General features: G+C 60.9%; 43 protein-coding genes, 2 tRNA genes, 1 other RNA gene and 2 pseudogenes (1 of these 48 running past the window's edge). 33 read left to right on the top strand and 15 right to left on the bottom strand.

Going from position 1 to position 57671, the window contains the following annotated elements; genetic code table 11:
- The 5 genes from ACHHRT_RS09975 to ACHHRT_RS09955 form a co-directional block, all read right to left on the bottom strand.
- Positions 1 to 6989 carry the 5' portion of a GH36-type glycosyl hydrolase domain-containing protein gene (locus ACHHRT_RS09975; RefSeq protein WP_395499635.1) on the bottom strand. Its footprint begins 1564 nt before the window's first position, so only the first 6989 of its 8553 coding nucleotides appear in the window; the start codon lies at positions 6987 to 6989; its stop codon lies off the left edge, out of view.
- A 513-nt stretch (positions 6990 to 7502) separates the two neighbouring features.
- Positions 7503 to 7579, bottom strand: a tRNA-Arg gene (locus ACHHRT_RS09970).
- Positions 7580 to 7704: 125 nt separating this feature from the next.
- Positions 7705 to 9357, bottom strand: coding sequence for a chaperonin GroEL (gene groL / locus ACHHRT_RS09965; protein WP_395499620.1), 1653 nt, complete (start codon positions 9355 to 9357; stop codon positions 7705 to 7707).
- Between the two features lie 34 nt (positions 9358 to 9391).
- A complete protein-coding gene (gene groES, locus ACHHRT_RS09960; protein ID WP_395499619.1) occupies positions 9392 to 9682 on the bottom strand; it encodes a co-chaperone GroES in 291 nt (96 codons plus the stop codon).
- Between the two features lie 264 nt (positions 9683 to 9946).
- Complete coding sequence (locus ACHHRT_RS09955) at positions 9947 to 11014, bottom strand: branched-chain amino acid aminotransferase (RefSeq protein WP_395499618.1); 1068 nt, start codon at positions 11012 to 11014, stop codon at positions 9947 to 9949.
- 177 nt (positions 11015 to 11191) lie between these two features.
- On the opposite strand from ACHHRT_RS09955, the gene ACHHRT_RS09950 reads away from it, so the two are divergent.
- Together ACHHRT_RS09950 and ACHHRT_RS09945 are read left to right on the top strand one after the other, a co-directional pair.
- A complete protein-coding gene (locus tag ACHHRT_RS09950) occupies positions 11192 to 12274 on the top strand; it encodes an AI-2E family transporter (protein WP_395499617.1) in 1083 nt (360 codons plus the stop codon).
- Positions 12258 to 14006, top strand: coding sequence for a hybrid sensor histidine kinase/response regulator (locus ACHHRT_RS09945; protein WP_395499616.1), 1749 nt, complete (start codon positions 12258 to 12260; stop codon positions 14004 to 14006). The genes ACHHRT_RS09950 and ACHHRT_RS09945 overlap by 17 nt, the downstream gene beginning before the upstream one ends.
- A gap of 7 nt (positions 14007 to 14013) precedes the next feature.
- On the opposite strand, the gene ACHHRT_RS09940 is transcribed toward ACHHRT_RS09945, so the two are convergent.
- The 5 genes from ACHHRT_RS09940 to ACHHRT_RS09920 form a co-directional block, all read right to left on the bottom strand.
- Positions 14014 to 14090: transfer RNA gene (locus tag ACHHRT_RS09940), tRNA-Pro, on the bottom strand.
- An 82-nt stretch (positions 14091 to 14172) separates the two neighbouring features.
- Complete coding sequence (locus ACHHRT_RS09935; RefSeq protein ID WP_395499615.1) at positions 14173 to 14985, bottom strand: hypothetical protein; 813 nt, start codon at positions 14983 to 14985, stop codon at positions 14173 to 14175.
- Positions 14982 to 15806, bottom strand: a complete 825-nt coding sequence (locus ACHHRT_RS09930; RefSeq protein WP_395499614.1) for a hypothetical protein — start codon at positions 15804 to 15806, stop codon at positions 14982 to 14984. The genes ACHHRT_RS09935 and ACHHRT_RS09930 overlap by 4 nt, the downstream gene beginning before the upstream one ends.
- Positions 15796 to 16551: an ABC transporter ATP-binding protein gene (locus ACHHRT_RS09925; RefSeq protein ID WP_395499613.1), complete on the bottom strand. Its 756-nt coding sequence runs from the start codon at positions 16549 to 16551 to the stop codon at positions 15796 to 15798. Before ACHHRT_RS09925 ends, ACHHRT_RS09930 begins: the two co-directional genes overlap by 11 nt.
- 153 nt (positions 16552 to 16704) lie before the next feature.
- Positions 16705 to 17745, bottom strand: coding sequence for an ATP-binding protein (locus tag ACHHRT_RS09920; RefSeq protein ID WP_395499612.1), 1041 nt, complete (start codon positions 17743 to 17745; stop codon positions 16705 to 16707).
- Between the two features lie 217 nt (positions 17746 to 17962).
- Between ACHHRT_RS09920 and ACHHRT_RS09915 the strand changes: the two genes are divergently transcribed.
- From ACHHRT_RS09915 to ACHHRT_RS09890, 6 genes are all read left to right on the top strand, one after another.
- Entirely contained in the window at positions 17963 to 18235 is a 273-nt protein-coding gene (locus ACHHRT_RS09915; RefSeq protein ID WP_395499611.1) for a helix-turn-helix domain-containing protein, read from the top strand.
- A complete protein-coding gene (locus ACHHRT_RS09910) occupies positions 18232 to 19467 on the top strand; it encodes a type II toxin-antitoxin system HipA family toxin (protein WP_395499610.1) in 1236 nt (411 codons plus the stop codon). The genes ACHHRT_RS09915 and ACHHRT_RS09910 overlap by 4 nt, the downstream gene beginning before the upstream one ends.
- Before the next feature lie 215 nt (positions 19468 to 19682).
- Entirely contained in the window at positions 19683 to 19916 is a 234-nt protein-coding gene (locus ACHHRT_RS09905) for a type II toxin-antitoxin system Phd/YefM family antitoxin (RefSeq protein ID WP_395499609.1), read from the top strand.
- Positions 19913 to 20299, top strand: coding sequence for a type II toxin-antitoxin system VapC family toxin (locus ACHHRT_RS09900; RefSeq protein WP_395499608.1), 387 nt, complete (start codon positions 19913 to 19915; stop codon positions 20297 to 20299). The genes ACHHRT_RS09905 and ACHHRT_RS09900 overlap by 4 nt, the downstream gene beginning before the upstream one ends.
- Before the next feature lie 244 nt (positions 20300 to 20543).
- Positions 20544 to 20825 (top strand): type II toxin-antitoxin system RelE/ParE family toxin, encoded by a 282-nt coding sequence (locus ACHHRT_RS09895; RefSeq protein WP_395499607.1) that lies wholly within the window; start codon positions 20544 to 20546, stop codon positions 20823 to 20825.
- A gap of 17 nt (positions 20826 to 20842) precedes the next feature.
- Positions 20843 to 21148 (top strand): HigA family addiction module antitoxin, encoded by a 306-nt coding sequence (locus ACHHRT_RS09890; protein ID WP_395499606.1) that lies wholly within the window; start codon positions 20843 to 20845, stop codon positions 21146 to 21148.
- Positions 21149 to 21897: 749 nt separating this feature from the next.
- Here the strand turns inward: ACHHRT_RS09890 and ACHHRT_RS09885 are convergent.
- A pseudogene (locus ACHHRT_RS09885) lies at positions 21898 to 21997 on the bottom strand (prepilin-type N-terminal cleavage/methylation domain-containing protein); the annotation flags it as partial.
- A gap of 474 nt (positions 21998 to 22471) precedes the next feature.
- Here ACHHRT_RS09885 and ACHHRT_RS09880 point away from each other — a divergent pair.
- Positions 22472 to 22732: a ComEA family DNA-binding protein gene (locus ACHHRT_RS09880; RefSeq protein ID WP_395499605.1), complete on the top strand. Its 261-nt coding sequence runs from the start codon at positions 22472 to 22474 to the stop codon at positions 22730 to 22732.
- Positions 22733 to 22776: 44 nt separating this feature from the next.
- On the opposite strand, the gene ACHHRT_RS09875 is transcribed toward ACHHRT_RS09880, so the two are convergent.
- Positions 22777 to 23004, bottom strand: coding sequence for a hypothetical protein (locus ACHHRT_RS09875; RefSeq protein ID WP_395499604.1), 228 nt, complete (start codon positions 23002 to 23004; stop codon positions 22777 to 22779).
- A 283-nt stretch (positions 23005 to 23287) separates the two neighbouring features.
- Here ACHHRT_RS09875 and ACHHRT_RS09870 point away from each other — a divergent pair, with 283 nt between their 5' ends.
- The 10 genes from ACHHRT_RS09870 to ssrA all read left to right on the top strand — a co-directional run bounded on the left by ACHHRT_RS09870 (position 23288) and on the right by ssrA (position 34522).
- Positions 23288 to 23620 carry a hypothetical protein gene (locus ACHHRT_RS09870; RefSeq protein ID WP_395499603.1) on the top strand — a complete coding sequence of 111 codons (333 nt, stop codon included), beginning with the start codon at positions 23288 to 23290 and terminating at the stop codon, positions 23618 to 23620.
- Positions 23608 to 24264, top strand: a complete 657-nt coding sequence (locus ACHHRT_RS09865) for a nucleotidyl transferase AbiEii/AbiGii toxin family protein (protein ID WP_395499602.1) — start codon at positions 23608 to 23610, stop codon at positions 24262 to 24264. Before ACHHRT_RS09870 ends, ACHHRT_RS09865 begins: the two co-directional genes overlap by 13 nt.
- Positions 24265 to 24311: 47 nt before the next feature.
- On the top strand, positions 24312 to 24809 hold the full coding sequence (locus tag ACHHRT_RS09860) for a GspH/FimT family pseudopilin (protein ID WP_395499601.1): 498 nt from the start codon (positions 24312 to 24314) through the stop codon (positions 24807 to 24809).
- A gap of 13 nt (positions 24810 to 24822) precedes the next feature.
- Positions 24823 to 25524, top strand: a complete 702-nt coding sequence (locus ACHHRT_RS09855) for a prepilin-type N-terminal cleavage/methylation domain-containing protein (protein ID WP_395499600.1) — start codon at positions 24823 to 24825, stop codon at positions 25522 to 25524.
- A gap of 5 nt (positions 25525 to 25529) precedes the next feature.
- On the top strand, positions 25530 to 26036 hold the full coding sequence (locus ACHHRT_RS09850) for a type IV pilus modification PilV family protein (RefSeq protein ID WP_395499599.1): 507 nt from the start codon (positions 25530 to 25532) through the stop codon (positions 26034 to 26036).
- Between the two features lie 6 nt (positions 26037 to 26042).
- A complete protein-coding gene (locus ACHHRT_RS09845) occupies positions 26043 to 26795 on the top strand; it encodes a PilX N-terminal domain-containing pilus assembly protein (protein WP_395499598.1) in 753 nt (250 codons plus the stop codon).
- Between the two features lie 60 nt (positions 26796 to 26855).
- A complete protein-coding gene (locus tag ACHHRT_RS09840) occupies positions 26856 to 31703 on the top strand; it encodes a pilus assembly protein (protein ID WP_395499597.1) in 4848 nt (1615 codons plus the stop codon).
- A 47-nt stretch (positions 31704 to 31750) separates the two neighbouring features.
- A complete protein-coding gene (locus ACHHRT_RS09835) occupies positions 31751 to 33550 on the top strand; it encodes a GspE/PulE family protein (protein ID WP_395499596.1) in 1800 nt (599 codons plus the stop codon).
- A gap of 53 nt (positions 33551 to 33603) precedes the next feature.
- On the top strand, positions 33604 to 34077 hold the full coding sequence (gene smpB, locus ACHHRT_RS09830; protein ID WP_395499595.1) for an SsrA-binding protein SmpB: 474 nt from the start codon (positions 33604 to 33606) through the stop codon (positions 34075 to 34077).
- A gap of 82 nt (positions 34078 to 34159) precedes the next feature.
- Positions 34160 to 34522, top strand: a transfer-messenger RNA (tmRNA) gene (ssrA, locus tag ACHHRT_RS09825).
- Between the two features lie 114 nt (positions 34523 to 34636).
- Here ssrA and ACHHRT_RS09820 read toward each other — a convergent pair.
- Positions 34637 to 34825 (bottom strand): hypothetical protein, encoded by a 189-nt coding sequence (locus ACHHRT_RS09820; RefSeq protein WP_395499594.1) that lies wholly within the window; start codon positions 34823 to 34825, stop codon positions 34637 to 34639.
- 274 nt (positions 34826 to 35099) lie between these two features.
- On the opposite strand from ACHHRT_RS09820, the gene ACHHRT_RS09815 reads away from it, so the two are divergent.
- The 7 genes from ACHHRT_RS09815 to ACHHRT_RS09785 are packed head-to-tail and all read left to right on the top strand — an operon-like array spanning position 35100 to position 43907.
- The gene (locus ACHHRT_RS09815) at positions 35100 to 35309 is read left to right on the top strand and encodes a helix-turn-helix domain-containing protein (RefSeq protein ID WP_011368359.1); all 210 of its coding nucleotides are present in this window, start codon (positions 35100 to 35102) and stop codon (positions 35307 to 35309) included.
- On the top strand, positions 35309 to 37690 hold the full coding sequence (gene hsdR / locus ACHHRT_RS09810) for an EcoAI/FtnUII family type I restriction enzme subunit R (RefSeq protein WP_395499593.1): 2382 nt from the start codon (positions 35309 to 35311) through the stop codon (positions 37688 to 37690). The genes ACHHRT_RS09815 and hsdR overlap by 1 nt, the downstream gene beginning before the upstream one ends.
- Before the next feature lie 25 nt (positions 37691 to 37715).
- A complete protein-coding gene (locus tag ACHHRT_RS09805; RefSeq protein WP_395499592.1) occupies positions 37716 to 39182 on the top strand; it encodes a type I restriction-modification system subunit M in 1467 nt (488 codons plus the stop codon).
- Positions 39179 to 40219: a virulence RhuM family protein gene (gene rhuM, locus ACHHRT_RS09800; protein WP_395499591.1), complete on the top strand. Its 1041-nt coding sequence runs from the start codon at positions 39179 to 39181 to the stop codon at positions 40217 to 40219. Before ACHHRT_RS09805 ends, rhuM begins: the two co-directional genes overlap by 4 nt.
- Positions 40216 to 40995: a restriction endonuclease subunit S gene (locus tag ACHHRT_RS09795; protein ID WP_395499590.1), complete on the top strand. Its 780-nt coding sequence runs from the start codon at positions 40216 to 40218 to the stop codon at positions 40993 to 40995. The genes rhuM and ACHHRT_RS09795 overlap by 4 nt, the downstream gene beginning before the upstream one ends.
- A gap of 9 nt (positions 40996 to 41004) precedes the next feature.
- A complete protein-coding gene (locus tag ACHHRT_RS09790) occupies positions 41005 to 42894 on the top strand; it encodes an AAA family ATPase (protein WP_395499589.1) in 1890 nt (629 codons plus the stop codon).
- Positions 42891 to 43907, top strand: coding sequence for a Fic family protein (locus tag ACHHRT_RS09785; RefSeq protein WP_395499588.1), 1017 nt, complete (start codon positions 42891 to 42893; stop codon positions 43905 to 43907). The genes ACHHRT_RS09790 and ACHHRT_RS09785 overlap by 4 nt, the downstream gene beginning before the upstream one ends.
- A 309-nt stretch (positions 43908 to 44216) precedes the next feature.
- Here ACHHRT_RS09785 and ACHHRT_RS09780 read toward each other — a convergent pair.
- Positions 44217 to 45299: pseudogene (locus ACHHRT_RS09780) on the bottom strand (Fic family protein).
- 332 nt (positions 45300 to 45631) lie between these two features.
- Between ACHHRT_RS09780 and ACHHRT_RS09775 the strand changes: the two are divergent.
- The 6 genes from ACHHRT_RS09775 to ACHHRT_RS09750 are packed head-to-tail and all read left to right on the top strand — an operon-like array spanning position 45632 to position 55963.
- Positions 45632 to 48802: a DEAD/DEAH box helicase gene (locus tag ACHHRT_RS09775; RefSeq protein ID WP_395499586.1), complete on the top strand. Its 3171-nt coding sequence runs from the start codon at positions 45632 to 45634 to the stop codon at positions 48800 to 48802.
- Positions 48803 to 48815: 13 nt separating this feature from the next.
- Positions 48816 to 50261: a DUF3375 domain-containing protein gene (locus ACHHRT_RS09770; protein ID WP_395499634.1), complete on the top strand. Its 1446-nt coding sequence runs from the start codon at positions 48816 to 48818 to the stop codon at positions 50259 to 50261.
- A 9-nt stretch (positions 50262 to 50270) separates the two neighbouring features.
- A complete protein-coding gene (locus ACHHRT_RS09765; protein ID WP_395499585.1) occupies positions 50271 to 50912 on the top strand; it encodes a DUF4194 domain-containing protein in 642 nt (213 codons plus the stop codon).
- Positions 50905 to 54288, top strand: a complete 3384-nt coding sequence (locus ACHHRT_RS09760) for an ATP-binding protein (protein ID WP_395499584.1) — start codon at positions 50905 to 50907, stop codon at positions 54286 to 54288. Before ACHHRT_RS09765 ends, ACHHRT_RS09760 begins: the two co-directional genes overlap by 8 nt.
- Entirely contained in the window at positions 54266 to 55441 is a 1176-nt protein-coding gene (locus tag ACHHRT_RS09755; protein ID WP_395499583.1) for a DUF3322 domain-containing protein, read from the top strand. Before ACHHRT_RS09760 ends, ACHHRT_RS09755 begins: the two co-directional genes overlap by 23 nt.
- 27 nt (positions 55442 to 55468) lie before the next feature.
- A complete protein-coding gene (locus ACHHRT_RS09750) occupies positions 55469 to 55963 on the top strand; it encodes a hypothetical protein (RefSeq protein WP_395499582.1) in 495 nt (164 codons plus the stop codon).
- A gap of 120 nt (positions 55964 to 56083) precedes the next feature.
- Here ACHHRT_RS09750 and ACHHRT_RS09745 read toward each other — a convergent pair whose 3' ends face one another.
- On the bottom strand, positions 56084 to 57436 hold the full coding sequence (locus ACHHRT_RS09745) for an ATP-binding protein (protein ID WP_395499581.1): 1353 nt from the start codon (positions 57434 to 57436) through the stop codon (positions 56084 to 56086).
- 55 nt (positions 57437 to 57491) lie between these two features.
- On the opposite strand from ACHHRT_RS09745, the gene ACHHRT_RS09740 reads away from it, so the two are divergent.
- Positions 57492 to 57671: hypothetical protein (locus ACHHRT_RS09740; RefSeq protein WP_395499580.1), on the top strand; the 180-nt coding region annotated here is incomplete at its 3' end.

The following is a 57671-nucleotide window of genomic DNA, read 5'->3' as shown; positions in this document are numbered from 1 at the left end:
ATAAAATGCCGCGCCTCGCCGACGTCACCGGCCGCGCCGAACACGAACACGATCTCGCGTTCCTGCCCCGGGGCCAGTACGATCCGGGCCTGGATCGCGGCGCACGGGTCCAGACCGGCGCCGGTTCGACCGGACAGGCGCTTGCGGCGCATCGCCGCCGGCCGCGCCAGCGAGCCGTTGCGGCCGATGAACTCGGCACGGTTGCCGCTCACCGACCGCTCGCGTTCACTGGCGTGGGCAAACACCACCCGGTTGGCGCATTCGCGGCTGTAGGCATTGCGGGCAAACAGCGCCCCGCTGTGCGGATCGGTTTCGGTGACGATGTGCATCAGGTTGGCGTGTCGCCACTCGCCAAGCACCAGCTCCCAGTACCCGGTCAGCGACAGGCTGCGCGCCCGCTTCGACTGGTTGCGCAGCTTGACCACCACGAACTTGACCGGCGCATCCATGGCGACGTAGGTGAACAGTTCCGAGGCGATGCCGGCCTCAAAGTGCTCGAACACGCTGTAACCGAAGCCGTGCCGGCACACGTAGCCGGAGCGGCCGCGCGCGGGCAGCCCCGTCGGCGACCAGAACGCGCCGGTTTCCTCGTCGCGGAGGTAGAGCGCTTCGCCGCTGCTGTCGGAGAGCGGGTCGTTGTGCCAGGGGGTGAGGCGGAATTCGTGGGCGTTTTCCACCCAGGTATAGGCGCTGCCGCTCTCGCTGACGACAGTGCCGATGTGCGGGCCGGCGATCACGTTGGCCCAGGGCGCCGGCGTGGTCTGGCCGGGTTCAAGGGTGACGACGTATTCATGGCCGTCGGGGGTGAAGCCGCCCAGGCCGTTGCTGAAAATGCGCTCGCGCGGGGCCAGCGGATAAACCGGTTCGGCGCCCGCCTGCCGCGAGGGCTCCAGCAGATCCGAGGCCCGTTCCGGCGACACGCGGCGATCCACCTGCTCGATCAGGGTCGCGGTGGTGTCGCTGAAGACGATGCGGGAAACGGTCTGCAGCAGCACCCGCTCATCCTCGGAAAGCTCTTCGGCACGGCGCACGAAGACTCCGCCCGGCTTGTCGATTACCTGCGCTTCGGGGCCCGCGTTGATCAGCCCCATGATCCGGTCCTGCAGCACCGCCCGATAGCCCGAGAAATCCTCGTTGACGATCACCAGGTCGGCGACCAGGCCCTTCATGCGCCAATAGGCATGCGCTTGCAACACCTGTTTGACCAGGTCGATGCGGTTGAGATCGCCAATGCGCAGCTTGACGATCGGCAGATCGCCCGAGATGCCGAAACGCCACAGCCCGGCCTGCCCCAACTGGTTGCGGGCAATGACGCCGGGCGCGGCGCGACGCAGGGCATTGCCGTAGATCACGGAGTTAGCCAGGCGGCCGTAGGTCTGGGCATCGGCTTCGGTGACATTGAGGTGGCGCAGCACCTCCTGGCTTTGGAACCAGGCCATTTCGAAGGCGCGCTCGACGAAGTGGCGGTCGCAGTATTTATCCAGCAGGGCCAGTGCGGCCTCGCGCGTCTCCGCGACCCCGGAGATGATCTGCACGCTCGCCGATTCGTCGGGTGCCAGGGTCAGGGTGCGGCGGATCGCCACGATGGGATCGAGCACCGGCCCCGCCGTGTTTGATAAATCATGGTTCGACCGGGCAGGCGGACTGCCGCTGCTCTCCAGCACCAGCGGGTTGGCCGCGGTGCGACCGCGCCCGATGAAGCGGGCGCGGTCGGTCTCGTAGGAGGGCGCGTCGGCCACCACGCCGGGGGCGGCCAGCAGGTGAAACATCCAGGGCACCTGCTCGCCCGGGGTGCGCGGACGGCGGGTGCAGAGAATCGCCTGGCGCTCGGGCAGGATTTCGGTCTGCACGAACAGATTACTGAAGACGCGGTGGGCCAGGTCGGCATTCAACGGCGCCAGCACCACTTCCGCGTAGCTCGTCACCTCGATGCGGCGGGTGCGCCCCGACTGGTTGGTGAGCTTGACCCGCCGGATCTCGACGTCGTCCTCGGGGGAGACGCTGATCTCGGTGTGCGCCTCAATCGCCTGATCGCGCCGCCGGTATTCGGCGCGGGCCTGCACGAAGATCGCCTCGTAGTGGTCGGCCCGGCGCAGGGTCGGCTGATGCGCGGTGGACCAATACTTCCCGCTGTCGCGGTCGCGCAGGTAGATGAAGGTGCCCCAGCCATCACAGGTGGCGTCCTCGCGCCAGCGGGTAACGGCGAGGTCGCGCCAGCGGCTGTAACTGCCGCCGGCAAGGGTCGCCATGACATGGTAACGGCCGTTCGATAACAGGTGGACTTCAGGGAGTTGCGTGTTCGGGTTGGTGAACACGCGCATGATCGAGCCGACGTCGGCACCGGGCGGGTGGGCGGCGGCGCTCACTTCGGCCGCGTGCGGATGCAGGGTGGCGCCCCTCTTCGGCACCCGCTCCTGCAACAGCAGTTCGGTCGCCCGCGTCAGCGGGTCGGACATGAAGCGGCGCTGCATCGGCTGGTCGAGCAGGAGATGCGCGTACGCCAGCAGGCTCATGCCCTGGTGATGCGCCATGAATGCCCGCACGACGGCGTGCGGCTTGCCCCGCGGCACCCGCGTGGGCGTGTAATCGATGGCCTCGTAGAAGCCGTAGTCGCCCATAAAGCCACGATCGGCCAGGGTTTGCAGGTTGCGGCACGCCTGCCGCGGCATCACCGTCAGCGCCAGGGCGCTGGCGTAGGGCGCGATCACCAGGTCGTCGCCCAGTCCGCGCTTGAAGCCGAGGCCGGGCACGCCGAACGCCCGGTACTGGTAAACCTGGTGCATGTCGGTGGCGTTGTAGCAGGATTCGGAAATCCCCCACGGCACCTCGCGTTGGCGGCCGTATTCGATCTGGCGCGACACCGCGGCCTTGCAGGTCTGCTCCAGCAGAGTATTGGGGTAGCTCGGCATGATCAGTTGCGGCATCAGGTACTCGAACATCGAGCCGCTCCACGAAATCAGACTGACGTCGCCGCCATGACTGGTCAGCAGGCGCCCCAGCGAGAACCAGTGCTTCTGCGGCACCTGTCCCTGGGCGATGAGCAGGAAACTGGCCAGGCGTGATTCCGATGCCAGCAGATCGTAGCAGGACGGATCGCGGCGCCGTTCGCCGACATCGTAGCCGATGGCCAGCAGGCCGGATACGGTGTCGTAGAGGAATTCGAAATCCATCGCTGCCAGTGCGCGGCAGCGGCCGATCAGCTCATCGATGAGGGCGAGCTGCGTCTGCGCGCCATCATCGCCCGCAGCGGCCAGTTCCATCCGGGTCGGCAGAGCGGCGCCCGGCCAGGTCCCGGGCACCAGCAAGGCAAGCTCATCCCGCAGGGCCCGCGCTTGCCGGTCGAAGGCCCGCGCCCAGTAAACCGGTTCGCCTTCGCTATCGGTATCCGCCGGCAGGTGGGCAACCAGCTCGCCACCAATGCGGTGAATCTCCTCCAGCGCGCCGGTAGCGGCCGCCAGCGTCGGCAGTGGTCCCTTCAGTGTGAGTGGGCGCAGGGTCTCCTGCAGCAGATCGATTGTTTTCGTCAGCTCGGGGGCGGCGGCGGGCAGCTGTGCCAGCACTTGCAGGGTGTCCTGCAGCCCCGGCAGCGCGCGGGCTGACAGCACCGGCTGATGTTTCATCTCGGCCAGCCCGGCCTGGAGAGTGAGCAGAGAGCCGGCCAGGTTGCCGCTGTCCACCGACGAGACGTATCGCGGGTGGAGCGGTTGCAGAGTGCGGGTGTCGTACCAGTTGTAAAGGTGGCCGCGATAGCGTTCCAGCTTTTCCAGCGAGGTGAGGGTGTTGCCGACGCGCCGCAGACATTCCCCGGCGGTGATGTAACCGAAATCGACCGCGGCCAGGTCGGCCAGCAGCGACATGCCGATGTTGGTGGGCGAGGTACGCGAGGCGATGGCCGGCGCCGGGTGTTCCTGGAAGTTGTCGGGCGGCAGCCAGTTGTCCTCCGGGCCGACAAAGTCCGCGAAGTAACGCCAGGTGCGCCGCGCCGACGTCCGCAGGAAGACCTCCTGGTCGACGCTCAAGCCCGGGGCGGGAGCGGCCAGCGGCCGGCTGATCCACCAGCCGGCGACGGGCGACAGCAGCCACAGCAGCAGGATGGGGGCGGCACAAAGCCACGCCGCAGGCGCGCTTGCCATGGCCAACGCCACGCCCAGCGCCAGCGCCATAACCGGCGCGATCCCCATCTCCCGGAAAAATTCGACCAGGGTGCGGCTGGCATTGCGGCGGGCGTAGGACCGCAGTTGCCACAACAGCAGGCCGCGGCGCGTGAACAGCATCCGCACCCCCGAGCACAGGATCGCCCCCAGGCAGATCAGTGCGTCGTAGGGCAAAAAGGCCAGGGTCAGTACGGCGAGCACCAGCGGGCGCCCCACCGATCTGCCGGTCAGGTTCAGGTGTACTCGCCAGTCGCATTCCGCGGGCTTGCGCACAAGCTCGATGGCGGCGGACAGCAGGGTGGGCAGAAATATCACCGCCACGACCAGCAAGCTCCACAGCCACCCGGGCCCGAGGCCCAACAGCCAGCCGCCGGCCACCAGGGCGAGCAGTGCCGGCGCCACCAGGCTGCGCCGCAGATTGTCGAAAAGTTTCCACCGCGACAGGGCCGAGAGCGGGTTCGCCTGCCGCTTCGCCTTCACGCCGTTCAGACCGGGGGGGCCCGGCACCCATGGCAGCAGCCAGCCGGCCAATTGCCAGTCGCCGCGGGCCCAGCGGTGGCGCCGACTGGCCTCGATGGCGACACTGGCCGGATGTTCCTCGATCAGTTCGACATCGGTCACCAGCGCCGATCGCGCATAGCCGCTTTCCAGCAGGTCGTGGCTGAGGATGAGATTTTCCGGAAAACGGCCGTCGACGGCCTGGCGAAACGCATCGACGTCGTAGATGCCCTTGCCGATGAACGAGCCTTCCTCGAACAGATCCTGGTAGACGTCCGACACCTCGCGGGTGTAGGGGTCGAGGCCCGGATCGCCGGCGAACAGTTTGGCGAAGCGCGACCGGCCGGCACTGGTCAGGCTGATCGAGGCGCGCGGTTGCAGGATCGCGTAGCCTTCGACGATGCGGCCCTTGCCGACATCGTACACCGGCCGGTTGAGCGGATGGGCGAGGTTGCCGATCAGGGTGCGGGCCGCGTCGCGGGGCAGTTGGGTGTCGGTATCCAGGGTGATGACATAGCGGATCGATCCGAGGAGGGAGTGATCGCCGACGATCTCCGAGAAGGCCGTTTGCGCCTCGCCCCGGAGCCGGGCATTGAACTGCTCCAGCTTGCCGCGCTTGCGCTCGTAGCCCATCCACACCCGCTCGAACGGGTTCCACACCCGGGGCCGGTGAAACAGATAGAAGATGCCCGGGCGATCCTCGCGGTAGGTCGCGTTGAGCGCCTCGACCGCGCCGCGCGCGTACGCGAGCAGAGCTTCATCGTCCGGCAGCGTTTGCTTGGGCGCGTCGGCAAAATCCGTCAGCAGGGCGAAGAACAGATTGGGGTCGCGATTACCGAGATAGCGGATCTCCATCGCTTCGAGCAGCGCGTCGACATCTTGCGGTTTCGTCAGCAGGGTGGGGACGATCACCATGGTGCGGTGGCAGTCCGGAATCCCGGTGGAGAAATCCAGCCGCGGCAAGGCATGCGGCGGCAGAACGAGCGTGACCAGCAGGTTCACCAGGGGCACGGCCAGGGCCGAGGCGCCGATGACCAGCGGAAGCGCCAACAACCAGGTCCGCCAGTCATCCGCATCGACCCCGCCCGGACCAAGGCCGAGCAGGGTCAGCACGGCCGCGGTCGCCAGCAGGGTGAGCAGCAGGATCGGGCCGAGATAAAGGGGCAGGCAAAGATGCCGACCCATCCGGCAGATTCGGGATTTCCACGACAGCCGGCAGTCAACCGCCCCCTCCAGGCGTGGTCGGCCCCGATCGATCAGGTAGTAGCCCACATGGGCGCCGCGCTCATGCGGGCCATGTTGCGCCGCCGCCCGGGCAAGCTCAACGGCTTCGCGGGCCACCGCCCTTTCGCTGCGAATGCTGTGCCGCGCCACGTCCTCGATGACGTGCCGGTAGCGGTCGCGGGTGGCAAAATCCTGGCTGGCGTACATCGCCATGGGATCTTCGCGCAGGGTCTGTTCGACGACGCTGAGCGACTCGACGTATTGCTTCCAGTCCATGGCGCCGATGAAGCGCAAGCTGCCGATACTGTTGGCGATGGAGATCTGGTTGGCCGCGGCGGTGCGGCCGGCCGCCTCCGACAGTTTGGTCGCCGTCACCCCCTGTTCGAACAGCTTGTGCTCGACCCAGGTCTGCACGAAGGCCATGGCCGGTCCCTGGGCCTGGAGCCGGTTGTAAAACTCCTCCACAAACGGCGCGGTCAGCGGCACATCGGCATGGGCAAACTCGGCCAGCAACTGGATCAACTGTTTCGGATCGGTTTCGGCCGCTTCGAGCATGCGGTCCGCCCAGGTGATGGCGGCATCGCGCTCCTCGCGCCGCTGGGCGATGCGCACCCCGACCCGACGCAGGTTTTCCAGCAGCGCCAGTTGCAGCATGATCGGGAAGGCCCACAATTCGCCCAGCTTCAGGGGCTCGACGGTCTGGTAGGCGGCAATGAACTGGGTGGCGTTGTCGCGGTCGACGCGGCCGTCCATGTGGGAGATCAGCTCCAGCGCCAGGTCGTAGATGCGGGGGAATCCGGCCGACGGGCCAGCGGCCAGCTGCGGCAACTGGCGGCTGTATCCGCGCGGCAGATGCCGGCGGGCCAGGGTGACCTGCTGCTCGATCAGGTAGAAATTGTCGAGCAACCAGGCCTCCGCCGGCTCGATCCGTTGCCCCTGGGCGGCGGCGACGGCGGTGACGACGTCGTACGCCGCCAGCAGAACCCGCGCATTGTCCGCCAGCCGCGGCAGCAGGCTGTCCGGCCCGGGACGCGGATCGACCCGATGGCGGCCGGCCAGCGCCACCGCGTGACGCTTCAGTTGCTCGATGCTGAACAACTCTGCGCGCAGCAACTCGGTGTCCCGGTCGTGACGCAGCGCATTGCGCCTGCGCACGGAAAATCCGATTTTTTTGATGGCTATGACCTGCTCCTTGCTCGAACCGGGAATCGTCAACCCAGCTCCAACCTGATGACCGGCACCTGCCGCAAACGCAGCCGCGCGTTTGCGGGCCCTCAGCCTTTACCGGCTGATTCCGCCACTATACCACGCTCTATTGGCAAGGGGTGTTATCAACCTGAAATAAACAGGGCTTTGGACAACCTTTTGTGGACGTTTCAAGGACGATGGTCATGAACTTCTGTGATCTTCATGCTATTCACCTATTTCAAATCCCCCTAACCCAGATCGCCTCCGCGGGTGATCGCATTTTTTCTGCGCTTACCTGCTAAAAATTCTGCTTTCACGCGCGCGCTTACACCCTGGTGACACTCTTGGGACACAAAAACGGCCTTTTCGGGAATATTTGTGGTACAAAAACAAGAAAGGGAAACCGAGCCTAACGGCCCGATCTCCCTTAATTTTTTCTGGCGCGCCCGGCAGGATTCGAACCTGCGACCTACGGCTTAGAAGGCCGGTGCTCTATCCAGCTGAGCTACGGGCACCCAAGAGGTGCAGAATACCCTATTTTGCCGACTCTCGCCGCAGCAAAAAACAGCCCCGGTGACAGGGCAGGTTGCCGAGTCACCGGGGCTGGTCGCGTCGAGTTTCTTGACGGCGAAAGGGGCTCTTACATCATGCCGCCCATGCCGCCCATACCGCCCATGCCGCCCATGCCGCCAGGCATACCGCCGCCGCCCTTGTCCTCTTCCGGGTGCTCGGCGATCATGCATTCGGTGGTCAGCAGCAGACCGGCCACACTGGCCGCGTTCTGCAGGGCAAAACGGGTTACCTTGGCCGGGTCGATAACCCCGGCTTCCAGCAGATCCTCGAACTTCTCGTTCTCGGCGTTGAAGCCCTTGGCGTCCTTCATCCCCTTGACCTGCTCAACGATCACCGAGCCTTCCAGGCCGGCGTTGTTGGCGATCTGGCGAACCGGCTCTTCCAGGGCCCGGGCCACGATCTTCTTGCCCAGCTCCTGCTCATGGGGCAACTTCAGCTCCTTGAGGGCCTTGAGGCAGCGCAGATAAGCCACGCCGCCGCCGGGTACGATCCCCTCTTCCACCGCCGCGCGGGTGGCGTTGAGGGCGTCTTCCACCCGGGCCTTCTTCTCCTTCATCTCCATCTCGGTGGCGGCGCCGACATTGATCACCGCCACGCCGCCGATCAGCTTGGCCAGCCGCTCCTGCAGCTTCTCGCGATCGTAGTCGGAGCTGGACTCCTCGATCTGGGCCCGGATCTGCTTAACCCGGCCTTCCAGCTTGCCTTTGTCGCCGGCGCCGTCCACGATGGTGGTATTGTCCTTGTCACAAACCACCCGTTTGGCCCGACCCAGGTCATCGATGGTGATATTCTCCAGCTTGATCCCGATATCCTCGGAAACCACCTGGCCGCCGGTGAGGATGGCGATATCCTCCAGCATCGCCTTGCGGCGGTCGCCGAAGCCGGGGGCCTTGACCGCCACCACGTTGAGGGTGCCGCGCAGCTTGTTGACCACCAGGGTGGCCAGGGCCTCGCCGTCCACATCCTCGGCGAGGATCACCAGGGGCTTGCCCATCTTGGCGATCTGCTCCAGCACCGGCAGCATATCCTTCATGTTGCTGATCTTCTTCTCGTTGATCAGGATGTAGGGGTCTTCCAGGTTTACTTCCATCTTCTCGGGATCGGTGACAAAGTAGGGGGAGAGGTAGCCGCGATCGAACTGCATCCCCTCGACCACATCCAGCGAGGTCTCCATGCTCTTGGCTTCCTCGACGGTGATCACCCCTTCCTTGCCCACTTTGTCCATGGCCTCGGCGATGATGTTACCGATGGTGGCGTCGTTGTTGGCGGAGATGGTGCCGACCTGGGCGATCTCCTTCTGGGCCTTGGTGGGTTTGGCGATATTCTTCAGCTCCGCCACCACGGCGGCCACGGCCTGATCGATGCCGCGCTTGATATCCATGGGGTTGTTGCCGGCGGCAACCAGCTTGGAGCCTTCGGTGTAGATCGCCTGGGCCAGAATGGTGGCGGTGGTGGTGCCGTCGCCAGCCACGTCGCTGGTCTTGGAAGCAACTTCCTTAACCATCTGGGCGCCCATGTTTTCGAATTTGTCCTTGATCTCGATCTCCTTGGCCACCGAAACCCCGTCCTTGGTGATGACCGGGGCGCCGAAGGATTTCTCGATCAGGACGTTACGGCCCTTGGGTCCCAGGGTAACCTTGACGGCGTCGGCCAGGGTGTTTACCCCCCGCAGGATCGCTTCGCGGGCTTTGGTGCCATACTTCAGATCTTTTGATGCCATATCTTTTTCTCCTTCAGAAACTTGGGGTTGCTTGTTAGTTTTCCACCACGCCGAGGATGTCATCCTCGCGCATGATCAGGAACTCTTCGCCATCGATCTTCACCTCGGTGCCGCCATACTTGGAAAAGAGCACCCGGTCTCCGGCCTTCAACTCCACCGGCACCCGCTCGCCCTTTTCGTTGTGACGTCCGCTGCCCACGGCGACCACGGTGCCCTCCGCCGGCTTCTCCTTGGCGGTGTCGGGGATAATAATGCCACCCTTGGTTTTCTGCTCTTCCTCCAGTCTTTTGACCAGAATTCGATCATTCAATGGCCGAATCTTCATGGACTACCTCCGTCTTGCGTTGATCTGGTTGATGATTAAGTGATTGCTCGTATGAATAACAAACCGGCAGCCGGCGCTCCCGCGCCGAGTACCGGCGTCCTTCCCGCAACCGGAAAGCGGCACCCCCGGGTCACACCGACCCCGGAATACCGGATGCGGCAGACAATATGTACGTCCCCCGCAAAAATCAAGAGCACGCACCAAAAAAAAATCGCTGGAAGAAAACAAAGAAAATCAGGCCAGATAGATGGCGAGGCCGGGCGACTACAGGCGGAGGACCCATTGGTGGGGGTCCGCCTTCCGGCCGTACTGGATGGCGGTCAGCTCGTTGAACAATCTTTGGGCCAGCTCGCCGGTCTTGCCGCCGTTGATCAGGCAGTCCTGCCCTTTGTAGTGGAGCGAACCCACCGGCGAGATCACCGCGGCGGTACCGGTGCCGAAGACTTCGCGCAACTCGCCCCGCTGGTTGGCGGCCAGCACCTCGTCGATGGTGATGGGCCGCTCCTCCACGGCCAGGCCCCAATCGCCCAGCAGTTGCAGCACCGATTCCCGGGTAATCCCCGGCAGGATACTGCCCGAAAGGGGTGGGGTGACGACCCGGTCGCCCAGCACGAAGAAGATGTTCATGGTGCCCACCTCTTCCACATAGCGGCGCTCGCGGGCGTCCAGCCACAACACCTGGGTGAACCCCTGCTTCTGGGCCTCCACCGCCGCCATGATGCTGGCCGCGTAGTTGCCGGCGGTCTTGGCCTCGCCCACCCCACCGGCCACCGCCCGCACATAGGTGTCGGTGACAAAGATCTTCACCGGATTGAACCCTTCGGGATAGTAGGCCCCCACCGGGCTCAGGATGATAAAGAAGAGATACTCCTTGGCCGGGCGCACCCCCAGGCCGGCCTCGGTGGCCACCATGGTCGGCCGGATATAAAGGGTGGCCCCCTGGGCCCTGGGTACCCAGTCGGAATCGACCTTGAGCAGGACCTGGAGCCCGGCCAGGGCGGTATCCAGGGGTAAGGTGGGCATGCACATCCGAGTGGCGGAACGGTTCATCCGCTCCAGGTTGGCCTGGGGCCGGAAGAGACGGATGCCGTTATCTTCCCCCCGGTAAGCCTTCAGCCCCTCGAAGATCGCCTGACCGTAGTGGAGGACCATGGCCGCCGGATCCAAAGAGAAGTGGCCGTAAGGACGAATGTGGGGATCGTGCCAGCCCCGGTCGGCGGTATACGCCATAACAAACATGTGGTCGGTAAAGATCCGCCCGAAACCAAGCGATTTTTCGTCCGGCTTGGCCTTGCGTTGAGCCGGCGGCACCGTTTCCATTCTGATGTCCATTGTGCAATTTGCTCCCTAGAAAATCATGCCCCGGCCCGTCGGGGGACCGAAAATGGAGCGCAATATAACGAAGTTTCAGGACCATTGAAACAATTTATTTCGCTTGGCAGAGCAACTCGATATTAGGTAGAGTAGGCGACTGGTTCTCTCCTTCAAACCGCAGGGCAGGTGATTTACGTGCAAGAAAACCCGCCATCCCCCATGGTGATGCGCTACTTTCTGATCCTTTTTCTGATCTCCATCCTGCTGGTGGGACGCCTGCTCTGGCCCTTTCTCTCCATCCTGATTCTCTCCTATCTGCTGACCAGCGTCTTTCGCCCGATCTACAACCTGCTCAACCGCAAGCTGCCGGACTTTTTCGCCTCCCTGCTCACCTGCACCCTGGTGGTGCTGCTGGTCTTTATCCCCCTGGTTTTCTTTGTCTTCGCCCTGGCCCAGGAGGCCCAGAACCTCTACGAGTGGGGGCGGGGAGCCGGGGCCAATCTCGGCCTCAAGCTTCGGGCCTTCCAGGAAAGCCCCCTTTTCGTGCGGCTCCAGGAGACCGCCGCCCTGCTCGGTTTTTCCCTGGAGCCGGACAACATCAGTCGGACCCTGGCCGAGTTGGCCCGGGTGGTGGGGCTGTTCCTTTACAATCAGGCCAGCAGTTGGGCCGCCAACATCATGATGTTTGTCTTCAGCTTTTTCCTGATGATCCTGACCATCTTCTTCCTGCTGATCGAGCATGACCGGCTGCTGAACTATATCCTGCGGCTCTCCCCCCTGCCCGACGACCAGGAGCGGCGGCTGTTCGCCAAGTTCGACGAGATCACCGGCGCGGTGCTGATCGGCAACGGAATCTGCGCCCTGATCCAGGGGGTGCTGGGGGGGGTCATCTTCGTAGTTTTCTCCCTGGGGCCGCCGGTCCTTTGGGGGTCGATCATGGCGGTACTGGCCTTTCTGCCCATCTTCGGCATCGGCCTGATCCTGGTGCCCGCCGCCCTGTTTCTCGGGTTCAAGGGTGGCCTGGTTGAGGCATTCATCCTCCTGACCCTCTATGGAATCATCACCATCACCATCGAATATTTTCTCAAACCCAAACTGGTGGGCAGCCGGGTCAAGATGCATACTCTGCTGGTTTTCCTGAGCATTATCGGGGGCTTGAGCGCCTTCGGCTTTCTCGGGATTATCTACGGGCCGCTGATCATCACCGCCTTTCTCACCCTGGCGGAGATCTACCAGAGCAGCTACGACCGTTACGTGAAAAATGTCAACTTCCACTGACCCCGTTTTCCACCGGCGGCTGACCCGCCACACCCTGGCCGCCGTGCTGGGCTGGCTGCTGCTGGTGGCCGGCGGCGCGGCCTGGGCCCTGGCCGCCCAACGGACCCCGGCTGAAACCCTGGCGACCTTCGCGGTGGCCGGCCTGGTGGGGCTGGCGGCCATCGGCCTGCTTTACCGCAGCGGCCGTCGGCACCTCGCAGAACAGGCCGACCACCAACAGGCCCTGCGGGCCGCCCGGGATGAGTGGGAGCGGACCTTCGACGCCATCGACGACGTCATCACCATTTTCGATCGGGAGATGCGGGTGATCCGGGCCAACATGGCCGCCAGCCGGTTCAGCGGGACCGGACCGGAAGAGATCAGGGGCAAGTACTGCCACCAGTTGTTCCGCGACTCTCCGGTGCCCTGCCCCGATTGCCCCCACCAGGGGCAGCCCGGCCTGGGGGCAAAAGTCAACACCACCGTTCGGCACGGCGAGCGCTTTTTCTCCATCTCCTGCGCCCCCCTCACCGACCGGCAGGGCCGGTTGACCGGGTTTGTCCATATCGCCAAGGATATCAGCGAGCAGCTCCTGCTGGAGAGCCGGCTGCGCCAGTCCCAGAAGATGGAGGCCATCGGTACCCTGGCCGGGGGGATCGCCCACGATTTCAACAACATTCTGGCCCCGATCACCGGCTTTACCGAAATGGCCCTGGAGAAACTGCCCCCCGGCTCGCCGGCCATTGCCGATCTGCGCCAGGTGATCCGGGCCGCGGGCCGGGCCCGGGGGCTGGTGCGGCAGATCCTGACCTTCAGCCGCAAAAGCGACGGCGAGTCAAGGCCGCTGCGCCTGGAGCCGATCATCAAGGAAGCCTTGAAACTGATGCGCTCCACCCTGCCCACCACCATCGAGATTCGCCAGCGGATCGCCCCGGATTGCGGGCCGGTGCTGGCCGACCCCGGCCAGTTGCACCAGGTGATCATGAATCTCTGCACCAACGCCTACCACGCCATGCGGGACGGCAGCGGGGTGCTGACGGTGGAGCTTAACAGTCTGGTTCTGGGGGAGGAGGACGCCCACCGAATCGGAGACGAGCTGGAACCCGGCTCCTATCTGCGCCTGGCGGTCAGCGACACCGGTTGCGGCATGGACCAGGAGACCATGGAGCGGATGTTCGAACCCTATTACACCACCAAATCACCCAGCCAGGGCACCGGCCTGGGCATGGCGGTGGTCCACGGCATCGTCCGGCAGTTGGGGGGCAAGATCACGGCCCAAAGCAAGATCGGCCAGGGCACCACCGTCCAGGTCTATCTGCCCGAACTGACCGCCGAGGAGGGGAGCAAAGGTGAGGAGGAGAACCAGGAAGCCCCCCTGCCGGGAGGCCGGGAGCGGATCCTGGTGGTGGATGACGACAAGATCATCGCCGAGATGCTGCGCCATATGCTGACCCATCTCGGCTATCGGGTGGATTCCTTCAACGATCCCCGGGAGGCCTTGGCCCTGATCCGGGAGCAGCCCGGCGGCATCGACCTGCTGATCACCGACATGACCATGCCCCACCTGACCGGGGCCGAGCTGGCCACCCGGGCCATGGCGGTCTCTCCCGCCCTGCGGGTGATTATCTGCACCGGTTTCAGTGAGTTGATCGACCAGGAGAAGAGCCGGGAACTGGGAATCAGCGCCTTTCTGATGAAGCCGGTAACCCTCCAGCAGATCGCCGGAACCGTCGACAAGGTCCTGCACGAATAGAAAAAAATGGTCGGGGCGAGAGGATTCGAACCTCCGGCCTCCTGCTCCCAAGGCAGGCGCGCTACCAGGCTGCGCCACGCCCCGACGGCACAGTAATCGCTCTAAATAGCATCCGAACCAGCCAGGGTCAAGGGAAAAGGCGCCGGGACCCGGGGGCGGGGGCCAATCAGCGGACCCGCAGCAGGCGCAACTCCGGGGGCTGCCAGCTCAACTCAAAGGGGGGGTCGAACTCCGGCAAGGCCGGCAGATAGTCCGGCGCCAGCTCCGTCAGGGTCGAGGGGTATTCGGCCCGCTCGGCCTTGTAGGCCAGCACCGCTTCCTGCACCGTTACCGCCCGCTCGAACATGCTGATGCTGTGACGATAACGCTCCTGCATCAGCTCATCCTCTTCGGCGGCCAGCATGGCCCGCAGCCAGAACAGACCGCCGTAAATATCGCCCCCCTCCCCGGCCAAAGTGGCGGCCAGATGGCCGAACCAGACCGGCGCCCCGGGCTTCTGCCCCGCCTGATGGAGATAGCCGGCCCCCTGGCCGGGGTCCTTCAGGTGGTAAAAATGGTTGAAGCCGACGAAAAAGGGGAGCACGAAGTTGTCGGGCAGGACGGCCATCCCCCGCCGATGGATATCGTTGGCCAGTTCGGCATACTCATCGTGAATATAGGGCAAGACCGCCTGGGCCAGGTAGTAGGTGTCGATGAAGCGGGGATGGAGATGGGCGGCGGCGGTCAAACGGGCGGCCAGGGGGGGGGCGTACTCCAGCCGGTCACGCATGGTGATCCCGCCCCCGACAAAAACCGCGGTCTTGATAAATTGAATCTCGCCGCCCAACTGCTTGAGATAGCCTAAAGCGATCTCCTGGATCAGGGGCGGAGCGGGGTGGGTCGGTGACGGCGGCGTGGCGGCTACCCCCTTCTCCTGCTGCCAGAAGGTGAAAAGATAAAAGAGGAGCAGCCCGGCAAAGAGGGCGACCCTGGCCATCATTGCAGATCCCGCCGTTGATAGAGCAGGCAGGCCAACCACAGGGCCAGGGCCACATAGGCCGCCGTCAGGCCGAAACCGATCAGCAGCGGCCCGGCCCCCGTCCCGAAGTCGGCAACGGTGATCGCGTCCTTAAAATCGAGGCGGGAAAAATCGGGAAACAGGGCGGTCAGCCCCTTGAGCAAGAGGGCAAGCCCCCCCCCGCTTTCCTCGGCCGCCCGCTGGGAAACCGCCTCCCGTACCACCGGCAAGCCGGAGCAGATCGCGTAATAGGCCAGGGAAACCAGCAGCACCGGAAAACCGCCGCGCACCAGGCCGGAAAAGAGCATAATCACCGCCAGCAGCAACAACTGGGTGACATAGAGCCCCAGCCAGGCCAGCAGGTAGGCCAAACCGCCCAAGTGGGCAAAATAGACCTCCTGAACCATCCCCTTGATCAGCAACAGAGCCCCAAAACCCAGGCTGCCCAGCAGCAGGTTGAGCAGCAACAGCAGCAAGGCCAGGCCGACGAAGACCCCCAGAACGTACTCGCCCCGGGAGATTGGCCGGGCCAGCAGGGAGTAGATCACTCTCTTCTCCTCGTCCAGGGCGATCACCTGAACCCCATGGAAAAAGAGAAAGATGAACCCGGCCAGCCAGGTCGTGGAGAGGATAAAGTCGGCCGAGGCCCGGCCGATATCCCGGGGGATAAAATCGATAAAGAACAGGGCCCCCAACTGGGCGGCCACCGCCAGGGCGACCAGGCCGAGCAGGGCGTGCCGGCGCAGGCCGTCCAGGGTCACCAGGCGGGCCACCGCCATGATCCGCTTCAGTTTATGCCCCATGGCTCGCCACTCCTTCCTGACCTTGCACCAGATTGAGATAAGCCTCGGTAAAGCCTGCGCACTGCCGTCTTTGGGCCAGCTCCCGGGGGGTGCCCTCAAACAGCTTGCGGCTTTGATGCAGTACCAGCACCCGGTCGGCCAGCCGGTCCACATCCTCCAGAATGTGGGAGCAGAAGAGGATGGAGCGGCCCTGGGCCTTGAGTTCGCCAATCAGGGCCAGCATATCGGCCCGGCCGATGGGGTCCAGGCCGCTCATCGGCTCGTCCAGAATCAGCAGTTCCGGCTCGCTGAGCAGGGCGATGGCGAAGTTGGCCCGCTGCTGCATCCCCTTGGAAAAATCGCGCAGGGGCCGTTTGCGGTCGGCCCAGAGGCCCAGCCGCCGCAGCCATTTTTCACCGCCCTCCCGGGTTTGATCGGCGGAAAGCCGGCAGGTGGCCCCGGTGAAGCGCAGCATATCGAGGACGGTGAGGTTGGCGGGGAAATTGGCGGTCTCGGGCAGGTAGCCGATCCGCAGCCGCACCGCCGGATCCTTGGGGGTGGAGCCCAGCAGGGTTATGGCGCCCAGATCCGGCCGGATAAAATCGAGCAGCAGCTTGATGCAGGTACTTTTACCCGCCCCGTTGGCCCCCACCAGCCCCAGGGTTTCCCCGGGGGCCAGGGAAAAGGAAACCCCGCTCAGGGCCCGTTTGGCCCGCTGGCCCAGCTCCTTGGCATAGGTTTTGACAATATCGCTGAATATAATCATGGTTCAGGCGGCTCCCGCTATGGGTGGAGTTTTTTCATGGTGTCGGCTCAATATAGTGGCCGCGAACCACTCCGTCAATCGGGTAGTGGTCGGAACCGGCCTGCGCAAAAAGACAAGCCTCCTCTGAACAAAGAAAAACCGGCGGCTCCCCGCTCAGACCAGTTCGGCCAGAAAAGCCGGGGCCGGCATGACCCTGATCCCTTCCGGCGTCACGAAATCGCGGTCGTCGGCGGCGCTGATTTGCAGCGCCCGGCAATGGGGGAACCTGGCCCGGAGATATTTCAGGCCCTTGCCGGGCGGACCGCCGCCGGTTTTGCATTCCACCAGGGTAGTCGGCTTTCCATCTTCCAGAAGCACGAAATCCACCTCCCGACCGTCGATATCCCGGAAATAACGCAATTCGACATCCAGGCCCAAGGTATCCTCTCTAAAGGCGGTCCATTTGAGAAGATGGAGGGCGACCATGTTTTCAAATCGGGCTCCCGGCTCTTTAACCAGGGTCCAGTCAAAGTGGTAGTGTTTCTGCTCTTTTTTTACGGCCCTGATCCGGGGCGCTCCGAAGGGGGAAAGTCGGAAAATCGCGTAGAGGCGCTCCAGAATCCGCAACCAGTTGGCCACGGTTTTGTGGGCTGCCTGCAGATCCTCCCGCTGGGCGTTGATGGAAAGGGGGGAGCCCACCAGATCCGGCAGCCGCAGCAGCAGCAGTTCCAGGGTTCCCAGGTCATGCACCCTTTCCAGGGAGGCCAGATCTTCTTCGATGAGGCGGCGCCGGTACTCCCGCGACCAGCGGCGGGATTCCACCTCGGAAGAGGCAAAAAAAGGCTCCGGAAAACCGCCGAGATGCAAAAGCTCCTGCATATCCGCGGTGGTGGTTATGCCCAGTTCCGCGCAGGATAAAGGAAAAAGGCGCAGATAGTGGTAGCGTCCCTGCAGGGAATCCCCGCCGTGCCGGTAATAATCGAGGCGGGCGCTGCCGGTTACCAGAATTTGCGAATCACGGGGAGACCGGTCATATAAACCCTTAAGATAGTTTCGCCAATTGCGATACTTGTGAATTTCGTCAAAAACCAGCAACGGAGCCGGAGGCAATTCCCGGCGCAGAATTCTCTCCCGATCTTCGGCGATATCCCAGTTCAGATAACCGGACTGATCCCGCAAAATATCCTTGGCCAAGGTGGTTTTGCCGACGGGCAAGATTCTCCGCGACAGGGGGGCAGGCGGGTGGTGTCACGGATAAAGATTTGCCCCCTGCTGGAGGTGCCCCCCAACGACCACAAAGACAGCGGGTAATATGTTGCCTATAAATGATCTGTTTGTGGTGTTATAGTTAAAATATTGCCTATTTTTATCTTGTTCGGTACAATCAAAAAAAATGGAGCCGAAACTTCTTACATTAACCACCCCCCGGGAAATGGGTTTATCGTTGGCCCGGCGTTTGCGGGAACTGCGGTTATTTAAAGGCTGGACCAGGGAAACCCTGGCTTTGCGGGCTGGAGTTTCCGCCGCCTCGCTCAAACGTTTTGAAACCCGGGGCAAGGCCTCTTTTGACCTGGTGCTCAGGGTTGCCCATGCCTTGGGGCGTCTTAATGATTTTGCGGAAATTCTGCAGTTGCCGCCGGCTGCCGGGATCGCCGAACTTGAACGCCGGGCCGCAAAACCTTTGCCCAAAAGAGGCCGGGTGTGAAAAAACTTGAAGTCCGCTTTACCCGCACCATCGGGGATGAGTCGGTGGTCGGCTTCCTGGCCGAAGCGCGTAACCGGGTTTATTTTGAATATGCTCCGGAGTTTTTGGCCACCGGCCTGAATCTTTCCCCCTTCCGGCTCCCTTTTGCCACCGGCCTGTTCGAGCATACAGACTTTCGTTTCGGCCCCCTGCCGGGCCTGTTTGATGACTCCTTGCCCGATGGCTGGGGGCTGTTGCTGATGGATCGCCACTTCCGGGCTTCCGGCATGAACCCGGACAGCTTCAGCGCACTGGATCGGCTGGCCTGGTTGGGCACCCGCACCATGGGCGCCTTGACCTACCATCCGTCTGCATTACAGCCTGAAGTTGCGCCGGAAACTTTCGATCTTCACCGGCTGGCCCGCCATGCCGAGGATGTGCTGCATGGCGAAACGGTGGAGGTGCTCCCGCAACTTCTGCGGGCCGGCGGCTCACCCGGCGGGGCGCGGCCTAAAGTTCTGGTCGGTTTTGATCCTGCGCGCGACCAAATCATCGCCGGGGACAACGATCAATTGCCCGCGGGGTTTGAGCCCTGGATCATCAAGTTTGCGGCCCGTTACGGTGACACCGATGCCGGAGCAATCGAATACGCCTACTCCCTCATGGCCGCCGCCGCCGGCATCGACTTGCCCCCAACGCGCCTTTTTGTCACCCGCGAGGGCGATCGCTTTTTCGGTTGCCTGCGATTTGATCGCCACCTTAATCGCCGCTTTCACGTGCATACTTTCGGTAACCTGATCCAGGCCAACTTCAGGATTCCTTCCGTGGACTACCGCGATCTGCTCAAGGCCACGTCGCTGCTGACCCGTGATCACCGCCAGGTTGCCCAAGCTTTCCGCCGGATGGTCTTCAACGTGTTGGCCCACAACCGGGACGATCACGTGAAAAACTTCGCTTTCATCATGGATGACACCAGTGCCGAGTGGCAACTGACACCGGCTTACGATCTGGTGTTCGCTGCCGGTGCCGGCGGCGAACATACCATGACCCTGGCCGGCGAAGGGCGCAATCCCGGCCGGGAGCAGATGCGGAAACTGGCAGATGAGGCCGGACTGGATGAGAAAGAAGCCGCAGACATCAGGGAACAGGTTCGCGAGGCGGTCGCAGGCTGGCATGCCCATGCCGACCGGGCCGGCGTGAGTCGAGCCGGGCGGGAACGAATTGCGGCAGCCTTGGGTTTTGCCCAAAGTTGATATCCACCCCGGGCTTTAGGGCGGATGAATGTAGAACAAAAAGGACAAACGAAGAGGGGCGGCGGCCCATCATCGGCCGCCGCCTCGTAAAAGGAGTCTGACCCCATTTTTCACTCTTCATTTTTCACTTTTTTCTTGATCATGGCTCTGCATCCCGCTAGACTTAGTCATGAAACTTGGTCCACTTTTAAAAAAATTCCGTAAAGGGGTTCACTATGGCAACCATGGTCAATGTTCATGAGGCGAAAACCCATTTTTCCCGGTTGCTGGAAAAGGCCCATGCCGGCCAGGAGATTATTCTGGCCAAGTCGGGCAAACCCTATGCTCGCCTGGTTCCATTGGCACCCGACTCGGGTAAACGGCGCCCCGGGCGCCTGAAAGGCAGGGTCGGCGCGGCTTTTTTCGAGCCTTTGCCCGATGCGGAACTGGCTGCCTGGGAGGGAAAATGAAACTGTTACTGGATACCCACACCCTGTTGTGGTGGTTCACCGATGATCCCCGGCTCTCGCCGGTGGCCCGGACAGCTATCATGGATCAGGGCAATGAGATTTTTGTCAGTGCCGCCAGTGCGTGGGAAATCGCCACCAAGCAGCGGCTCGGCAAACTTGCGGAACTGCCGGAACCGGCCGATCGCTTCGGAGAGCTAACGGCCGCCGACGGTTTCATCCATTTGCCGGTGAACTATTTGCACAGTTTGCTTGCCGGGGGCTACGACCTGGCCCACCGCGACCCCTTCGACCGCATGCTGGCCGCCCAAAGTGAAATTGAATCCCTCCCGCTGGTTACTCGAGACCCGGCCTTCGCCCTCTTTGAGATCGAAACTTTTTGGTAAATCGTCTCCCTGACCGGATGCGGCGCTGACCCCGAATGCCCGCCGGCAAAATGGTTACCACCAATAACTTCGCCCCCGGCTGGTCAACCAACCGGGGGCGAGATTAAGCAGTGATTATTTCAATCGGGATCAAATGGTGGGGAAATGGTGACCCCATTTTCCTCAATGGGTGACCCCATTTCACACCAAAAACATGGGCAACAAAACGTTTGCTGTTTAACGCGTAACGTTATATCATGCTGCCATGAGCATCCGTTCCTTTGCCTGCAAAAATACTGAAGCTCTATATGAGGGCAAAAGACCGAAGCAGTTTCGCGGTTTCGAGTCCGTAGCCCAACGCAAGTTGCAGATGCTGGACGATGCTGTTGAGCTTCGAGACCTGGCCTCGCCGCCCGGAAACCGGCTTGAGGCCCTCGGCGGCGATCGTAACGGCCAGCACAGCATCCGGATCAACCGGCAATGGCGGATATGCTTTGTCTGGACTCCGGCCGGACCGGAACTGGTAGAAATCACCGATTACCATTGAAACAAGAGGAAAAAATAATGGCTACCAACAAAATGCGGCCGATTCATCCCGGCGAAATTCTGCGGGAAGAGTTCATGGTTCCCTTGGGACTCAGCGCCAGTGCCCTGGCAACGGCTTTGCGCATCAACGCCCCCCGGATCAATGACATCGTGAGGGAGCGCCGGGCCATTACCCCCGACACCGCCATTCGCCTGGCCCGTTATTTCGGCACCACCGCCCAGTTCTGGCTGAACCTGCAAACTTCTTTCGACTTGAAACGGGCTGAGTTGGAAGACGGCAAGCGGATCAGGCAAGAAGTTCAGCCGTTGGCCAAGGCCGCCTGACGGGGGAGGGCAGAGGCGTAAATTGGGGGGCGTGAACGAAATTGGTGACCCCAATTGGCCCAAAAAAAAGCGCGCCCCCGATTGGTTGACCAACCGGGGGCGAGATTAAGCAGTGCTTATTTTAGTCGAGGGAAAATGGGGGAAATGGTGTCTGACCCCATTTCCCTCCATTTCCCTTCTCCTCTTTTGGCCCCATTTGGCCCTTTAGAGAGCCACAAATTTGCCATGACCATCAAGATTGTTATCGGTGTCAATTGCTGCAGCGCCGGGCACCATCGTCGGGTCGAGGTGCTCGCCGGGATCCAGAGTGTCATCGTCGCGGTACATGGCTGAAGAGTCGGCGTCGATCGCGTAAACGGAATCGCCTTGATAGTGTTTTGCCGCCGCAATGAAAGTAACACCCTCACCGGCATTAGTGCCCTCGGAAGTATGGGCAAAAATCTGGACATTGCTGCCCATCACGATGCCCTGCGACCTTTGATCCATCCTGATGAATGCGCCGATCGCAGATGTAAAGGTGCCCATCTCACCGCTCCACAAAACACCAGCCGGGTTAGTACCACCGCCAGCGTTTGCGGCAACCACGCTGTCACTTCCCCGATCGTTTAACGCCGGAGAGGGATCACCATTAGCATCATGGTTAACCGTATAGCCGTACTGGTTCCAGTCGGTGTAGAAGGCCGCCTGGGAGGTGTTGAGGTTACGCAGGTCGCTCATGGCCGAGGAGTTGAAACCCCGGATCCGGTACTGGGCGAACTGGGGGATGGCGATGGCCGCCAGGATGCCGATGATCGCTACTACGATCATCAACTCCACCAGGGTAAAACCCTTTTGTCCTTTCTGATGCATGGTCTGTAACATTGGCTTTTCCTCCATTCTTTCATTCTTTTTTCGGCGGCCAGGCCAACCCGGCCTCTGCCGCCACCATTTAGGGAAATCCCCTCATCTTTTATATCCCCAGCCGGGTTTCGCCCCCGGCAAAGGGCTAGATGCTGTGCACACCCGCTTAAGCACGGGCCGTGCCAAACCACCGGTTTTTTATTTTTTTACTTTGATTACAAGACAATAAGCCCAGAAAGCGTTATCCCCCGCCCCCGATGCGCCAACCACCGCCCTCCCGGACTGACAAAAAAGGGCAACACCGACTGCCTTTTTTTGTCACCAAGGGTTGCCGAGAAAAATATTGACGTTAAAACCTGACTCCGGCTAAGATCGTCGAAGCATCTTTAAGTAAGGCCATTACGGCAACAATCGGTAGCCGGGAATACGGCGTGATCACGTCGTTAAATTTATACCATTACACCGTAAAACAAGGAGGAAAAGATGCTCAAAACCCTACTGCTTACCCTGACCATCCTGTTGTTCTCCGCGGTTACCGCCTGGGCGGCTTTGAATATCAATACCGCCGGCCAGGAACAGCTCCAGGCCCTGCCCGGCATCGGCCCGGCCAAGGCGGCGGCGATCATCGAATACCGCACCGCCAACGGCCCCTTCAACAGCGTTGACGACCTGGCCAAGGTCAAGGGAATCGGCGCTAAAACCCTGGACGGCCTGCGCAACGACCTCTCCGTAGCGGACCAGTAACTCAGTTTCGACCAAAGCCTGCCGGAGCGCCGTTTTCCCGGATCTTAATCACCAACGGCACCGGCACCAAAGGCAAGCGCGAGCTTTGAAGCAAACCGCTTCGTCCACCAATGCGGGCCCGGCCATCGCCCGGCGCCCCTTAAGTCACCACCAGCCCGCTCAGGAACAGCAAAAGACTGCTGCCCAAAAAGGTCACCCCGCTTGCCCTTTTCCGTCACCGCCGCAGGGCGGCTGCCAGCCATGATCTCGCGCAAAAGAAGCAGGATCAGCACTTTACCTGCTCAAAGGGCAACCAGGAGAATTAAGATGCTCCCAACGGCAGCCTGCCATGGTATATTAGGCGGGAACGCCCCTTGCCCGGTGACTTTCCGGCCCACAGGCCACCCGGATGGCGGCGACCACTGGCCAGGTACGGATTTTGCACCTGCTTTAAAGTTGGGCGGGGCTGCGGACAACCAAAAACACGCCGGGGCTTGGCCCGGGATTTGCGCTTGCAACCCGTGACTGCTTGTTTCAGGTCCAACCCCGTGTTACCAGTTACGAGGGCCATTTGCCATGGATGATCGGAAAAACCAGGAAGCGCGGCAAGCCAGTGCCCGGGAGGTCATGGCCGAATGCTTCTGGGGCGACTATCTGCTCACCCCCGAAGAGATCCTGGCCCGGCTGGAACGGAACGACCCCGGCTTTGAGCGTTTTATTTTCTCCAAAATCATCGAAAATAGCCGCCGACCTTCCCGGCATTTGCCCGTTCTGTTCCCGCCGGAAAAGCTCCACCCCATGCTGGAGCGGTACCTGAAGATGTCCGGCGGCAAAAAACGGATCCGGTTGGTGGCCGCCAACCTGACCGGCCGCTATGATCTGGTGCCGGAGCTGCAATGGCAACGATAGACTACAAGGAACTATACCTTTTGCAGGACAAGGTTTTTGCCGCTGTTTCCGGCATGCCCACCGGCTTCTACTTGACGGGCGGAACCTGTCTGCACCGGTTTTATCTGGAAAAAAGATATTCCGACGACATCGATCTTTTCAACAACGACCCGAACCTGTTCAGGGAAGAGGTCAAAATAGTAAGACAGGCCCTGGAACAAGCCGCGCTTTCGCCGGAGATCGTGGTGGATTCCCGCGATTTTGTCCGGCTGATGATCGCCGGAATCCTCAAGCTGGACCTGGTAAACGACCGGGTTTACCGGGTCGGCGGCACTCTCCGCACCCCGGCCGGTCTGGCTCTGGATAATATCGTTAACATCGGAGCCAATAAAGTATGCGCGCTATTGGGGCGGGATGACCCCAAAGATGTTTTCGACCTTTATACGATTTTTCGTCTTCCCGAGGCGGACTGGCCGGAAATCATGGCTGCCGTCGACCGGAAATGCGCCTTTGACCAGGAAACATTACGTTACCGGCTGCAAAGCTTCCCTTTGGAGTTGGTGGAATTGCTGCCGGTGGTCGATCCAGGCTTCGCGCAAGAGTTGCATCGTGACTACAAGACGATGACCGAAAGCCTGCTGAACCTGTCCGCACAACAGTCATAACGGGACGAAACAAAACAAAAATGCTAATTTGGCGGTTTCATAAAAGGATGTTGGGCGCCAAGGGATTCACCCTGGTGGAGTTGGTGGTGGTGTTGGCCATCCTGGGAATCCTGGGGGCCGCGGCCATCCCCCAGGTGATCGGCTCCCTGCCCACCTACCGTCTCCGGGCCGAGGCCCGCGAACTGGTCAGTAATTTCAAAAAGGCCCGGCTGGAGGCGGTGAAACGCAACCGCACCGTGCTGATTCAGTTCACCCTCGGCGAAGGCCCGACCGGCTCCTACCGCATCTTTGTTGATATGGACAACGACAACGTTTACGACCCGGCCATCGATGAAGAGCTGATCAACTGGCCCCTGCGACCGCAAACCGTGCTGGCCGCGACGGACACTCCTTTCACCGACAACCGCGCCGGTTATAATGAGCGCGGCCTGCCCGCGGGCACCGTCAACAACAGGTCAATTGTCCTGCGCACCTCGGACGGCTCCAGGGGTTACGAGCTGACTCTATTAAGTGCCGGCGGCGTCAGACTGGAAGACTTACCTTAATGAAGACAATCTCATGAACTCCGCAAGCCGGCCGGAACAACAAGGCTTCACCCTGGTGGAAGTGATGATCGCCCTGCTGATCGGCGGGGTGGTGATGGCCGCGGTGATGACCACCTTCCGGGTCCAGCACAACACCTACCTGGCCCAGGATCAGGTGGTGGAGATGCAGCAGAATCTCCGGGTAGCCATGGATATGCTGTCCCGGGAAATCCGCAGCGCCGGTTTTGACCCCACCGGGGAGTCCGGGGCCGGCATCGTTGATGCTGACGAGAATCAGTTAAGATTTACCCGGGATCTTGATGCCAGTGGCGGCACCTATATCTCCCCGACCGATACCTTCGAAAACGATCCCTCCGAAAGGATCAGTTACCAGTTAAACGTCAACCCGCCCTCCCTGGGCCGGACAACCGGTAACGGTGTTGTCCCTCAACCGGTGGCGGACAACATTGTGGCGCTGGAATTTCTCTATCTGCTGGCCGACGGGACCACGGTATTGAATCCCGACCCCGCCGACTTCGGCAACATCCGCGGGGTGACGATCTCCATGCTGGCCCGGGCCGCCAACGAGGACCGAAGCCATACCGACAACTTACGCTATTTCCCGGCTTCCAATCCAACCATGGATGAGGATGAATTCTTTTGGGGCCCCTTCGACGACGGCTTCCGGCGCCGCCTGCTGATCCAGACCGTAATGTTCCGCAACCTGGGACTGTGATGACCATGAAGACCAACCGCGCCCAACAAGGCTTCACCTTGATTGAAATCATGATCGCCCTGGTTCTGCTCTCGGTTGGGATCCTGGCCGCGGCCTCCATGCAGATCTCGGCTCTGGGGGGCAATCACCTGGCCAACCGGATCAGCGCCGCCGCCGCTCTGGCCGAAGCAACCATTGAAGAGCTGGCCCTGATCAACGCGCAAAAAATACCCAACCAGATCCCCTATAACGACCACCCATGGCTGGAGGCGAACTCCGACATCGCCGATCTGGCCGCGGCCGAAACCGCCAAGCTGGGTGATACGCCCAACGCCCTGGCGGAGCTGCTGGCCGCGGCCCATCAACCGGACCAGCAACCGGTCGATTTCACGATTTTCTGGAACGTGGTGGAGGATTACCCGCTGCCCGACAGCAAGACCATCCGGGTAACGGTCCTGCGCGACGATCTTGCAACCACCATCGCCAGACGAACGGACTTCGTCATGGACTTTATCATCATGAAACCGTTTTAGGTCGCCATGAAAACAACTTGCCAAAAAACGGGCGACCTCAGCCCACGCCGCGGCAACACCGAAGAGGGGTTCGTGCTGGTGGGGGCCCTGCTGATCATGCTGATCCTGGTGCTGATCGGGATCTCCGCCACCACCTCGACCAATCTGGAAATGCAGATCGCGGGCACCGAGCGGGCCCACGCCGAAGCCTTCACCCAGGCCGATGCCGGCCTGGAGATGGCCACCCTGCTCCTGGAAGAGAATATCGCCTGCGCCGGCTTCTCCGGCCCCGGCGACCGCTTGATCGGCCCGATCCGGGTTTTCGACGACGCCCGGGGTTTTTGGGAGAACCAAGCGGTGTCGCCCAATCCAGGCTGGAGCAACCCGCCTCCCCCAGCGGTGGGGTGGGGCTGGGTGCGGAACTTTCTCGATACCGACCCCGAGCAATGGGAGCCGACCGACTGGATCGACTGGGCCGGCTGGGCTGACTCGGCCGACTTCGTGATGGCGGATCTGCTCCCGGGTGACCCCTGGGACGACCCCCGGCGGGGCACCAGCGTCATGCTGGGAGGGGAAACCAGGCTGGCGGTGGGCGGGGCCATGCAGATGGCGGCGGGCTACGCCGGGGTGGGCAAGGGGGTGGCCGCCGGCGGCGGGGCCGCCCTGGTTTACGACCTCTACGTTCAGCAGCGGGGAGCACGGAACGCCGTAAAACTGCTGGAGGTAAGATGGCGGCACTCCATCGGCCAGGAAGGCAACTGCCGGGATGCCCAGCTTTAAAGGGCCTGCCAGGCCATACCATACTCGGCAAACCATACCCAAAAGAGAGAGGGTAAAAAGATGATCTCCAGGCAACGGACCATAAAGACGGCTTGTGCCATTTTTATTCTGACCCTGTTTGGCCTGCTGCCCAGCCTGGCGGCGGCTGGCTACTGCGACAGCACCAACCCCGACAAGGTGCCCCCCTTCCTCACCCCGGGGGTGGACCCCAACATGCTGCTGATCATCGACAACTCGGCCAGTATGTATGATCTGGCCTACATTGAAGACGCCAGCCTCTGCTATGACGACAGCTACGACCCCGCGGCCAGCTACGCCGGTTATTTCGAGGAAGAGGACTGGTACGCCTACGAAGGGGGCAAATTCGTCGGCAAAAGCGACCTTGAGGCAACCACCATCTGCGGCACCGCCACTCACCGTAAAACCACCGTTACCGGGGCAAACCATATCTGCCTGAAGGAAACCGGCGGAGTTTTCGACGCCCTGGTGACCAAGGGCAAATTCCTCAACTGGGCCGCCGTCTCCAAGCTGGATATCGAAAAACAGATTCTCACCGGCGGCAAATATGTCAGCATCGACTCCACCCTGCAGATGGAGTCCCGGGGCTGCCTGGAGCGCCGTTTTGTCCGCAAAACCAGCTTTACCACCGGCGGTTTCCTGACCCTGGCGGTTCGGCCTCCCACCCCCACCGAACAGATGGATGCAGCCGGCACCGCCACCCGGATCGAAATTTTTCCGGTGACCTCCGACGGCTACGACCACGAAGCCTGCCAGCTGGCCATTGATGAGATGCGCTCTGATGACCCCAAACTGGGAACGATTAAGGGCTATATCGATGAATGCATGGGTTACACCCCGGGTGGCGGCGGCGACGACCCGGAAAGGGCCGCCCGCTCCACCTTCAACCACTCGGTGCAGGATTGCTGGTATATCACCAAACAAGGACTGGACCAGTGGCTGCAAACCTCCACCGGCTCCATCAACCGGATCAAGAACGACTGCGAAAGCATTTACGAGAAAACTCCCATGTCACCCTGGGAGATAACCACCGACCACAGTGGCTATCTCTGCTTTGGCGATTACCGTGAGCCGCCGACGGCCCTCCTTTCGGTGCGCGGCTATGTGGGGCGCTGCTGGAGTACCGGCGACAGTGAAGAGACCCCTTTAGTCTGTGTTTACCGGCAATGCACCGATGAACCGGTATCGGGCGCCAACCCCAGGTGCAGCAACAATGACGGCGTCAATGACGGCTATGTCTACCAGTGCGGCGGCAACTATAATGTCCCCCAGGACAGTTGCAATAAGGAGTGGGAGCGAATTCTGGATTGTACCGGCGGCTTCGACCTGGGCTTTGTCGGCTGGCTGGGGGATCAGTGCGTCCAACAGGGCTTGCTTGATTTCTGTAACCTGATGAACATCCCGGAGGTGGTCGATCCCAGCGATCAGGTGACCGGCCCCGGTGATGCCACCGACGAGTTCTGGAACCTGCCGGCCATGATGGTGGACGCCGGGGTGCTGGAGCAGATGGGTGAGCCATTACTGGTGATGGCCGCCAAAATCGCCCAAAGCGAAGTACCAAGCGGCCTGCTCCAGGAGTTTGCCGCCGACCTGCGAATCGGAGCCATGACCTTCAACCGCGATGGGGCCAAAAGCGAATGTGAGCAGGCCGATCCCTATGTTACCTACCAGTGTGATGACCCCGGCATTCTCGACGGTGGCCGGGTGATCACCCCCCTCGGCAAGGGGGCAACCCACACTGATGATCTGGTGGACGCCATCAACGCCATTGTCGCCGACACCTGGACCCCGCTGGCCGAATCGATGTATAACGCCATCGGCTACTATCTCCAGGACGGATCGATGCGGCTGGCTCCCGGCGATTTCAGCACCGCCGAAGATCCCATCCTTGCCTGGTGCCAACGGAACAATATCCTGTTGATCACCGACGGGGCCCCCACCGCCGACCAGAATCCGGATGTGATCAGTTTTGCCGAATCCCTCAGCTACAACTTGGGCAGCGGTCTCTGTGGGGCCCTGGACGGCAGCACCTACCTGGACGATCTGGCCAGATACGGCCTTTACGGCCTCTCCGCCGATCCGCTGCTGGTCGATCCCGCCTATGCCACACCCGCCGAGATGGCCGACGGGGCAGGGCCGGATAAACGCCGGCCCATCAACACCTACGTGGTGGCGGCGGGCAAATTCCGCGACGAAGGTACGGACAAATGCAACCCCAACGTCCTGCTGGAAGATACCGCCCAAAGCGGCGGCACCACCCTCTTCCGGGCCGAAAACCTCAACGAACTGGAAGGCGCCCTGCGGGCGGCCTTTCTCAGTATCCGAGCCGGAGCGGCAGCGGGTTCGGCGGCCTCGGTTATTTCCGCCACCCGCTCCGGTGAAGGCGCGGTTTACCAGGCCATCTTCTGGCCGGAAAAATATGATTCCGCCGACCCCAGCAACAAAGTCACCTGGGTCGGTGAGGTCCAATCCCTGCTGGTTGACGCCCACGGACGGCTGTTCGAGGACACCAACGGCAATCGCAAGCTTGATCCCCCCTGTGATAATCTCGGCGAACCGGCGGGCTCTTGCGATCGCCAGATCACCGTTTTTTACGATCCCGGCACCGAAACATCCCGGGCCTGCTACGGAATCGTCAAGGATGGCGCCTGTATCGGCCCCGACGGCACCCCCGGAATGGTTGAGGACATTGCCGAGGTCAGCTATCTCTGGAGCGCCAAGGAGTGGCTGGAAAGCATCACCGACGGCGCCGTCACCACCAATCGTCCGGAAGCCCAATATTTGAACGAAAGCGCCACCTACCCGGCCAAACGTTACATCTTCACCTGGCACGACTCCGCCGGCGACGGCATCGTTCACGACAGTGAAGTTCTCGCCTTCGAGGCGAGCACGATCACCGGCAAGGGGGCGACCGTCTACCAGGACCTGGGGGTAAGCAGCGAAACCGAGGCCACGGAGGTGATTAACTGGATCAGGGGGCTGGACCAGAGCGGTTTGCGCCGCCGCCTCCATGACGGCAAAACCTGGCGGCTGGGAGACGTGGTTCATTCAACTCCCACCGTGGTTTCCCGACCCATGGAGGGTTTCCACATGCTGTATCGCGACTCCACCTACGCCGGTTTTGCCCGCCAGTACAACAACCGCCGCCACATGGTCTATTTCGGGGGTAATGACGGCATGCTGCACGCGGTCAACGGCGGCTTCTTCAACGGCGACCAGAACCGGTTCTGCCTGACGCCCAACTGCGAAGAGGATGAAGATGATTTCGCCCTGCCCCTGGGCGCCGAACTCTGGGCCTATGTGCCGTACAACCTCTGGCCCCACCTCAAGTGCCTGACCGAAGAGGAGTATGGCCACAAGTATTACGTGGACCTGGTGCCCCGGATTTTCGATGTACAAATTTTCGATCCCACCGACCCCAACTACCCCGAAGGCTGGGGCACCATCCTGGTGGGCGGCATGCGCTTCGGCGGCGAAAAGGTCAACCTCAACGGTAAAACTTTCGCTTCGGCCTACTTCGTTCTGGATATCACCAATCCGGAAGAGCCCCCCAGGCTGCTGGGGGAGATGACCTACACCGGCAGCGAGGCGGAGATGGGCTTCAGCACCTCGGTGCCCACCATGGTGCCCATGGTGGTTAAGGGGGACAATACCAATACCACCTCCGAATGGTACCTGGTCATCGGCAGCGGCCCCACCACCCTCAAGGGACAAAGCAACCAGGAAGGTCGAGTGGCGGTTGTCGACCTCAAGGCGCTGGTCAACGACGGGATCGCCTTCCGAATTCCCACGACCCCGCCATTGCCTGACCCGGCCCCCCAGATCGGCAGCTTCACCCTGACCGGCCATGATGATTCCTTTGTCTCCGACCTGGTCACCGTCGATTTCGGGCTCAATTACCTGGCCAACGTCGTCTACTTCGGCACGGTCAGCGGCGACTTTGACAATTGGGGGGGCAAGGTTTACCGGCTGGTCACCGACAAAAAGGGAGTCACCGGCGCACAGGAACCCTCCCTGCCCCACGAGTGGCCAGGCTTACTGGCAGGCAAGGGGCTGGATAATCCACTGCCCCTGATCGACGTCGGCCAACCGGTTACCGCCGCCCCGGCCATCTCCTGGGATTACCGCAACTACTGGGTCTACTTCGGTACCGGCCGCCTGTACAACCGCAATGATTACAATGACTATGACCTCTACACCTATTACGGAATCAAGGAACCCTGGGACTGCAACGACAACGATTTCAGCTGGGCAACGGTGGAAAACAAAGATCCCGGCATCAGCGTCGATCCCGGCCAACGGGGGCTGCTGCAGGTTGACCAGATCCGGGTGCTGGCGGATCAGCGGGCTGACCTGGCCGAACTTCAATGCCTGGACGGGATCGATAACTGTCTGCCCACCGGGGTAACGGTTTTCAGCGAGCTGCGGGATTATATCGCCGGCCAGGGCTGCGCCGCCGACGACCCCGCCGACCGGGGCACCGACGGCTGGTACCGGAAATTCCACCGGGCCGGCGAACGCAACCTGGGGCAGGCCACCCTGCTGGGCGGTCTGCTGACCTATTCCGCTTATCTTCCCAGCCTGGATATCTGCGCCGCCGAGGGAAGCTCCGACCTCTACGCCCTCTATTTCCAAACCGGCACCGCCTGGCACCGCCCGATCTTCAAGCGGGAACTGGTGGCGGGGGAAGAGGTTGAATACCAGCAACGGATCGGCCCCGGTCTGGCGGTCAGCCCCAGTCTCCACGTCGGTACCGACACCGGGGCCAAGGCCTTCCTCCAGACCAGTACCGGCGCCATTATCAGCCTGGAGCAACCGGAACTGCCCTTTTCCGATTACCGGACCGGGCGGGAGTGGTGGCGGGAGATCTACCGCAACCTTTTGCCATAAAAAAAGTGGTTAGTTGAGCCCAGCCCCACAGGGAACAGGATATCAGTTTGAGCCATCTCCATGACGCCAATCTCCTGGCCGACCTGCTCTACCGCCGCCGCCTGCTCAATAAGGAGCAGGCGCAAACCCTGCGGGAACGGGCCGAAGGGCAGCTCCAGGCTCTGCGCAAAGCCGGCGGCGGCCGGCGGCGGGCGGCGGCGGCCGGCAGCGACCGCCCGGACCTGCTCGACGCCCTGCTCGCCTTCCATTTCGTCACCGCCGGGGCCGCCGGGGAGACCCTGAGCGAGGAGCTGGTGATCCGGGCGGTGGCCGAGGAGGCCGGCCTCCCCTTCAAAAAACTCGATCCCCTGGAGCTGGACCTGGAGGTGGTCACCAAGACCATCCCCCGCAGTTTCGCGATCAAGCACCTGATCCTGCCGCTGGCCGTGAAGAACGGGGTGCTGGAGGTGGCGATCCACGATCCGGAGAACCGCACCGCCCTGGCCGAGATCGAGCGGGCCAACCAGATGAGGGTGCGGCCCCACCTGGCCACCCGCAGCGATATCCTCAGAATGCTGCAGGAGTTTTTCGGGTTTCAGACCTCCATCTCCGCCGCCGAGGACCACCTGGCCGGGCCCGGGGTCGATCTGGGCAACCTGGAACAGTATGTCCGGGTTTCCGGCTCCGAGGAGGCGGCCTCCACCGACCAGCATATCACCACGGCGGTGGATCATCTCTTCAACTATGCCTTCGAGCAGCGGGCCAGCGATATCCATATCGAACCGAAACGGAACACCAGCCTGGTGCGGCTGCGGATCGACGGCGCCCTGCACACCGTTTACAAGCTGCCCAAGGTGGTACACGCGGCGGTGATCTCCCGGATCAAATCCCTCTCCCGGCTCAATATCGCTGAAAAACGGCGGCCCCAGGATGGCCGGATCAAGATCGACCGGGGCGGCAAGGAGGCCGAGATCCGGGTCTCCACCATCCCGGTGGCCTTCGGCGAGAAGGCGGTGCTGCGGATCCTCGATCCCGATATTTTGTTCCAGAACCTCAAGGAGAGTGGCTTTTCCGACCGGGACTACCAGTGCTACCAGCAGTTGATCCACGCCCCCCACGGGATGATCCTGATCACCGGCCCCACCGGCAGCGGCAAATCCACCACCCTCTACTCCACCCTCAAGGAGATCTCCAACCCGGAGATCAATATCGTGACCATCGAGGATCCGGTGGAGATGGTTCATGAGGATTTCAATCAGATCGCGGTCCAGGCCCAGGTGGGAGTAACTTTTGCCTCGGTGCTGCGCAATATCCTGCGCCAGGACCCCGACGTGATCATGGTGGGTGAAATCCGGGATCATGACACCGCCACCAACGCCATCCAGGCCGCCCTCACCGGCCACCTGGTTTTCTCCACCCTCCATACCAACGACGCGGTCTCCTCCATCACCCGGCTGGTGGACCTGGGGATCCAGCCCTTTCTGGCCGTCTCCACCCTGCTGGGGATCATGGCCCAGCGCCTGGTCCGCCGGATCTGCCCCCATTGCGTAGAGAGCTATCCGGTGGCGCCGGCCGAGCTGCTGGCCCTGGGCCTGCCGCTGACTGAGGAGGATGGCGACGAGATCATCCTGCAGCGGGGCAAGGGCTGCCGAGCCTGCCGCAACACCGGCTACCTGGGGCGCTGCGGCATCTTCGAGGTGTTTGTGATCAGCGACGAGATCCGCCGCCTGATCGCCGCCCAGGCCTCGGAAGCGGAGATTCGGGCCCAGGCCCGCCGGGAGGGGATGATCTCCCTGCGGGAGGATGCCTGGAGCAAGGTGCGATCCGGCGTCACCACCCTGGACGAGGCGCTGCGGGTAACCATTTAACCCCCCGGCCGAACCGATTGCCAGCCACCGGCTTTCGTGGTATTCTCCGCCCCATGAAGAAGAAGGATCCCGGCGGCAAGGTCGTCTGCACCAATAAAAAGGCCTACCACGATTACACCATCGAACAGGTGTTGGAGGCCGGGATGGTGCTGAGCGGACCGGAGGTCAAGTCGCTGCGGGCCGGCAAGGCCAATCTCAAGGACGGCTACGCCCAGGTAAGGCAGGGTGAGGTTTTTTTGTACAACGTCCATATTTCGCCCTATGTCTTTGCCACCCACTACTCGCCGGACCCCCTGCGCCCCCGCAAACTGCTGCTTAATCGCAAGGAGATCAGCAAACTGATCGGCAAGGTCAAGGAGCAGGGCTGCACCCTGGTGCCGCTGAAGGTCTACTTCAACGAGAAGGGGAAGGCCAAGCTCTCCCTGGGGCTGGCCCGGGGCAAAAAGCATTATGACAAACGGGAAAGCCTGAAAAAACAGGAGGCGGACCGGGATATGGAGCGGGTCATGCGCCGCCGGCGGGATTGAGCCTGGAATAATCGCGGGAACTAATCGCTCCCGCGGGTGTCTTATAAACCAGTTGGTCAGATAAATTAAAAATCAAAGCAAAGGGGGCGAAACGGATTCGACGGGGATATATAAGCACAGGTTGCATGCCGAGGTTTCCATCCACCTCGTAAAACCGGTGGAACTAAATATAGTCGCAGACGACTATGCATACGCAGTAGCCGCCTAGAAAGCGAGCGCTGCCGTCCGGCTGAACAGCTCCCGCGGGTTCAGCAACGGGCGTCGACTAGCGGGATAGTCTTCCGGGAGGGCCTGTGGCCCGGCGGCGAATTTCAAGCAGGATAGTGGCGAATATTTCAGGTCCTGGGGGAATATCGGCACGATAAACAATAACACAGGGCTAAGCATGTAGACGCTTGCGGCGGAGTATTTCCGGACCCGGGTTCAACTCCCGGCGCCTCCACCATTTAGAAAAGACAAACCCGTCCACTAACCACGTCCGGTTGGTGGACGGGTTTTGTTTTTCTGCGTATTGTCAGCGACTTACGCCGATTTCAGGGTGTCGGCGCTGCCGCCCTGATCACTCCCTTTTCGGGAAACTTGTCACACCCCGTTTCTCTTTCGCCTCAAAATTCTCCGCATTCTTACTCCCATTCTCCGGACCTCGTCCGGTGTCCTGCATTTTTTTCTGCAACCGCTGCTCGGCGATCTCGTCGGCAAACTGGTTGATACTCTTCAAGATTCCGTCAAACAGGTCATTGATGTCCATGGTCGATCGCTCCTCGTTGTGGTTTATGCCCTTACTTACCGGAGAGACGGAGAAAGTGTCGGGCGTCGGGTGAAATTTTTTCGTGCTGGCCTTCTGAGGGTTACTTACCGGGTGGCGTTGGGATGTGTCGGAGAATTCTGAAATAACCGCCGACTTTCATCTTTCCACATGCGTTGTCACCTGCTATATTGAGGACCGTAATTGTACGTTGGGCAAAATACGTTCGCTTGCCGCCCGTGAATTGGTGGCGCACCAGGAATTGAGGCAAACCGATATGGCAAAGGCACCGGAAAATTTTGCGGAGACGGTCAAAGAGGTCCGCCAGCAACTGGGGCTGAGCCAGGAAGAGCTGGCTCACGAGCTGGGCGTGAGCTTTTCCACGATCAACCGCTGGGAAAACAGCAAGACGGTTCCCTTCAAACTGGCGCGAAGGCAATTCGAAGCTTTTTGTGAGCGGATGAAAAAACAAGGGAAGTTGGCCTGATGAATAAGAAACAACTTTCCGAGCGCGATATCTGCACGAAGTACATCACCCCTGCCCTGGAGAAGGCGGGCTGGGATGTCACGACCCAAATTCGTGAAGAGTTTCCTCTCACGAAGGGCCGCATCATCGTGCGTGGCAAGCTGCATACCCGGGCCAAGCACAAGCGTGCCGATTATGTCCTGTTTTACAAGCCGAACATCCCCATTGCCATTATCGAGGCCAAGGACAACAACCACACTGTTGGCGACGGCATGCAACAGGCGTTGGGTTACGCTGACATGCTGCAAGTGCCTTTTGTATTCAGCTCCAACGGCGACGGCTTTCTGTTCCACAATAAGATTGCCTTGGACGGCATTGTCGAACATGAACTTGCCCTCCACGAATTCCCCACTGCGGAAACTCTATGGCAATGGTGGGCGCAGCACCGTGGCCTGAACGATCAGCAGAATGCACTGGTCACGCAGGATTATTTCAGCGACGGCAGCGATAAAAGTCCGCGCTATTACCAACTGCTGGCCATCAACAAAACCATCGAGGCGATAGCGCGGGGCCAGAATCGTATTCTGCTGGTGATGGCTACCGGTACCGGCAAGACCTTCACCGCCTTCCAGATTATCTGGCGGCTGTGGAAGTCCAAGGCAAAGAAACGCATCCTGTTTCTTGCCGACCGCAACATCCTGGTCGACCAGACCATGACCAACGACTTCAAGCCGTTCGGTTCGGCCATGACCAAGATCCAGAAGCGGCAGGCCAACAAGTCCTACGAGATTTACCTTTCCCTCTATCAGGCCGTCACGGGCAACGAAGAAGAGAAAAACATCTACCGGCAGTTCAGTCCCGATTTTTTCGACCTCATCGTCATTGATGAATGCCATCGAGGCAGCGCGGCCGCCGATTCGGCCTGGCGTGAAATCCTCGAATACTTCACCTCCGCCACCCAGATCGGCCTTACCGCCACGCCCAAGGAGACCAAAGAAGTCTCCAACATCGACTACTTTGGCGACCCCATCTATACCTACAGCCTCCGGCAGGGCATCGACGACGGTTTCCTTGCCCCCTACAAGGTCGTGCGCATCGATCTCGACCGGGACTTGACCGGTTGGCGGCCCGACAAGGGCATGATCGACAAGTACGGCAACGAGATCGAAGACCGTATCTACAACCAGAAGGATTTCGACAAGACCCTGGTCCTTGAACAGCGCACCCGGCTGGTAGCAAAAAAGATCACCGAGTTCCTCAGACAGACCAACCGCTTCGACAAAGCCATCGTCTTCTGTGAAAACATTGACCATGCCGAACGCATGCGCCAGGCTCTGGTCAATGAAAACGCCGACCTGGTGGCACAGAACAGCAAATATGTCATGCGCATCACCGGCGACAACGAGGAAGGCAAGGCCGAGTTGGACAACTTCATCTTCCCGGAGAGCAAATATCCGGTTATTGCCACCACCTCCAAGCTGATGACCACCGGCATCGACGCCCAAACCTGCAAACTCATCGTGCTCGACCAGCGCATTCAGTCCATGACCGAGTTCAAGCAGATCATCGGGCGCGGCACCCGTATCAACGAAGATTACGGCAAGTACTACTTCACCATCATCGACTTCAAAAAGGCCACCGAGCTGTTTGCCGATCCTGATTTCGACGGCGACCCGGTGCAGATTTACGAACCCAGCGGGGATCAGTCACCGGTGCCGCCGGATGTTCCCGTTGATCCCGAAGTTGGCGGTGGCGTCACCTACCCGGAACCCGGAGAGGACCAGGGTTGGACCGGCGTCGCTGAACCCGGCCCAGGAGAGGAAGGCGGCATTCGCCGTTACGTAGTGGAGGGTGTCGAGGTCAGGGTCGCCGCCGAGCGCGTCCAGTATTTCGACGCCAACGGCAAGCTGATCACCGAATCCCTCAAGGATTACACCCGCAAGGCCCTGGCCAGGGAGTACGCCAGCCTCGACGATTTCCTCCGCCGCTGGAGCAGCACCGAGAAGAAGCAGGCCATCATCGACGAGCTGTCAGAACAGGGAGTGTTCTTCGATGCCCTTGCCGATGAGATCGGGCGGCAATCCGGCAAAGCCTTCGATCCCTTCGATCTGGTCTGCCATGTCGCCTGGGATATGCCGCCCCTCACCCGCAAGGAGCGGGCGGAACAGGTGAAGAAGCGCAACTACTTCACCCGCTACGGAGAGCAGGCCCGCCGAGTGCTGGAGGCCCTGCTCGATAAGTACGCCGATGAAGGCGTGGCCCATATCGAAGAGACGCAGATTCTCACCATTGCCCCCTTTACCGATTTCGGTACCCCGATGGAAATCATCCGCGTCTTTGGTGGGCTGGATCAGTATCAGCAGGCTGTCAACGACCTGGAACAGGCCCTCTATAGCGCCTGACAAAAAGAACTGGAGTAAAACTACTATGTCACTCACCACCCTGATCAAAGCCATTCAGGACATCATGCGCAAGGATGTCGGCGTCGATGGCGACGCTCAGCGCATCAGCCAGATGGTCTGGCTGATTTTCCTGAAGATCTTCGACGACAAGGAGCAAGAGTGGCAGCTCACCGTCCCAGACTACAAGTCGCCGCTGCCCAGCCGTTTCCGCTGGTCCAGCTGGGCCAAGAACCCCGAGGGGATGACCGGTGAGGAGCTGATCGACTTCGTCAACAACGACCTTTTCCCGGCGCTCAAGAAACTGGCCACCGCCGCCGGTGTTTCGCCCCATGGCAAGGTGGTCGGTTCGGTCTTCGAGGACGCCTACAACTACATGAAATCCGGCACCCTGCTGCGCCAGGTGATCAACACCATCGAAGAGGATGTGGACTTCAACAAATCCGGCGACCGTCACCTGTTCAACGACATATACGAAAAGATTCTTTCTGACCTGCAATCCGCCGGTAATGCGGGCGAATACTACACCCCCCGCGCCGTCACCCGGTTCATGGTCGACATGCTCGACCCGCAGCTCGGGCAATCCATTCTTGACCCAGCCTGCGGCACCGGCGGCTTTCTCACCTGCGCCATCGAGCATCTGAACAAGCAGGTCAAGACAGCCGACGACCGCAAGCGCCTGCAGGAGTCTATTCACGGCGTGGAGAAGAAACCCCTGCCGCACATGCTGGCCATGACCAACATGATGCTGCACGGCATCGACGTGCCCACCAACGTCCGCCACGACAACACCCTGAGTCGACCGCTCAAGGATTACTCCCCCCGCGATCGGGTGGATCTGATCATCACCAATCCGCCCTTCGGCGGCATGGAAGAAGACGGCATCGAGAACAACTTCCCGCGCAAGTACCAGACTCGCGAAACCGCCGACCTGTTCATGGCGCTGATCATGCACCTGCTTAAACACGACACCGGCAAGGCAGCCGTGGTGCTGCCCGACGGCTTTCTGTTCGGCGAGGGTACCAAGACCAACCTCAAGCGCGAGTTGCTTACGGAGTTCAACCTGCACACCATCGTGCGTCTGCCCAAGGGCGTGTTCAGCCCCTACACCAGCATCGCCACCAACATCCTCTTTTTCGAGAAGGGCGGGCCGACCAAAGAGGTCTGGTTCTTCGCGCACCCGTATCCCGAGGGCTACAAGTCCTACTCCCGCTCCAAGCCCCTGACCATCGCTGAGTTCGATCTCGAAAAGGCCTGGTGGGGCGGAGCCGAGCGCAAGGGGCGCAAGGTCACCGAGCAGGCCTGGAAGGTCTCGGCCAAGGAGCTAATCGCACGCAACTACAACCTGGACTGCAAGAACCCCCACGAGGTGGAGGTCAACCACCGCGATCCGGAAGAGTTGATGGCCGAGTATCAGCAGATCGTCCACCAGCTCGATGCGGCGCAGGCAGCCTTGAAGGCCGAGTTGATGGCCTGCCTGGGGGGTAAGGCATGAGCAGGAAAGACTCGAATCTGCCGACTCGACAGGATGAACAGTCCGAAATCCTGCTCTATCAGACCGAAGACGGCCGCATCCGACTCGAAACCCGGCTGCAGGACGAAACGGTTTGGCTTACCCAGGATCAGATGTCTACGCTTTTCGACAAGGCCAAGTCCACGATTAACGAGCACATCAAGAACATCTTTACCGAGGGCGAGCTGATCCCCGAGAAGGTGATGAGAAAAATCGGAATTTCCGAATTTTCCACCAAGCCGACCAATTTCTACAACCTGGACGTGATTATTTCCGTTGGTTACCGCGTCAAGTCCCTGCGCGGCACGCAGTTTCGCATCTGGGCCACCCAGCGGCTCCGGGAGTACATCGTCAAGGGCTTCGCCATGGACGATGAACGCCTCAAGAAGGCGGGCGGCGGCAGCTATTTCGACGAGCTGCTGGCCCGCATCCGCGACATTCGCTCCTCGGAAAAGGTTTTCTGGCGCAAGGTGCTGGATATCTACGCCACCAGCATCGACTACGACCCGAAATCCGACGTCTCCCGCGAGTTTTTCAAAATCATCCAGAACAAGATGCACTGGGCCGCCCACGGACAGACCGCCGCCGAGGTTATCTACAGCCGGGTCGATGCCACCCAACCCAACATAGGTATGACCAACTGGGTGGGCTCGCGCATCAGTAAGAATGAGACCGAGATCGCCAAGAACTACCTGACTGCCGAAGAACTGGATCTGCTTAACCGCATCGTCACTCTCTATCTCGATTTCGCCGAGCTGCAGGCCATTCAGCGCAAGGCCATGACCATGCGCGACTGGATCGGCAAGCTCGATGACTTCCTTAAGCTCTCAGGCCGCGACATCCTCACCCATGCCGGAAAGATCAGCCACGACAAGGCATTGCGCAAGGCCCATGAGGAATTTGAAAAATTCCATGTCCGGCAACTGGAAGAGCCGACCGAGGTGGAGAAACACTTTGTCGAGGCGGAGGCCGAACTGAAGAAAATCGAAGCGACGCGCAAGAAGGAGGACAAGAAATGACAGAGGCCATTCGCAACCTTCTGGAAGAGTATTTCGATACTGCCTTTGCAGCTCCTGACGGTATCGCCAAACTGCGCGAGCTGATTTTGACTCTGGCCATGCAGGGTAAGCTGGTTGCCCAGGACCCGAAGGATCCGTCTGCCTCGGAACTACTGAAAGAGATCGAGGCCGAAAAACAGCGGCTGGTGAAGGCGGGCAAAATCAAGAAGCCCAAACCCCTGCCGCCCATCAAACCGGAGGAAGTGCCCTATCAACTGCCTCAGGGGTGGGCGTGGGTGAGGCTACCAGAATGTTATTTCGGGATAGGTAACAAATCGAATCAAATCCAGACTAAGGATTATCGAGAGAGTGGGCAGTTCCCCGTTGTTGACCAAGGGAAAAACTTCATTACTGGCTACAATGACGATGGGTCAAAGTTGCTCCACATTGATCGTCCTGTCATTGTATTCGGTGATCACACAAAAAATATTAAATTCATAGACTTTGATTTCATCATCGGAGCTGATGGAGTAAAAGTCCTTTGCCCATTCAAAGCTGTATTAACCAAGTTTCTCTACCGTCTTATTCAATCATTTGATCTAACAGATCGGGGATATGCCCGGCATTTCAAAGTGCTGAATGAAAAATTTGCACCGCTCCCCCCCCTCCCCGAACAACATCGCATCGTTACCCGCATAGATCAGTTGATGGCCCGCTGCGATGAGCTGGAAAAACTGCGCGCAGCCGCCACTGCTCAACAAACAGAACTGCTCAACTTCGTGATGGCTCAGGTATAGGGAGATGCCATGCGTCTGACATCGCTCTATATCGGCCAATACAAGAACCTTCGGGACTTTTCCCTGAGCTTCGACGGCAGCAGCTTTATCGATGTCTTTGTCGGCAAGAACGGCACCGGTAAATCCAACCTGTTCGAGGCGCTTATCGAAATATTCCGTCATATCGTCGAGTTCGATCGTGACAAGGCTGCCTGTGAATTCAATTACCGCATCGGCTTCGAGATCGACGGTAAGGCCACCGAGCTCGGCTGGAACTCCGGAAAGCTGACCATAGGCGGCAAGGAACGAAAAACCATCGGCAAGACGCCGCTGCCGGACAATGTGCTGATCTACTACTCCGGCCACAACGACACGGTGGCAAAGCTGGTCGAGCAGTATGAAAAGGCCTTCCGCAAACGCATCAAGCACGCCGATTTTGACGCGGCGCGGTATTTCATCGGCATCGGCCCGGACTACAAGGAGCTGTTGCTGGCCGTGCTGCTGATGCAGGCCGACACCTGCAAGGCGCGGCAATTTATCTGCCAGAAGCTCGGCATTGAAACTGTGGCCTTAGAAGCGAAGGTGGTGCTGGCACGTCCCGCCTACGCCGCCGATTCCCGTTTTGATATCGAATTCAACGACGAAACCGACCGCTACTGGCAGCCGGAGGGGATCACCCAAACCTTTCTCGACCGACTCCATGGCTGCATCAACACCGCCACCGGCAGCCCGGTGCGCTCAGAGGGTTATTTCTCCGAACCAGCTCGTTACATCCTCTATTTCGATATCGCCAAAATTCGGCAGGAATTCGCCGACCTAACCCCCCAGGAGCTGTTTCGCCAGCTCGACAACCTGAAGACCCTGGGGATGCTGGCCGAGATCACCATCCCCCTGCAACTGGCCGGCGGCGTGGATGCCACCATCGCCCACTTCAGCGACGGCCAGTTCCAGTCGGTGTATATCTACTCCATCGTCGAGCTGTTCAAGGACCGCAACTGCATCACCCTGCTCGACGAGCCCGACTCCTTCCTCCACCCGGAATGGCAGTTCGACTTCCTCAAACAGGTCTTCGAAATCACCGACACCACCGCCAAAAACAACCATGTGCTGATGAGCAGCCATAGCGCGTCGACCATTACAAATGCCAATGAGAGCGTCATCAACCTGTTTGAATTTGACGGCTCTACTGTTGTCTCAAAGAAGGTCAGGAAAGCTGATGTCATTAAGTCGCTCTCTGCAGGGTTAATTTCATTTTCCGAGAGTGAAGCTCGGTTAAACATTCATCACGTTCTCAAGAATACTACCGGAGCCGTCTTGTTTACTGAGGGGATCACCGATGAGATGATTCTTGAAACTGCGTGGTCGAAACTTTTTCCGACCGAGGAACGCAATTTTGAGATACAGAATGCGTTCAGTTGTGGATTCCTTCGCAACCTTATTAAAGACAATACGCTTTACCAAAATCACCCAGGACGAACCTTTTTCTCTGTTTTTGACTTTGATGAGGCATACAACGACTGGAACCAACTTGGACAAAATGTGCAAACCGATCCATGTCAGTGTTTGGTGAAAAAACACAATGCTTATGAAAGTTACGCGATGCTTTTACCCGTGCCCGCCAACGGGCAAATTCGCAATCAGGTAATCAACCCACATACCGGCGGTAATTATGGCAATAAGTCATTACTGACCATCGAGTTGTTGTTCCATGGCGTACCAGGTTTAGATCAATACTTTGTTGTCGATACCGATCGGACAGATGGCTTTATAAAATTTGTCAGCGATGGCCAGAAAGTAGCATTCGCCAAAGATGTTGTGCCAACCCTGGCCCCGGCCTGCTTCGAAGTCTTCCGACCCATGTTCGAGTTCATCAAGACGAAATGTCCGGCTGGTGCGGAAGGAGAGGAGGTTGCGCCATGAGCAAGCCCTCCACCTACCAGCCGCCCTACACCATCACCCCGGAGATCCTGAACCGGGTCGCCGCGATCAGCGAGGCCATCGGGCGGCTGAGCGTGCTCACCGATCAGGCCAGATCCTTGCGGCTGCGGCGCATCAACCGCATCCGCACCATTCACGGCTCGCTGGCCATCGAAGGCAACACCCTGAGCGAAGCGCAGATCACCGCGATTCTGGAGGGCAAACGGGTGATCGCCCCGCCCCGCGAGGTGCAGGAGGTGAAGAACGCCCTGGCCGCCTACGACCGGTTCCACACCTGGAAGCCAGATGCGGAAAAGGACTTGCTGGAGGCGCACCGGATCCTGATGTCCGGCCTGATCGACGAGGCAGGGCTGTATCGGCACGGCGGTGTGGGGGTGATGGCGGGCCAGCAGGTAATCCACATGGCCCCGCCCGCCGACCGGGTGCCGCAACTGATGGGTGACCTCTTTGGCTGGCTGGCCGCCACCGACGCCCATCCGCTCATCGCCAGTTCGGTCTTTCACTACGAGTTCGAATTCATCCACCCCTTCGCCGACGGCAACGGCCGCATGGGGCGGCTGTGGCAGAGCCTGATTCTGGCCCGCTGGAATCCTCTGTTCGCCGACATCCCGGTGGAAAGCCTGATCTTCGAGCACCAGGCCGAGTACTACCAGGCTATTCAGGAAAGCACCCAAAAGACCGATTCCGCGCCGTTTATCGCCTTCATGCTGTGGATGATCCTGGATACGGTGACCAGTTCGACCCCGGAAGTCGCACCGGAAGTCACCCCGGAAGTTCGACTGCTCTCAGCTCTTGCCGGAGAGATGACCCGGCAACAGCTCAAAGAGGCGCTCGGGTTGAAAGACGATGAACATTTCCGCAAGGCCTACCTGCTCCCGGCTCTGGATGCCGGACTGATTGAAATGACTATCCCCGACAAGCCGCGCAGCAGCAAACAGAAATACCGCCTGACCGACAAGGGCCGCCAGGTGATGGCCCAGCACGGTGGTGGATAACTCGCGACAAAATGTCGGTGATGGTGAAAACCGGGTGGTAACGCAGCTATTCGAATTTTTCGAATAGCTGGTAAAGACGGCTTCGGTATGGCAACTGTTAAGCAATGCTTATGAGATGGGGTCGACTAAGTAATCGATCAAGTAGATTTTCGCTCCACCTCTCTGCCAGACTTGGTCTTGAACAGTAGAAGATCTCCGGCGTCACCCGGTGCTGCTCGACCGCCGCGACCGCGACGAGCCAATCGACCACCGAGCTTTTGCGCACCCGGTGGCCGAGTTTGGAACTGGTTTTAGGGGCCATGGTTCAGTTTACTCTCCACCCAGGTTTTCACGCGTCAAAATCGCGTTAAGCGCCAGATTGATATAGTAGTTTGAGCGGCCGATTTTCCGTTTCTCAAGGAAACCTCCCCCGGTCAGGGCGTTGAGGTACTTGGTGGCGGTCAGCCGGGAGACCTTCAAATCGCGTTCGATGAATTCGATCTTGGTGTATGGGTGGGTAAAGAGGTTATTGATGAGGTCCTGGCTGTAAAACTTGTACTGACTGCGGATGCGGTGCTTGGCGTCCAGCAGGGCGGCCTTGATGGCGTGGATGGTGACGATGGTTTCCCCGGCGGTTTGCTCCACAGCGGTCAGCATGTAGGCGACCCATTCCTCCCAGGCGTCCCGGTCGCGCACTGCTTGCAGCAGGCGGTAGTAGTCGGTTTTGGTTCGGACGATATGGCGGCTGAGGTAGAGCACCGGGATGTCCAGTAGCCCTTCCTTCACCAGATAGAGGACATTGACGATTCGGCCGGTACGGCCATTGCCGTCATAAAACGGATGGATGCTTTCGAACTGATGATGGATCAGGGCCATTTTGATGAGCGGGTCGGCGTCAAAAGTTGCCGGATCGTTGATGAACCGCTCAAGGTCGCGCATCAGGGCCACGATGGTGGCGTGATCCTGGGGCGGGGTATAAACGGTGTCGCCGGCCCCGTTTTTCAGTGCGGTTCCGGGCAGCCTGCGCATCCCGGCGCTGTTTTGTTCCAGCTCCGCCTGGATCGCCTCGATATGATTAAGGGTAATGATGCCGTTCTGCCGCACGGCCTCAAAGCCGACCCGCAGGGCCTGCCGATAGCGCAAAACCTCCTTGGTTGCCGGATTGGCAGGGCCTTCGGGAAAGGCATCGTCTTTGAACAGCTCGGCGTGGGTAGTGACAATGTTTTCGATGGCGGAACTGTCTTTGGCCTCCTGCATGCCCAGGGCATTGATGAGTATACCCTGATTGGGGATGGAAGCGGCCACTCCCTTGAGTTAGGCAAGTTTGCGGCTGGCGGCAGCCATTTTTTTTAAGATGGCGGCCGTCTCGAAACGACCAGGCGGCAGGTGGTGTAAAGGCGGAATTTCAATCATGGCCATACCTTGTCATATCGAAAAAACATGTATAGAGAAATCGGTTTTTGTATGCATGTTGTCTGCCTCATGTATAGAACATGGCCGGATAATATGTTCAACGGGTTTCATCGTCCGACGATTCCGCTCCCGCCTCGCTGATTCCTTTGTTAAGCTTCGCTGTCCCTTCGATCATCCGGTTAAACTCCGCCGCTACCCTGGCCTCGAAGTCGTGCGGTAGGCTGAAAATGATGGGCATGAAAACTCTGATTATTCATTGACCTGCATCGGGGTTCGGGGTACTTGATGAGTTTTCACAGCATTGATCCCGGAAACGGCACTAATCCCTTCTTTTGCAAAAGAGCGAGCCGGTCAAAATGAAAAAAAGCCAGAAAACCACGCCGCTGCGGCCGGAGCGCGGCTGCGGACGAACAAAAGCCGGCCGCGCTGCCCTCCCAAAGGTTCAGCCCACGCCCGAACCGGCCGGATCGGCCGGTAATGCGCGGCGGGACCCCTTCCTCCTGGACGGCGAAGAGCTGCGGCGGCTCTGCGACGAGCAGCAGTTCCGCCTGGGGCTGGCCGCCTTCAAGGAACACCGGGTGCTCGAGGTCGATTGCGCGGACGATACCCTGCTTGCCACCGTCGAGGACGACGCAAGCGGCGGGCCGCTTGCGGTGCGGATCGTCTACGCGAACGGGCGGTTGTCCTTTGCCTGCGACTGCGCCCCGTCGGACGGCAGCCCGGTCTGCCGCCACCAGGTGGCGGCCCTCCAGGCCCACGCCGACCGCCGGCAGACCGACCGCACCCTGCTCGGGGCCGCCGACATTGCCATTGCCGAGCGCACCAAGCGGGGCCTGGCCGAAGTGGAGGTGCAGCCGGCGAGCGGCGAGCCCTGGTTTGGCTCCTGGCTTGCCTCGTCGGTCGCCGCCGCCACCCATTTTCCCCAGAACCACCGGGTGACCATCCGCAGCCTCAAGCGCCGGGCCAACTTCTGTTCCTGTCCCGATTTCGCCAACAACCGGCTCGGCACCTGCAAGCACATCGAGGCGGTGCTGCACCGGGTCCGCAAGCACCCGGAGTACGAAAAATTCAAGGACCAGGCGGCCCCCTTTTCTTACGTCCATCTGGCCTGGGACGTGGCCGAGGCGCCCCGCCTCCGCCTGCACCGAGCGCCGGAGGTGCGGCCCGAGCTGGCGGCCGTCTGCGACCGCTATTTCGATGCGGCCGGCTTTTTCAGCGGCCGGCTGCCCGATGATTTTTTCCGTTTCGTCGAGCTGGTCGAAGAGCGCTCCGACCTGCATCTCGGCGAGGATGCCGTCGATTTCGCCAACCATCTGGCGGCCGCCGCCGCCCGGCAGTTGCGGGCCGAGGCCATCGGCCGCGAGATCCGCGCCTCCGGCGGCCAGCTGCCCGGCGTGCGAGCCCGGCTATATCCCTACCAGGTGGAGGGGGCGGCCTTCCTGGCCGGCCGCGGCCGGGCGCTGCTGGCCGACGACATGGGCCTCGGCAAGACCCTGCAGGCGATCGCCGCCGCGGCCTGGCTGCGGGAGCGGGATGGACTGGAGACCGTGCTCGTGATCTGTCCGGCTTCCCTCAAGCAGCAGTGGGCCCGGGAGATTGAACGGTTCACCGGCCTGCCGGTCCAGCTCATCGAGGGGCCGCCGCCGGAACGCGGCGCCCAGTACCGGCGGCGGGCCGCCTTCTCCATCGTCAACTACGAACTGGTGCTGCGCGATCTGGCGGTGATCAACGACACCATGCGGCCGGATCTCGTCATTCTCGACGAGGCCCAGCGCCTCAAGAACTGGCGCACCAAGATCGCCTCGGCGGTGAAGCTTGTCGGCAGCCGCCACGCCTTCGTGCTCACCGGCACGCCGCTTGAGAACCGGCTGGAGGATCTTTACAGCCTGATGCAGGTGGTGGACCCCGGGGTTCTCGGGCCGCTCTGGCGCTACCTGGTCGATTTCCACGTCACCGATGCCCGCGGCAAGGTGCTCGGCTACCGCAACCTGTCGGTGCTCCGCCGGCGGCTGGCACCGGTCATGCTGCGCCGCGACCGGCGCCTGGTGCGCGACCAGTTGCCGGAACGCATCGTCCAGCAACTTGACGTGGCGCTGACCGCCCGCCAGCGCGACCTGCACGACGAGGGACTGGCCAGGGCCGGCCGCCTCGCCCGGATCGCCCGTAAGCGGCCGCTCACCCCCACCGAACGGAACCGGCTGCTCGCCGCCCTGCAGCAGGCGCGCATGGCCTGCAACGCCGCCGGACTGGTCGACAAGGAGACCAAGGGTTCGCCGAAACTCGACGAGCTGACCGCCCTGCTTGACGAGCTCTGCCTGCAGTCCGGGCTCAAGGCGGTGGTCTTTTCCCAGTGGGAACAGATGACCCGCCTGGTGGAGGATCGGCTGCGCAAGATGGGTCTCGGCTACGTACGGCTGCACGGCGGCGTACCCACCGCCCGGCGGGGTGCCCTCATGGACCGCTTCCGCGACGACGACGCGGTGCAGGTCTTCATCTCCACCGATGCCGGCGGCGTCGGCCTCAACCTGCAGGCGGCCTCGGTACTGGTCAATCTCGACGTACCCTGGAACCCGGCGGTGCTCGAGCAGCGCAACGCCCGGGTGCACCGCCTCGGCCAGACCCGCACCGTGCAGATCATCACCATGGTGGCGGCCGATTCCTACGAGGAACAGGTTCTCGCCCTGGTGCGCGGCAAGCAGCAGCTGTTCGACCACGTGGTGGGCGAGGAGGCATCCGAGGATGTGGTCGGGGTGTCGAAGAAGCTCCTCGACACCCTGATCGACAACCTGGCCGAGCCGGAGCAGCCGGCCGACGACAAGGAAGCGGCGGTCGGCGAGGAGACGGAAGACCAGACCGCAACCGAGCCGGCCGGTGCCGCCGAAAAGACGGCGGCACCGGCGGCGACCGGCATCGAAGCGGCGATCAGCCGCGTTATCGAGGAGCTGCAGCAAACCTTCGGCGCCCGACTCGAGCGAATCTACGGCGCCGGCGGCGGGCTGGTGGCGGTCATCGACCGGGTGGAGCCCGACGACGACCGGCTGGCAGCCCGGCTGTCGGCAACGGTGGCGGTGGCACTCCTCGACCGGTTGGCGGTCCAGGGACTCGCCCGGCTGGGGGCCGCCTCGCCGCTTGCCGCGGCCCCTTCCTATTACGACGCGACCCCCGAGCCCACCGGCAGCGGCCGCTCGCTGCTCGCCCTCCGGGCGGCGGAAAAGCTGCGAGCCGCCCGGCTGCTCCTCGACCAGCAGCTTACGGAAAGCGCGGCGGAACTGCTGCTCGCCGCCCTGCTCGCCGCCGCCGCCGACCGGGCCGGCCGCGCTATCCCGATCGAACCGCGGGAGGTCGGAGTCTGGGTTTACGGCGAGGCTCTGCCCCGAGGAGTGCTCAGCCAGGAGGAGGGAACGCTCCTGATGCGGGCCGCAAGCTTCGCCCAGAGCGGCGCGGTGCCGCCGGAACTGGTCCACGGCCTCGCCGCCGAGGTCGAGGCCTTTGTCGGAGCGTGAGGGCGGCCGGATCGTGGGTCTCGACTTCGCCACCCTGGAACTGCTCCGCCGGAACCACCCGGCCTGGCGGTTGCTGTGCGCCCAGCACGCGCCGCTGGTGGCCGGGTTTCTGCACCGGGTATTTATTGTGCCCAATGTGCGGAATCTACCGCAGGCCGATCTGGTCGAAGCACTGGAAGACGAACTCTTTGCCCTGCGCGAGCAGCTTGGAGCCGAGGCCTTTCCGGGAACCGCGCACAGCTATCTCAACGACTGGGCCGAAAACGACAAGGGATGGCTGCGGAAATTCTATCCGGCCGGCACGGATGAACCACACTTTGACCTGACCCCGGCGACGGAAAAGGCCCTGGCCTGGCTGGAGGGTTTGACCGCACGAGCCTTTGTCGGCACGGAATCCCGTCTCCTCACCCTGTTTGCGCTGCTGCGGCAGATGGAAGAGGGAAGCCAGACCGATCCGCAGGTGCGGATCGCCGAACTGCAAAAACGCCGCAGCGATATCGACGCCGAAATCGCCCGCATTCTGGCGGGCGATATTCCGCTGCTGGACGATACGGCGCTGAAGGACCGTTTCCAGCAGTTTCTGCAACTGGCGCGGGAACTGCTGGCCGACTTTCGCGAGGTGGAGCAAAATTTCCGCACCCTCGACCGGCGGGTGCGCGAACGCGTTGCCCTGTGGGAGGGGGCCAAGGGGGCGCTGCTCGAAGAGATCATGGGCGAGCGGGACGCCATCGCCGATTCGGACCAGGGAAAAAGCTTCCGGGCCTTCTGGGATTTCCTGATGTCCCAGTCCCGGCAGGAAGAGTTAAGCCGCTTGCTCCAGCAGGTGTTGTCCCTGCCGCCGATTGCCGCCATGCACCCTGAAACCCGGCTGCAGCGGGTACACTACGACTGGCTGGAGGCGGGAGAACACACCCAGCGCACGGTGGCCAGGCTTTCCGAGCAACTGCGCCGCTTTCTCGACGACCAGGCCTGGCTGGAGAACCGGCGCATCATGGAGATCCTGCACGGCATCGAAAACCATGCCCTGGCGCTGCACGAAGATTTCCCCCCGGGAGATTTCATGCCCCTGGCCGAGACTGCGGCCAACGTCGAGCTCCCCCTGGAGCGGCCTCTTTACCGGCCGCCGTTCAAGCCGCTCCTGACCGGGATGGCACCGGATGAAGGGGATGCGGAGGTGGATACGGCGGCGCTCTACGCGCAGATCGTGGTTGACCGGGCCGAGTTGCGTAAAAATATCCGCCAGGAGCTGCAAAACCGCAGCCAGATCAGCCTTGCCGAGGTGGTTTTGCGCCACCCGCTGCGTCAGGGGCTGGCCGAACTGGTTACCTACCTGCAACTGGCCGGAGCCTGGCCCAGCACGGCCGTGGATGAAGAGGCGCGGGAACAGGTAAGCTGGCAGTCCGACACCGGCCGCATCCGCCAGGCGACTCTACCGCGCATTATCTTGCTGAGGGACTGAAAGGAACCGATGATGGAGCACGCAGATATCAACGATTCCGGCCATTTGGCCAATCCGGCCCATGAGCTGTCGGCAGTGGTGGTTCCCCTGTTAAAGGGGGTGATTTATCAGGACGAAAATCCGGGATTGTGGGGCTCGCTGCTGAAGCTGCAGGCGAGTGTCCGGGACTACGTGGCGGTACTCGGCCTGGAGCTGATGCTCGACGAGGCGGAAGGATACGCTTTTCTACGCGCCCGGCCGGAAAAGGATGACGACGGCGCAGCGACCATCCCGCGTCTGGTTGCCCGGCGGCAGCTCTCCTATCCGGTCAGTCTGCTGCTCGCGCTTTTACGCAAAAAGCTGGCCGAGTTTGATGCCGGCGGCGGCGACACCCGCCTGATCCTTTCCCGGGATGAGGTGGTGGAGTTGATCCGGATTTTTCTCCCGCCCGGCAGTAACGAGGTCAAACTGATCGATCAGGTCGATGCCACCCTGAACAGGATCGCCGAACTGGGTTTTGTGCGCCGCCTGCGGGGACAAGGGCAGATGATCGAAGTGCGGCGGATTATCAAGGCGTTTGTCGATGCACAATGGCTGGCCGACTTTGATGAGCGGCTGGCGGAATATCGGCGGCAGCTTGCCGGGGCCGTGGAAGGGGGCGAAGGTGGCTGAGCCGCTGTTTCTGGGATTTATCGCCGATGACCGGCTGGCCGGCTTTCGCCTGCAACGGCTTGAGGTCTTCAACTGGGGCACTTTCGACGGCCGGGTCTGGACACTGCGCCTGGGTGGAAAAAACAGCCTCCTCACCGGTGATATCGGTTCCGGAAAATCGACCCTGGTCGACGCCGTCACCACCCTGCTGGTGCCGAGCCATCGGGTGGCCTACAACAAGGCGGCCGGAGCCGACAGCCGCGAACGGTCGCTTAAGTCCTATGTGCTCGGCTATTATAAATCGGAGCGCCAGGAGACCCTGGGCAGCGCCAAGCCGGTCGCCCTGCGCGATTTCAACAGCTATTCGGTGATTCTCGGCGTTTTCTACAATGCCGGGTATAACAAAACGGTCACCCTGGCGCAGGTCTTCTGGATGAAAGATGCGAACGCGCAGCCGGCCCGCCTGTACGCGGCCTGCGAACGCGATCTTTCCATAGCGGCTGATTTTTCCGGATTCGGCCGCGAGATTAGCGGCCTGCGCAAACGGTTGCGCGCCCGCGGCGTCGAACTGTTCGACAACTTTCCGCCCTACGGTTCCTGGTTCCGTCGCCGCTTCGGCATTGACAACGAGCAGGCGCTGGAGCTGTTCCATCAAACCGTCTCCCTCAAATCGGTGGGGAACCTGACCGACTTCGTGCGCAGCCACATGCTGGAGCCCTTCGAGGTCGCGCCCCGCATCTCCGCCCTGATCGGCCACTTCGAGGATCTCAACCGGGCCCACGAAGCGGTTCTCAAGGCCAAACGGCAGGTGGAGGCGCTTACGCCCCTGGTGGCCGATTGTGACCACCACCAGGAACTGGCGCAAGCGGCGGAAAATCTGCGGGCCTGCCGCACGGCCCTGCGCCCCTGGTTCGCCGCCCTGAAGCTCGACCTGCTCACGAAACGTCTCGGCTCGCTGGCCGAGGAGTTGAACCGGCACCGCCTGGCCGGTGAGGGGCTGGAGGAACAGCGGCGCGCCCAGCAGGAAGAGGAGCGGCGGCTGCGCCGCGCCATCGCGGAAAACGGCGGCGACCGAATCGAGAACCTCGGCGCCGAAATACGCCGGAAACAGGAGGAGCTGGAACGCCGCAAGCGGAAAGCCGCCCGCTACGAGGAGCTGGTGCGGGTACTGGGAGAAGATCCCGCCGCGACCCCGGAAGAATTTCTGCGCCAGCGGGCTGAAACCGCCACCTGGCGTGAAACGGCCGCCGAAGCTGAAGCGCAGGCTCAGAATGATCGCACCCGGGCGGAAGTTGCCTTTGCCCAGGGGCGGCAGGAATACGATCAACTGCAAATTGAAATCACGGGATTGAAGGCCCGGGTCAGTAATATCGACCAAAAGCAGATCACCATGCGGCGTTCGCTGTGCCAGGCGCTGAATCTGGCCGAAGAAGAGCTGCCGTTTGCCGGTGAGCTGCTGCGGGTTCGTGAGGACCAGCGCGACTGGGAAGGAGCCATTGAGCGGCTGCTGCGCGGCTTCGGTCTGTCCCTGCTGGTGCCGGATCGTTATTACCCGGGGGTGGCCGAATGGGTTGACTGCACCCACTTGCGGGGGAGGCTGGTCTATTTCCGGGTGCGGGAGGGGGGCCGCCAGGATTTGCCGGCGCTCCATCCCGAATCCCTGGCGCGCAAGCTGCAAGTCAAATCCGACTCCCCCTTTTACGACTGGCTCGAACGCGAGATTGCGCACCGCTTTAATCTGGCCTGTTGTCTGTCTCAGGAGCAGTTTCGCCGCGAGACCCGAGCCCTCACCCGCGCCGGGCAGATCAAGGCCCCGGGAGAGCGGCATGAAAAGGATGATCGGCATCGCCTCGATGATCGCGGCCGCTATGTGCTGGGTTGGAGCAACACCGAAAAAATCGCGGCCCTGGAAGCGCGGGCCGGACAGCAGGAGACGCATCTTGCCGGACTCGGCGACCGCATCAGCGCTCTGCTGGAGGAACAGTCGGCCCTCAAGGAGCGGCTCTCGCTCCTTTCGAAGCTGGACGAATACTCCGATTTCCGCGACCTGGACTGGAAGCCGGTGGCGGTGATCATCGAGAGGCTCGCGGCGGAGAAACGCGATCTGGAGGCCGCTTCCGATCTGCTCAAAACCCTCACGGCGCAATTGGCCGCGCTGGAAGAGGAGTTGAAAGCGACGGAAGAACGGCTTAAGGAACGAAATGACAAACGAGCCAAAACCGAGCAGAAAATCAGTGACGCGCAGGCATTGCACCAGCAGACGCAAGCCCTGCTGGCGGCAGCGGCCGCGGATTCCACCCGGCGGTTTACAACCCTGGAAGCGATGCGTGAGGAGGCCCTCGGCAGCCAGTTGCTGACGGTGGAATCCTGTGACAATCGTGAGCGTGACATGCGCGACTGGCTGACGGGTAAAATTGATGCTGAAGACAAAAAACTGGCCAGGCTGAGCGAAAAAATCATCAAGGCGATGGCCGAGTATAAAAAGGACTGGCCATTGGAGACCCGGGACGCGGATGTCAATCTGGCTGCCGGTCCCGAATACCGGGCGATGCTGGATCGGCTCCGGGCCGACGACCTGCCCCGTTTTGAAGGGCGTTTCAAGGAACTGCTCAATGAGAACACCATCCGGGAGGTGGCGAATTTCCAATCCCAACTGGCCCGCGAACGGGAAAAGATCAAAGAGCGCATTGCCCGGATCAACGAATCGCTCACCCGGATCGACTACAACCCCGGCCGCTACATCAGTCTCGAAGCGCAGATGAATCTTGACGCCGAGATCCGGGAATTCCAGAGCGAGTTGCGCGCCTGTACCGAGGGGGCGCTGACCGGCTCGGAGGATACGCAATACTCGGAAGCGAAATTCCTCCAGGTGAAGCGAATCATTGAACGGTTCCGTGGCCGGCAGGAATACTCCGAGCTGGATCGGCGCTGGACGGCCAAGGTGACCGATGTGCGCAACTGGTTCGTGTTTGCCGCCAGCGAGCGTTGGCGCGAGGACAACGGTGAATTTGAACATTACGCGGATTCCGGGGGAAAATCGGGGGGCCAGAAGGAAAAACTCGCCTACACGGTGCTCGCCGCCAGCCTGGCCTATCAGTTTGGTTTGGAATGGGGAGAGGTGCGCTCGCGCTCTTTCCGCTTCGTGGTGATCGACGAGGCTTTCGGTCGGGGTTCCGATGAGTCGGCCCAGTACGGCTTGCGGCTATTCGCCCAACTCAATCTGCAACTGCTGATTGTCACGCCTTTGCAGAAAATCCATATCATTGAACCTTTTGTCGCCGGTGTCGGGTTTGTTCACAATGAGGACGGTCGCAACTCGGTCCTGCGCAACCTGAGCATCGAGGAGTATCGGGCCGAGAAGCAAAGGATGCGGGATGAAGTGGACAACCCCGGCTGATCTCAAAGCGCAGGCCCATAAGCTCTGGGAGCGCGGTTTATTGCTGGCCTCCCTGGCTGGCGGGGAGCCGCTCTTCCCCCGGCGCTTGACGCTCAGGGGACCCGATTCCAAGGCGCTGAGCGAACGGTTTGCCGAGGTGCGGGAATGGATCGCCCAATTGGCCGGAGCCGCCGGGCACTATCGCATCGCGTGGCGCAGCGTCGACCACCGCGTCCTGGGAACCAACGAGATCCCGGCGGAAATCTGGATCGATACCCTGGAGGATGCCCTCGGACTGATCGGCAAGCGCCGGGCGGCAGAGCAGTTTGCCGCGCTGGTTGAACTGACCGGAGAGAGGCAGCCCGAACTGCTCCCCTGGCTGGCCAAGCGACCGCTGCGCGCTTTGGCCCTGGCCGAGGAGTGGCCGCGACTGCTGGCAATTGTCGCCTGGCTGCGCGAACACCCCCGCCCCGCTGTTTATCCGCGCCAGATCAACCTGCCAGGTGTTCATACCAAGTTGCTTGAAGGACATCGCAGCGTGCTGGCGGAACTGCTCGATCTTGCCTTGCCGGAGGAGGCCATTGATGCAACACGGACGGGCATTGGCGGATTCTGCCACCGTTATGGCTTTCTGGACAAACCTTCACGGGTACGCTTTCGGATGCTGGACCCGAATATCCGGCTGCTGCCGACGGAAGCCGACCAGGATATCACCCTGACGCAGGCCGCCTTCACGTCGCTTAAGTTGCCGGTATCGAAAGTGTTCATCACCGAAAACGAGATCAACTTTCTGGCTTTTCCGGATGTTCCCGAGGCGATGGTGATCTTCGGAGCGGGGTACGGATTTGACAATCTCGCCGCCGCCCCTTGGCTGCACGAGAAAGAAATCTACTATTGGGGGGATATCGATACCCACGGTTTTGCCATTCTCGACCAGTTACGGGGGCTCTTGCCCCACACCACCTCCTTGCTCATGGACCGGCGGACTCTCCTGGAACATCGATCGCTGTGGGGAGTTGAGGCCCAGCCCGCGACGGGAAGCCTGGCGCGGTTGAATGCGGAGGAAGCCGCTCTTTACGCGCAGCTGCGCCAGAATCATTGGGGTAACCGAATCCGGCTGGAGCAAGAGCGGATAGGGTTTAATTTTCTGCTTGAGGCCCTGATAAATTTGTGAATTTCAAGAGATCAGAGGTGGACCCGGTTGTTCGGACAGGTCGGCGGCAGACAGGATGAGGAGAGGGTTGGATTTTATTGGGGGAGTAATGTGAACGTGAACAAGAAGACAGAATCCGTAAGTTTCCGCGCCTGGGCACCGAATTTCGATCAGTGGCCGAAGAGCTGGATGGGCGTTGAGGAAGACCTCGCCTACGGCCGGAAACTGTTGCCCTGGTTTGCCGGTTTTCTGCAGGCACTTTATGCCGAAGGAAAGTCCCGCAAGACCTTTGCGCAATACCGTGACAACCTGTGGCTGCTTGGTGGGACCATCATCCGCCAGGTTTCCCTGTATGAGGAATATTCAGGCGACCCACTGGAAAAGCTGGCCGAATCGGTGGCCGATGACGGCATACTACCGGATCATTATGACCAGATGACCCAGGCTGAATTAAGAGCCTTCGAGCGCATGTGCCGCAGGTTCGAAAAATATCTTGGGTCTTCGTCTGTGCCGACATCAAGGGTGTCGGCGCTACCGCCTTGATCACTATCTTTCCGGAGAGACGAAGAAAGTGTCGGGCGGCGGCTGAATTTTTTTTTCGTGCCTGCTCTGTTGGCCCTGGATACGTTGGATGAGTCGGCACCGAGGGTGCTACTCGTCCGGTTATTGGGCGGGTTTTGTTTTTCTGCCTATTGCCCGGCGAATTGCGGCGCTTTCCGGCAAATTCAGCAGAAACCGCCAGACTGGCACCACGTCAATCTTGCCGGAATCAACCTTTATCTGCTCTTCCTCGTTACGGGTCACGATGATTCCTTGCGACAGTTTCAGTTCGGTCATGGCCTCGGCAAGCGCTGCGGTTTCCCGTTTGCGGGTTTGCTGGTCGGCCATCGATTCACAAACCTGAACCAGCATGCGGGACGGCCCCGATCGGCCGGCGATGAAATCAACCTCCCGGCCCGCCCTGGTCTTGTGGTAAAAGATCTCCGGCGTGATCCGGCGCAGCGCCGTGAACACCAGGTTTTCCAGGAGATGTCCCGAGTTGACCAGAATGCCGGAGCTGATCGAGGTCACCAGCGCGTGATCGACGCAGTAAATTTTCTTTGGGTTGACCTTGGCCCGGGCCAGCGAAGCGTCAAAGATGCGCACCGTAAACAGAACGTAGGCGTCTTCGAACCATTCGAGATAATCGGAGACGGCGGCTTTCGGCGCTTTGTGACCCAAGGATTTCAGATAGCCGGTCAGGTTGTTGATGGAATAGAGAGACCCCGTATTGTCCACCAGCCAATGCGCCAGATCCGTGACCGCCCTGGGGTGAGAGATAGCATGGCGTTCAACGAGGTCGCGGAACAGCATTGGGCCCCAATACTCCTGGTGGGTCTTGATCCGCAGCCTCCGGTTAAGTCCTACGACCTCGGGGAAGCCACCGGTTTCCCAGTACTCCTCGAATGCCTTCTGGATGGTCAGACGTTTTTTGGTTGAGAGTGGCCCGTGATGCTCGACCCCCTTGTAGTCGAGAAACTCCCGGAATGAAAAGGGGAACATTTCCCAGGAGAGTGCCCGTCCGCGCATCTGGGTCGCGATCTCTCGCGAAAGCATCTGAGCCGACGACCCGGTGATGTACACCTCGCACTTTTCCATGCGCAGCAAGCGGTCAATGAAGGGCTCCCAACCGGGCACGACCTGGATCTCATCAAAAAAGCAATAAACCTTCTCCGCATTCTTTTTTTCCGGATAGAGCGAGAAGTAGGCTTCCAGAATCACACCCAGGTTGTCATGTTGCAGACTGTGCAGGCGATCATCGAAAAAGTTCAGATAGAGGATGTTCTGACGGGAAACACCGGAATCCTCCAGCTTCTTCATCAGCTGGAACATGAAAGTCGATTTGCCGCTGCGGCGCACACCGATGCAAACCGTGGCTTTGCCCGGCATCGGCGAAACGGCAACCCGTCTGGGCACACCCGTCGGCAGATCAATTTCCTGAAAATCGAGGATGATCTCTTTGAGCATGTCAATCATGGCGAAACCTCCGGCTATCAATTTTTCCGATTAATGCCGCAACTGGAAACAATTATTGCCGGTTACTAATAAAAATGGCAAGAAATTTTTCTGGTTGGCCGGCCTTCTTAGCTCTTTATTTTATGATTTACTATTAAAGCAAAAGATGGACGGATGTTATTTTAGGCTCGCGGTGGGCGGGATGAAGCGAAAACTCCAGGGCAAGATACGTGACCATATCGACGGTGGGTGTGAG

This window comes from Desulfurivibrio modestus, assembly GCF_044068625.1.
Lineage (GTDB): Bacteria > Desulfobacterota > Desulfobulbia > Desulfobulbales > Desulfurivibrionaceae > Desulfurivibrio.
Note: the sequence above shows the minus strand (reverse complement) of the source record. Positions and strands in the feature narration are given on the sequence as shown.

Coding starts and splice junctions, on each gene's coding strand:
- hsdR (WP_395499593.1), top strand. CDS start 35,309: ATGAATAAGAAACAACTTTCCGAGCGCGATATCTGCACGAAGTACATC.
- ACHHRT_RS09895 (WP_395499607.1), top strand. CDS start 20,544: ATGAGCATCCGTTCCTTTGCCTGCAAAAATACTGAAGCTCTATATGAG.
- ACHHRT_RS09905 (WP_395499609.1), top strand. CDS start 19,683: ATGGCAACCATGGTCAATGTTCATGAGGCGAAAACCCATTTTTCCCGG.
- ACHHRT_RS09790 (WP_395499589.1), top strand. CDS start 41,005: ATGCGTCTGACATCGCTCTATATCGGCCAATACAAGAACCTTCGGGAC.
- groES (WP_395499619.1), bottom strand. CDS start 9,682: ATGAAGATTCGGCCATTGAATGATCGAATTCTGGTCAAAAGACTGGAG.
- ACHHRT_RS09785 (WP_395499588.1), top strand. CDS start 42,891: ATGAGCAAGCCCTCCACCTACCAGCCGCCCTACACCATCACCCCGGAG.
- groL (WP_395499620.1), bottom strand. CDS start 9,357: ATGGCATCAAAAGATCTGAAGTATGGCACCAAAGCCCGCGAAGCGATC.
- ACHHRT_RS09935 (WP_395499615.1), bottom strand. CDS start 14,985: ATGATGGCCAGGGTCGCCCTCTTTGCCGGGCTGCTCCTCTTTTATCTT.
- ACHHRT_RS09795 (WP_395499590.1), top strand. CDS start 40,216: ATGACAGAGGCCATTCGCAACCTTCTGGAAGAGTATTTCGATACTGCC.
- smpB (WP_395499595.1), top strand. CDS start 33,604: ATGAAGAAGAAGGATCCCGGCGGCAAGGTCGTCTGCACCAATAAAAAG.
- ACHHRT_RS09930 (WP_395499614.1), bottom strand. CDS start 15,806: ATGGGGCATAAACTGAAGCGGATCATGGCGGTGGCCCGCCTGGTGACC.
- ACHHRT_RS09840 (WP_395499597.1), top strand. CDS start 26,856: ATGATCTCCAGGCAACGGACCATAAAGACGGCTTGTGCCATTTTTATT.
- ACHHRT_RS09890 (WP_395499606.1), top strand. CDS start 20,843: ATGGCTACCAACAAAATGCGGCCGATTCATCCCGGCGAAATTCTGCGG.
- ACHHRT_RS09865 (WP_395499602.1), top strand. CDS start 23,608: ATGGCAACGATAGACTACAAGGAACTATACCTTTTGCAGGACAAGGTT.
- ACHHRT_RS09850 (WP_395499599.1), top strand. CDS start 25,530: ATGAAGACCAACCGCGCCCAACAAGGCTTCACCTTGATTGAAATCATG.
- ACHHRT_RS09815 (WP_011368359.1), top strand. CDS start 35,100: ATGGCAAAGGCACCGGAAAATTTTGCGGAGACGGTCAAAGAGGTCCGC.
- ACHHRT_RS09955 (WP_395499618.1), bottom strand. CDS start 11,014: ATGGACATCAGAATGGAAACGGTGCCGCCGGCTCAACGCAAGGCCAAG.
- ACHHRT_RS09915 (WP_395499611.1), top strand. CDS start 17,963: ATGGGTTTATCGTTGGCCCGGCGTTTGCGGGAACTGCGGTTATTTAAA.
- rhuM (WP_395499591.1), top strand. CDS start 39,179: ATGAGCAGGAAAGACTCGAATCTGCCGACTCGACAGGATGAACAGTCC.
- ACHHRT_RS09805 (WP_395499592.1), top strand. CDS start 37,716: ATGTCACTCACCACCCTGATCAAAGCCATTCAGGACATCATGCGCAAG.
- ACHHRT_RS09925 (WP_395499613.1), bottom strand. CDS start 16,551: ATGATTATATTCAGCGATATTGTCAAAACCTATGCCAAGGAGCTGGGC.
- ACHHRT_RS09745 (WP_395499581.1), bottom strand. CDS start 57,436: ATGATTGACATGCTCAAAGAGATCATCCTCGATTTTCAGGAAATTGAT.
- ACHHRT_RS09900 (WP_395499608.1), top strand. CDS start 19,913: ATGAAACTGTTACTGGATACCCACACCCTGTTGTGGTGGTTCACCGAT.
- ACHHRT_RS09880 (WP_395499605.1), top strand. CDS start 22,472: ATGCTCAAAACCCTACTGCTTACCCTGACCATCCTGTTGTTCTCCGCG.
- ACHHRT_RS09870 (WP_395499603.1), top strand. CDS start 23,288: ATGGATGATCGGAAAAACCAGGAAGCGCGGCAAGCCAGTGCCCGGGAG.
- ACHHRT_RS09755 (WP_395499583.1), top strand. CDS start 54,266: ATGAAGTGGACAACCCCGGCTGATCTCAAAGCGCAGGCCCATAAGCTC.
- ACHHRT_RS09765 (WP_395499585.1), top strand. CDS start 50,271: ATGATGGAGCACGCAGATATCAACGATTCCGGCCATTTGGCCAATCCG.
- ACHHRT_RS09860 (WP_395499601.1), top strand. CDS start 24,312: ATGTTGGGCGCCAAGGGATTCACCCTGGTGGAGTTGGTGGTGGTGTTG.
- ACHHRT_RS09945 (WP_395499616.1), top strand. CDS start 12,258: ATGTCAACTTCCACTGACCCCGTTTTCCACCGGCGGCTGACCCGCCAC.
- ACHHRT_RS09845 (WP_395499598.1), top strand. CDS start 26,043: ATGAAAACAACTTGCCAAAAAACGGGCGACCTCAGCCCACGCCGCGGC.
- ACHHRT_RS09855 (WP_395499600.1), top strand. CDS start 24,823: ATGAACTCCGCAAGCCGGCCGGAACAACAAGGCTTCACCCTGGTGGAA.
- ACHHRT_RS09820 (WP_395499594.1), bottom strand. CDS start 34,825: ATGGACATCAATGACCTGTTTGACGGAATCTTGAAGAGTATCAACCAG.